This window comes from Pseudomonas sp. PVC-5-1, assembly GCF_057444345.1.
Map to the genome: position 1 here is coordinate 892,347 of NZ_CM172024.1, position 56,050 is coordinate 948,396.

General features: G+C 61.6%; 59 protein-coding genes, 1 tRNA gene and 1 pseudogene (1 of these 61 running past the window's edge). 51 read left to right on the top strand and 10 right to left on the bottom strand.

The window, feature by feature from the left end; all coding sequences use genetic code 11:
* Positions 1-129: 129 nt before the first annotated feature.
* The 14 genes from hmpA (at position 130) to AC2T3R_RS04145 (ending at position 13,587) form a co-directional block, all read left to right on the top strand.
* Positions 130-1,308, top strand: a complete 1,179-nt coding sequence (gene hmpA, locus AC2T3R_RS04080) for an NO-inducible flavohemoprotein (protein WP_410952890.1) — start codon at positions 130-132, stop codon at positions 1,306-1,308.
* A gap of 632 nt (positions 1,309-1,940) precedes the next feature.
* Entirely contained in the window at positions 1,941-2,447 is a 507-nt protein-coding gene (locus AC2T3R_RS04085) for a disulfide bond formation protein B (protein WP_039613829.1), read from the top strand.
* Positions 2,448-3,006: 559 nt separating this feature from the next.
* Complete coding sequence (cyoA, locus tag AC2T3R_RS04090) at positions 3,007-3,951, top strand: ubiquinol oxidase subunit II (RefSeq protein WP_015268993.1); 945 nt, start codon at positions 3,007-3,009, stop codon at positions 3,949-3,951.
* Between the two features lie 3 nt (positions 3,952-3,954).
* Positions 3,955-5,973: a cytochrome o ubiquinol oxidase subunit I gene (gene cyoB, locus AC2T3R_RS04095; protein ID WP_013970980.1), complete on the top strand. Its 2,019-nt coding sequence runs from the start codon at positions 3,955-3,957 to the stop codon at positions 5,971-5,973.
* A 3-nt stretch (positions 5,974-5,976) separates the two neighbouring features.
* Positions 5,977-6,600, top strand: coding sequence for a cytochrome o ubiquinol oxidase subunit III (gene cyoC / locus AC2T3R_RS04100; protein WP_023661242.1), 624 nt, complete (start codon positions 5,977-5,979; stop codon positions 6,598-6,600).
* Positions 6,600-6,932, top strand: coding sequence for a cytochrome o ubiquinol oxidase subunit IV (gene cyoD / locus AC2T3R_RS04105; RefSeq protein WP_003259128.1), 333 nt, complete (start codon positions 6,600-6,602; stop codon positions 6,930-6,932). Before cyoC ends, cyoD begins: the two co-directional genes overlap by 1 nt.
* A gap of 11 nt (positions 6,933-6,943) precedes the next feature.
* The gene (gene cyoE, locus AC2T3R_RS04110; protein WP_013970981.1) at positions 6,944-7,831 is read left to right on the top strand and encodes a heme o synthase; all 888 of its coding nucleotides are present in this window, start codon (positions 6,944-6,946) and stop codon (positions 7,829-7,831) included.
* A 339-nt stretch (positions 7,832-8,170) separates the two neighbouring features.
* On the top strand, positions 8,171-9,379 hold the full coding sequence (alaC, locus tag AC2T3R_RS04115; RefSeq protein WP_013970982.1) for an alanine transaminase: 1,209 nt from the start codon (positions 8,171-8,173) through the stop codon (positions 9,377-9,379).
* Between the two features lie 132 nt (positions 9,380-9,511).
* Entirely contained in the window at positions 9,512-10,639 is a 1,128-nt protein-coding gene (locus tag AC2T3R_RS04120) for a hypothetical protein (protein WP_486744681.1), read from the top strand.
* Positions 10,640-10,798: 159 nt separating this feature from the next.
* Positions 10,799-11,182, top strand: coding sequence for a YkgJ family cysteine cluster protein (locus AC2T3R_RS04125; RefSeq protein WP_003259127.1), 384 nt, complete (start codon positions 10,799-10,801; stop codon positions 11,180-11,182).
* A gap of 436 nt (positions 11,183-11,618) precedes the next feature.
* Complete coding sequence (locus AC2T3R_RS04130) at positions 11,619-11,870, top strand: DUF3077 domain-containing protein (RefSeq protein ID WP_085691851.1); 252 nt, start codon at positions 11,619-11,621, stop codon at positions 11,868-11,870.
* A 196-nt stretch (positions 11,871-12,066) separates the two neighbouring features.
* On the top strand, positions 12,067-12,630 hold the full coding sequence (locus AC2T3R_RS04135) for a GNAT family N-acetyltransferase (RefSeq protein WP_012270565.1): 564 nt from the start codon (positions 12,067-12,069) through the stop codon (positions 12,628-12,630).
* A gap of 12 nt (positions 12,631-12,642) precedes the next feature.
* Positions 12,643-13,182, top strand: a complete 540-nt coding sequence (locus tag AC2T3R_RS04140) for a hypothetical protein (protein ID WP_486744682.1) — start codon at positions 12,643-12,645, stop codon at positions 13,180-13,182.
* Between the two features lie 18 nt (positions 13,183-13,200).
* Positions 13,201-13,587: a lysozyme inhibitor LprI family protein gene (locus AC2T3R_RS04145; RefSeq protein WP_486744683.1), complete on the top strand. Its 387-nt coding sequence runs from the start codon at positions 13,201-13,203 to the stop codon at positions 13,585-13,587.
* A 122-nt stretch (positions 13,588-13,709) separates the two neighbouring features.
* Here the strand turns inward: AC2T3R_RS04145 and mnmH are convergent, their stop codons facing one another.
* Entirely contained in the window at positions 13,710-14,822 is a 1,113-nt protein-coding gene (gene mnmH, locus AC2T3R_RS04150) for a tRNA 2-selenouridine(34) synthase MnmH (protein WP_486744684.1), read from the bottom strand.
* Complete coding sequence (gene selD / locus AC2T3R_RS04155) at positions 14,822-15,856, bottom strand: selenide, water dikinase SelD (RefSeq protein ID WP_410952895.1); 1,035 nt, start codon at positions 15,854-15,856, stop codon at positions 14,822-14,824. The genes mnmH and selD overlap by 1 nt, the downstream gene beginning before the upstream one ends.
* Positions 15,857-15,983: 127 nt before the next feature.
* Here selD and AC2T3R_RS04160 point away from each other — a divergent pair, with 127 nt between their 5' ends.
* From AC2T3R_RS04160 to phnE, 4 genes are read left to right on the top strand one after another with little or no spacing between them, the layout of a single operon-like run.
* Entirely contained in the window at positions 15,984-16,838 is an 855-nt protein-coding gene (locus AC2T3R_RS04160; RefSeq protein ID WP_025337756.1) for a putative selenate ABC transporter substrate-binding protein, read from the top strand.
* A gap of 20 nt (positions 16,839-16,858) precedes the next feature.
* Positions 16,859-17,653, top strand: a complete 795-nt coding sequence (locus AC2T3R_RS04165; protein ID WP_486745263.1) for a phosphonate ABC transporter ATP-binding protein — start codon at positions 16,859-16,861, stop codon at positions 17,651-17,653.
* Positions 17,647-18,474 carry a PhnE/PtxC family ABC transporter permease gene (locus tag AC2T3R_RS04170; protein WP_075043819.1) on the top strand — a complete coding sequence of 276 codons (828 nt, stop codon included), beginning with the start codon at positions 17,647-17,649 and terminating at the stop codon, positions 18,472-18,474. The genes AC2T3R_RS04165 and AC2T3R_RS04170 overlap by 7 nt, the downstream gene beginning before the upstream one ends.
* Positions 18,471-19,238 (top strand): phosphonate ABC transporter, permease protein PhnE, encoded by a 768-nt coding sequence (gene phnE, locus AC2T3R_RS04175; RefSeq protein ID WP_015269003.1) that lies wholly within the window; start codon positions 18,471-18,473, stop codon positions 19,236-19,238. The genes AC2T3R_RS04170 and phnE overlap by 4 nt, the downstream gene beginning before the upstream one ends.
* A 139-nt stretch (positions 19,239-19,377) precedes the next feature.
* Here phnE and AC2T3R_RS04180 read toward each other — a convergent pair whose 3' ends face one another.
* The 3 genes from AC2T3R_RS04180 to AC2T3R_RS04190 all read right to left on the bottom strand — a co-directional run bounded on the left by AC2T3R_RS04180 (position 19,378) and on the right by AC2T3R_RS04190 (position 22,099).
* On the bottom strand, positions 19,378-20,271 hold the full coding sequence (locus AC2T3R_RS04180) for a bestrophin family protein (RefSeq protein WP_410952898.1): 894 nt from the start codon (positions 20,269-20,271) through the stop codon (positions 19,378-19,380).
* Positions 20,272-20,394: 123 nt separating this feature from the next.
* Positions 20,395-20,883: a GNAT family N-acetyltransferase gene (locus tag AC2T3R_RS04185; protein WP_023662836.1), complete on the bottom strand. Its 489-nt coding sequence runs from the start codon at positions 20,881-20,883 to the stop codon at positions 20,395-20,397.
* 106 nt (positions 20,884-20,989) lie between these two features.
* Positions 20,990-22,099, bottom strand: a complete 1,110-nt coding sequence (locus AC2T3R_RS04190; RefSeq protein ID WP_410952899.1) for a GlxA family transcriptional regulator — start codon at positions 22,097-22,099, stop codon at positions 20,990-20,992.
* A 99-nt stretch (positions 22,100-22,198) separates the two neighbouring features.
* Here AC2T3R_RS04190 and AC2T3R_RS04195 point away from each other — a divergent pair, with 99 nt between their 5' ends.
* The 6 genes and pseudogenes from AC2T3R_RS04195 to AC2T3R_RS04220 form a co-directional block, all read left to right on the top strand.
* Positions 22,199-23,071, top strand: a complete 873-nt coding sequence (locus AC2T3R_RS04195; protein WP_087503072.1) for a substrate-binding periplasmic protein — start codon at positions 22,199-22,201, stop codon at positions 23,069-23,071.
* A 77-nt stretch (positions 23,072-23,148) separates the two neighbouring features.
* Positions 23,149-23,937, top strand: a complete 789-nt coding sequence (locus AC2T3R_RS04200; protein WP_410952901.1) for an amino acid ABC transporter ATP-binding protein — start codon at positions 23,149-23,151, stop codon at positions 23,935-23,937.
* Entirely contained in the window at positions 23,937-24,593 is a 657-nt protein-coding gene (locus AC2T3R_RS04205; protein ID WP_013971001.1) for an amino acid ABC transporter permease, read from the top strand. Before AC2T3R_RS04200 ends, AC2T3R_RS04205 begins: the two co-directional genes overlap by 1 nt.
* Positions 24,590-25,273: an amino acid ABC transporter permease gene (locus AC2T3R_RS04210; RefSeq protein ID WP_013971002.1), complete on the top strand. Its 684-nt coding sequence runs from the start codon at positions 24,590-24,592 to the stop codon at positions 25,271-25,273. Before AC2T3R_RS04205 ends, AC2T3R_RS04210 begins: the two co-directional genes overlap by 4 nt.
* A gap of 4 nt (positions 25,274-25,277) precedes the next feature.
* The gene (locus AC2T3R_RS04215; protein WP_123084941.1) at positions 25,278-26,705 is read left to right on the top strand and encodes an amidase; all 1,428 of its coding nucleotides are present in this window, start codon (positions 25,278-25,280) and stop codon (positions 26,703-26,705) included.
* Positions 26,706-27,118: 413 nt separating this feature from the next.
* Positions 27,119-27,643 (top strand): annotated as a pseudogene (locus AC2T3R_RS04220) (alanine racemase C-terminal domain-containing protein); the annotation flags it as partial.
* A gap of 121 nt (positions 27,644-27,764) precedes the next feature.
* On the opposite strand, the gene AC2T3R_RS04225 reads toward AC2T3R_RS04220, so the two are convergent.
* The 3 genes from AC2T3R_RS04225 to AC2T3R_RS04235 are packed head-to-tail and all read right to left on the bottom strand — an operon-like array spanning position 27,765 to position 30,313.
* A complete protein-coding gene (locus tag AC2T3R_RS04225; protein WP_486744685.1) occupies positions 27,765-28,667 on the bottom strand; it encodes a transporter substrate-binding domain-containing protein in 903 nt (300 codons plus the stop codon).
* Between the two features lie 26 nt (positions 28,668-28,693).
* Positions 28,694-29,044, bottom strand: a complete 351-nt coding sequence (locus tag AC2T3R_RS04230; protein ID WP_013971005.1) for a RidA family protein — start codon at positions 29,042-29,044, stop codon at positions 28,694-28,696.
* Between the two features lie 27 nt (positions 29,045-29,071).
* The gene (locus AC2T3R_RS04235; RefSeq protein WP_486744686.1) at positions 29,072-30,313 is read right to left on the bottom strand and encodes a D-amino acid dehydrogenase; all 1,242 of its coding nucleotides are present in this window, start codon (positions 30,311-30,313) and stop codon (positions 29,072-29,074) included.
* 107 nt (positions 30,314-30,420) lie between these two features.
* On the opposite strand from AC2T3R_RS04235, the gene AC2T3R_RS04240 reads away from it, so the two are divergent.
* Entirely contained in the window at positions 30,421-31,326 is a 906-nt protein-coding gene (locus tag AC2T3R_RS04240) for a LysR family transcriptional regulator (protein ID WP_013971007.1), read from the top strand.
* Between the two features lie 49 nt (positions 31,327-31,375).
* Here the strand turns inward: AC2T3R_RS04240 and AC2T3R_RS04245 are convergent.
* Positions 31,376-31,460, bottom strand: a tRNA-Leu gene (locus AC2T3R_RS04245).
* Positions 31,461-31,567: 107 nt separating this feature from the next.
* On the opposite strand from AC2T3R_RS04245, the gene queA reads away from it, so the two are divergent.
* From queA to AC2T3R_RS04275, 6 genes are all read left to right on the top strand, one after another.
* Positions 31,568-32,617: a tRNA preQ1(34) S-adenosylmethionine ribosyltransferase-isomerase QueA gene (gene queA, locus AC2T3R_RS04250; RefSeq protein ID WP_013971008.1), complete on the top strand. Its 1,050-nt coding sequence runs from the start codon at positions 31,568-31,570 to the stop codon at positions 32,615-32,617.
* A gap of 14 nt (positions 32,618-32,631) precedes the next feature.
* Positions 32,632-33,747, top strand: a complete 1,116-nt coding sequence (gene tgt, locus AC2T3R_RS04255; protein WP_013971009.1) for a tRNA guanosine(34) transglycosylase Tgt — start codon at positions 32,632-32,634, stop codon at positions 33,745-33,747.
* Between the two features lie 42 nt (positions 33,748-33,789).
* On the top strand, positions 33,790-34,125 hold the full coding sequence (gene yajC / locus AC2T3R_RS04260) for a preprotein translocase subunit YajC (RefSeq protein ID WP_003259111.1): 336 nt from the start codon (positions 33,790-33,792) through the stop codon (positions 34,123-34,125).
* A gap of 64 nt (positions 34,126-34,189) precedes the next feature.
* Positions 34,190-36,052 (top strand): protein translocase subunit SecD, encoded by a 1,863-nt coding sequence (secD, locus tag AC2T3R_RS04265; RefSeq protein WP_015269010.1) that lies wholly within the window; start codon positions 34,190-34,192, stop codon positions 36,050-36,052.
* Between the two features lie 10 nt (positions 36,053-36,062).
* Complete coding sequence (gene secF / locus AC2T3R_RS04270; RefSeq protein WP_013971011.1) at positions 36,063-36,971, top strand: protein translocase subunit SecF; 909 nt, start codon at positions 36,063-36,065, stop codon at positions 36,969-36,971.
* 119 nt (positions 36,972-37,090) lie between these two features.
* Entirely contained in the window at positions 37,091-37,633 is a 543-nt protein-coding gene (locus AC2T3R_RS04275) for a glycine zipper 2TM domain-containing protein (RefSeq protein WP_013971012.1), read from the top strand.
* A 216-nt stretch (positions 37,634-37,849) separates the two neighbouring features.
* Here AC2T3R_RS04275 and suhB read toward each other — a convergent pair whose 3' ends face one another.
* Positions 37,850-38,668 (bottom strand): type III secretion system regulator SuhB, encoded by an 819-nt coding sequence (gene suhB, locus AC2T3R_RS04280; RefSeq protein WP_003257850.1) that lies wholly within the window; start codon positions 38,666-38,668, stop codon positions 37,850-37,852.
* Positions 38,669-38,819: 151 nt separating this feature from the next.
* Here suhB and trmJ point away from each other — a divergent pair, with 151 nt between their 5' ends.
* From trmJ to AC2T3R_RS04380, 20 genes are all read left to right on the top strand, one after another.
* Entirely contained in the window at positions 38,820-39,575 is a 756-nt protein-coding gene (trmJ, locus tag AC2T3R_RS04285) for a tRNA (cytosine(32)/uridine(32)-2'-O)-methyltransferase TrmJ (protein ID WP_031325634.1), read from the top strand.
* Positions 39,576-39,578: 3 nt separating this feature from the next.
* Positions 39,579-40,364 (top strand): serine O-acetyltransferase, encoded by a 786-nt coding sequence (gene cysE / locus AC2T3R_RS04290; RefSeq protein WP_013971015.1) that lies wholly within the window; start codon positions 39,579-39,581, stop codon positions 40,362-40,364.
* A gap of 179 nt (positions 40,365-40,543) precedes the next feature.
* On the top strand, positions 40,544-41,035 hold the full coding sequence (gene iscR / locus AC2T3R_RS04295) for a Fe-S cluster assembly transcriptional regulator IscR (RefSeq protein WP_008092572.1): 492 nt from the start codon (positions 40,544-40,546) through the stop codon (positions 41,033-41,035).
* A gap of 46 nt (positions 41,036-41,081) precedes the next feature.
* Positions 41,082-42,296 carry an IscS subfamily cysteine desulfurase gene (locus AC2T3R_RS04300; RefSeq protein ID WP_013971017.1) on the top strand — a complete coding sequence of 405 codons (1,215 nt, stop codon included), beginning with the start codon at positions 41,082-41,084 and terminating at the stop codon, positions 42,294-42,296.
* 46 nt (positions 42,297-42,342) lie between these two features.
* On the top strand, positions 42,343-42,729 hold the full coding sequence (iscU, locus tag AC2T3R_RS04305; protein WP_003248539.1) for a Fe-S cluster assembly scaffold IscU: 387 nt from the start codon (positions 42,343-42,345) through the stop codon (positions 42,727-42,729).
* A 28-nt stretch (positions 42,730-42,757) separates the two neighbouring features.
* Positions 42,758-43,081 carry an iron-sulfur cluster assembly protein IscA gene (iscA, locus tag AC2T3R_RS04310; protein ID WP_003257854.1) on the top strand — a complete coding sequence of 108 codons (324 nt, stop codon included), beginning with the start codon at positions 42,758-42,760 and terminating at the stop codon, positions 43,079-43,081.
* Between the two features lie 8 nt (positions 43,082-43,089).
* Positions 43,090-43,611: a co-chaperone HscB gene (gene hscB, locus AC2T3R_RS04315; protein WP_486744687.1), complete on the top strand. Its 522-nt coding sequence runs from the start codon at positions 43,090-43,092 to the stop codon at positions 43,609-43,611.
* Between the two features lie 42 nt (positions 43,612-43,653).
* Complete coding sequence (gene hscA, locus AC2T3R_RS04320; protein ID WP_015269013.1) at positions 43,654-45,516, top strand: Fe-S protein assembly chaperone HscA; 1,863 nt, start codon at positions 43,654-43,656, stop codon at positions 45,514-45,516.
* A 3-nt stretch (positions 45,517-45,519) separates the two neighbouring features.
* Positions 45,520-45,861 carry an ISC system 2Fe-2S type ferredoxin gene (fdx, locus tag AC2T3R_RS04325; protein ID WP_013971020.1) on the top strand — a complete coding sequence of 114 codons (342 nt, stop codon included), beginning with the start codon at positions 45,520-45,522 and terminating at the stop codon, positions 45,859-45,861.
* A gap of 10 nt (positions 45,862-45,871) precedes the next feature.
* Positions 45,872-46,072, top strand: a complete 201-nt coding sequence (iscX, locus tag AC2T3R_RS04330) for a Fe-S cluster assembly protein IscX (protein ID WP_003257859.1) — start codon at positions 45,872-45,874, stop codon at positions 46,070-46,072.
* Positions 46,073-46,161: 89 nt separating this feature from the next.
* Positions 46,162-46,593 (top strand): nucleoside-diphosphate kinase, encoded by a 432-nt coding sequence (gene ndk / locus AC2T3R_RS04335; RefSeq protein WP_013971021.1) that lies wholly within the window; start codon positions 46,162-46,164, stop codon positions 46,591-46,593.
* Between the two features lie 24 nt (positions 46,594-46,617).
* Positions 46,618-47,763, top strand: a complete 1,146-nt coding sequence (gene rlmN / locus AC2T3R_RS04340) for a dual-specificity RNA methyltransferase RlmN (protein ID WP_013971022.1) — start codon at positions 46,618-46,620, stop codon at positions 47,761-47,763.
* 14 nt (positions 47,764-47,777) lie between these two features.
* Positions 47,778-48,539 (top strand): type IV pilus biogenesis/stability protein PilW, encoded by a 762-nt coding sequence (gene pilW, locus AC2T3R_RS04345; RefSeq protein WP_410952903.1) that lies wholly within the window; start codon positions 47,778-47,780, stop codon positions 48,537-48,539.
* Positions 48,536-49,579: a RodZ domain-containing protein gene (locus AC2T3R_RS04350; RefSeq protein WP_410952904.1), complete on the top strand. Its 1,044-nt coding sequence runs from the start codon at positions 48,536-48,538 to the stop codon at positions 49,577-49,579. The genes pilW and AC2T3R_RS04350 overlap by 4 nt, the downstream gene beginning before the upstream one ends.
* 2 nt (positions 49,580-49,581) lie before the next feature.
* A complete protein-coding gene (ispG, locus tag AC2T3R_RS04355) occupies positions 49,582-50,691 on the top strand; it encodes a flavodoxin-dependent (E)-4-hydroxy-3-methylbut-2-enyl-diphosphate synthase (RefSeq protein WP_003257869.1) in 1,110 nt (369 codons plus the stop codon).
* 25 nt (positions 50,692-50,716) lie between these two features.
* The gene (gene hisS, locus AC2T3R_RS04360) at positions 50,717-52,006 is read left to right on the top strand and encodes a histidine--tRNA ligase (RefSeq protein WP_123085210.1); all 1,290 of its coding nucleotides are present in this window, start codon (positions 50,717-50,719) and stop codon (positions 52,004-52,006) included.
* Between the two features lie 39 nt (positions 52,007-52,045).
* A complete protein-coding gene (locus tag AC2T3R_RS04365; protein ID WP_015269019.1) occupies positions 52,046-52,684 on the top strand; it encodes a tetratricopeptide repeat protein in 639 nt (212 codons plus the stop codon).
* Positions 52,685-53,827, top strand: coding sequence for an outer membrane protein assembly factor BamB (gene bamB / locus AC2T3R_RS04370; protein WP_013971028.1), 1,143 nt, complete (start codon positions 52,685-52,687; stop codon positions 53,825-53,827).
* A 117-nt stretch (positions 53,828-53,944) separates the two neighbouring features.
* Positions 53,945-55,408, top strand: a complete 1,464-nt coding sequence (gene der, locus AC2T3R_RS04375; protein ID WP_486744688.1) for a ribosome biogenesis GTPase Der — start codon at positions 53,945-53,947, stop codon at positions 55,406-55,408.
* Between the two features lie 212 nt (positions 55,409-55,620).
* Positions 55,621-56,050, top strand: the 5' end (the start) of a protein-coding gene (locus AC2T3R_RS04380; RefSeq protein WP_025337781.1) for a pyridoxal phosphate-dependent aminotransferase. It continues 719 nt past the right edge of the window; only the first 430 of its 1,149 coding nucleotides appear in the window; it begins with the start codon at positions 55,621-55,623; its stop codon lies beyond the right edge, outside the window.

Below are 56,050 nucleotides of genomic sequence, written 5' to 3' on the forward strand. Positions count from 1 at the left end.
TATACGTCGAGGTGGGTCGTTTTGACATGACCTGCGTCAAGCCCCTGATTTTGCTGGAGATAAGAGTTGGCATGATTGATGTAATAGCTCGGGCAGTCATTTGAAGCCACAGGCTCAGGAGTTGTTGCAATGCTCAATGCCGAACAACGTGCAATCATCAAGGCCACTGTCCCCCTGCTGGAAAGCGGCGGCGAAGCGCTGACCACCCACTTCTACAAGATGATGCTCAGCGAGTACCCGCAAGTGCGCCCGCTGTTCAACCAGGCCCACCAGGCCAGCGGTGACCAACCGCGCGCCCTGGCCAACGGCGTGCTGATGTATGCCCGCCATATCGACCAGCTGGAGCAGCTTGGCGGCCTGGTCGGCCAGATCATCAACAAGCACGTTGCCCTGCAGATTCTGCCGGAGCACTACCCGATCGTCGGTAGCTGCCTGCTGCGCGCCATCGAAGAAGTGCTGGGCAAGGAAATCGCCACACCCGCCGTGATCGACGCCTGGGGCGCGGCCTATGGCCAGTTGGCCGACATCCTGATCGGCGCGGAAGAGAACCTCTATAAACAGAAGGAAGAGGCCGAAGGCGGCTGGCGCGGCACCCGCGAATTCCGCCTGGTGCGCCGTGAGCAGGAAAGCAGCGAAATCGTTTCGTTCTACTTTGCCCCGGTGGATGGCAAACCGGTGCTCAAGGCCGAGCCTGGCCAGTACATCGGCCTGAAGCTGGACATCGACGGCGCCGAGCAGCGCCGCAACTACTCCCTGTCGGCACTGTGCGACGGCAAGGAATACCGCATCAGCGTCAAGCGCGAGGCGGGTGGCAAGGTCTCCAACTACCTGCACGATGTGCTGGCGGTGGGCGATACCCTGCAGCTGTTCCCGCCGGCTGGCGATTTCACCCTGGCGGCGAGCGACAAGCCGCTGGTGCTGATCAGCGGTGGCGTGGGTATTACTCCGACCCTGCCAATGTTGCAGGCGGCGTTGCAAACCCAGCGTGAGGTGCATTTCATTCACTGCGCCCGTAACGGCGCCGTGCATGCGTTCCGCGACTGGATCGACGAGCTGGCCGAGCGTCACCCACAGCTCAAGCGCTTCTACTGCTATGCCGAACCGCATGATGATGCCGCGGCTGATGCCGTGGGCCTGCTGAGCGAGGACTTGCTGGCCGAGTGGCTGCCGCAAGAGCGAGACGTGGATGCATACTTCCTCGGGCCCAAGGGTTTCATGGCGGCGGTCAAGCGCCAGCTGAAGGGCCTGGGTGTGCCAGAGCAGCAGAGCCGCTACGAGTTCTTCGGGCCGGCGGCTGCGCTGGAGTGATGTAGCGCCTGTACTGGCCTCTTCGCGGGTAAACCCGCTCCCACAGGGACCGCACAGGTTTCAAACCTTGTGGGGGCCTGTGGGAAATTTTGTGGTTTTCAACAAACCAGCCCCCACAGGGATCGCGCAGATTTCAAAGCCTGCGCGATCCCTGTGGGAGCGGGTTTACCCGCGAAGAGGCCGGTACAGGCTCACAGAGTATTCATCCCAGCCGCTGGCAAGCCAGCTCCCTTGCAGCATTGCTCCCGCCCGTGGGTAATCGAGAACGAAACGGTCGATCGCATTCGTCGCCTGGGGGCTGGCTTGCCAGCGGCTGGGCCGCACCTCACCTTCCTGCCTATATATAAAGGAGAGATGAAAGCGGCTGCGCAGCTTTCATCTTTAATCCTCCTTTAATCACGGTATCCTTCACTCCCGGGTGTCGAGGGGCTTGCTCCTGCGCGGCACCCGGTCAGCCGCTTTTTTGCCGCCCGGCGTTGAACCGACGTCGTTGCGGCCGGTCTCAGCCACACCGGATAGCCCCGCGCAGCCTTATCACGCCGCTTCCTCGGCACGTCAAAGGCCCTGCCCAGCGTGTAGAATTGCGCCAGGCAGGCAGATCACGCTGCCACTATCCATCGAAGGAACCGGCAATGAACGAACAAACATCGCGCCTGAATCGGGAACGGCGCTTTCTGGTACTGTTGGGCCTGATCTGCATTTCGCTGATTGGTGGCGCCCTCTACATGCAGATAGTCCTGGGCGAGGCACCATGCCCGCTGTGCATCCTGCAACGTTATGCGCTGTTGTTCATCGCCGTGTTCGCCTTCATTGCTGCGGCCATGCCCGGGCGCCGTAGCCTCACCTTCTTCGAGGCACTGGTGGTGCTCAGCGCCATCGGCGGAATCGTTGCGGCCGGCAACCATGTGTATATACTCGCCAACCCCATGGTCAGTTGCGGCATCGACACCTTGCAGCCGATCGTGGACGACCTGCCGCTGGCCAAGCTCTGGCCGCTGGTGTTCCAGGTCGATGGCTTCTGCAGCACGCCGTACCCGCCGATCCTCGGTCTGTCGCTGGCGCAATGGGCACTGGTGGCGTTCGTCCTTACGGCTGTACTGGTTCCGCTCGGGATCTATCGCAACCGACGCCAGGCTTAGACAAAAGTACCGAATGGCATGTGGTCTTTTACGCCGCATGAGAAGAGGGAAAATTCGCTCACCGCTTGATCCAGATCAACCCGGAGGCCTTGCAGAATGCGGCTTTGGGGCCTATCAAGCGGGGTGCGACAAACTGTCGCGAAGTTGAATTTTTGAGCGGTATTGTTGCAGATTCTGTAAAGGACTGTTGCTCAATAAGTCATAGTCAAGGGTTGGCGACCTATCTACAATCGCCCCCAATTTCCGTTCGGCACTGCTTGCGAGTCGCAGGATTGAAGGAAGCCTCAGCGCTCCTTTTTGCTGACTTCGTCAAGTTTCGCCCAACGGCGATACCGGGCGGATCCCCCTCCGCGTTTTCCCGCACCAAATGGACTTGGTCTGAAGTACAGGCCTGTTGCCTACGAAACCATAAGCACCGCTAACCCGCTTGACGCCAAGGTCCTGCAGTCGGACCCCGGGCAGGAGCGAGTACGGGCGCGAAATGCCTCACTTGGCAGGACGAAGTGCTGGCTACCAAAACACAAATTGCATTGAAGCAAGCTGATCTAGAGGTCGTGAGATGAGTAAAAAGCGTTACCCCAGACTGTTTGGCATATTGCCCTTTTTAGGCATGCTTTTACTCAGTGGGTGCAACTGGACCCTGCTCGACCCGAAAGGTCAGGTCGGCATTGAGCAAAAGAACCTGATCCTGATCGCTACCGGTCTGATGCTGCTGGTGGTGATTCCTGTCATTATCATGACCGTGGTTTTCGCCTGGAAGTACCGTGCTTCCAACAAGGCTGCCACCTACACCCCCGACTGGTCGCACTCGACCAAGATCGAAGCCGCGGTGTGGATCATCCCGATCCTGATCATCATCGCCCTGGGCTACTTCACCTACCACTCCACCCACAAGCTGGACCCGTACCGTCCGCTGGATTCCGATGTGAAGCCGGTGCAGATCGACGTGGTCGCACTGGACTGGAAATGGCTGTTCATCTACCCGGAGCAGGGCATTGCCACGGTCAACAAGATCGTCTTCCCGGCTAACACTCCGGTCAACTTCCGCGTCACTTCCGACGCCGTGATGAACTCGTTCTTCATCCCGGGCCTGGGCGGCCAGATCTACGCCATGGCCGGCATGACCACCAAGCTGCACCTGATCGCCAACGAAAACGGCGAGTTCGACGGTATCAGCGCCAACTACAGCGGTGCTGGCTTCACCGGCATGAAATTCAAGGCTACTGCCACCTCTCAGGAAGACTTCGACAAGTGGGTCGCCGAGGTCAAGCAGTCGCCGAAGAAGCTGGACAAGGCCGAATACGACGCCTTGGCCAAACCAAGCGAAAACAACCCAGTCGCGCTGTATAGCGAGGCTTCGCCTGACCAGTTCCAGCTGATCGTCGACAAGTACGAAGGCATGAACCGCGGTCGTCCGAGCCACGAAGAAGCAGGCAGCAAAGATCTGGCCACTACCAAGGGTGTGGAATCGAGTATGCAACCAGCTGCCGGTGCAGAGGAGTAAGAGATGTTCGGTAAACTAAGCCTGGAGGCGATACCCTATCACGAGCCGATAGTCATGGTGACGCTTGCCATGATCGCGCTCGGTGGTATCGCTGTCGTCGGTGCTATCACCTACTTCCGCAAGTGGACCTACTTGTGGAGCGAGTGGTTGACGACTGTCGACCACAAGAAAATCGGGGTGATGTACATCATCGTCGCGATGGTCATGCTGCTGCGCGGCTTTGCCGACGCCATCATGATGCGTACCCAGCTGGCTGCCGCTACCGGTGGCTCCGAAGGCTACCTGCCGCCTGAACACTATGACCAGATCTTCACCGCTCACGGTGTGATCATGATCATCTTCATGGCGATGCCGTTCTTCACCGGCCTGATGAACCTGGCGGTTCCTCTGCAGATCGGTGCACGTGACGTTGCCTTCCCGTTCCTGAACTCCCTGAGCTTCTACCTGCTGCTGGCAGGCGTGCTGCTGGTCAACATCTCGCTGGGCGTTGGTGAATTCGCCAAGACCGGCTGGGTTGCCTATCCGCCGCTCGCGGGCATTCAGTACAGCCCTGGGGTGGGTGTCGACTACTACATCTGGGCGCTACAGCTCTCAGGCCTGGGTACGACGCTTACCGGCGTGAACTTCCTCGTCACCGTGATGAAGATGCGCGCACCTGGCATGAAACTGATGGACATGCCGATCTTCACCTGGACCTGCACCTGGGCCAACGTGCTGATCGTGGCTTCCTTCCCGATCCTGACCGCTGCACTCGCTCTGCTGACTGTTGACCGTTATCTGGACTTCCACATCTTCACCAACGAGCTTGGTGGGAACCCGATGATGTACGTCAACCTGTTCTGGGCATGGGGTCACCCTGAGGTTTACATCCTGATCCTGCCGGCCTTCGGTGTGTTCTCGGAAGTTACCTCCACCTTCGCAGGCAAGCGTCTGTTCGGCCACCACTCGATGATCTACGCATCGGGCGCCATCGCCGTGCTGGGCTTCGCTGTATGGCTGCACCACTTCTTCACCATGGGTGCCGGCGCCAGCGTCAACACCTTCTTCGGCCTGGCGACGATGCTGATCTCCATTCCGACCGGTGTGAAGCTGTTCAACTGGCTGTTCACCATCTACCAGGGCCGTCTGCGCTTCACCGCGCCGATCATGTGGACCCTGGGCTTCATGATCACCTTCTCCATCGGTGGCATGACTGGTGTTCTGCTGGCTGTTCCAGGTGCTGACTTCGTGCTGCACAACAGCCTGTTCGTAATTGCTCACTTCCACAACGTGATCATCGGTGGTGCGGTATTCGGCTACATCGCCGGCTTCGCCTACTGGTTCCCGAAAGCCTTTGGTTTCACCCTGAACGAGAAGTGGGGCAAGGCTGCCTTCTGGTTCTGGATCTCGGGCTTCTACGTAGCGTTCATGCCGCTGTATGCCCTGGGCTTCATGGGCATGACTCGTCGTCTGAACCACTCCGACAACCCACTGTGGGAACCCTACCTGTACGTAGCCGTTGTCGGCGCCGTGCTGATCCTGTTCGGTATCGCCTGCCAGCTGATCCAGCTGTACGTATCGGTTCGCGACCGCAACCAGAACCTGGACGTGACCGGCGACCCATGGGGCGGTCGTACCCTGGAATGGTCGACTTCGTCGCCACCTCCGTTCTACAACTTCGCCCACATGCCTGAGAAGGTTGGCCTGGACGCCTGGCACGAAGCCAAGGAAGCCGGTGTTGCCTACAAGCCTGCGGCCAAGTACGAAGCGATCCACATGCCGAGCAACACCTCCACCGGTTTGTTCATGGGCCTGTTCCTGACCGTCTTCGGCTTCGCCTTCATCTGGCACATCTGGTGGCTGGTTGGCGCGAGCCTGGTTGCAACCATCGCTGTCTTCGTTCGCCACGCTGCGCGTGACGACCAGGGCTACATGGTTCCGGCCGAAGAAGTGGCGCGCATCGAAGGCGAGCGCATGAAAGCGCTGGCCAAAGCAGGTGCTCTGCCTGCCGGCGCACGTGTCGAATCGTTTGAGCGGGTGTAATCAATGTCCAGTCAAGTAATGCACGGTGCTGCTCATGGTCACGACCATGGGCATGACGACCACCACCACGACTCGGGCCAGATGACCGTACTCGGTTTCTGGCTGTACCTGATGACCGACTGCATCCTGTTTGCGTCGCTCTTCGCCACCTACGCGGTGCTGTCCGGCAGTTTTGCCGGCGGCCCGTCGGGTCATGACATCTTCCAGCTCGATTTCGTAGCTGTTGAAACGCTGTTCCTGCTGCTGTCCTCGATCACCTTCGGCTTCGCCATGCTGAAGATGTTCGACGGCAAGAAAGCTGGCGTACTGGGCTGGTTGGCTGTGACCTTCCTGTTCGGTGCAGGCTTCATCGCGATGGAAATCTACGAATTCCATCACCTGATCGCCGAGGGCTACGGCCCGAACCGCAGTGGTTTCCTGTCGGGCTTCTTCGCCCTGGTAGGTACCCACGGTCTGCACGTGACCGCCGGCCTGATCTGGATGGCAATCATGATGTACCAGATCAACAAGCACGGCATCACGCCGACCGCCAAGACCCGCATGAGCTGCCTGAGCCTGTTCTGGCACTTCCTGGACGTGGTCTGGATCTGCGTATTCACCGTCGTCTACCTGCTGGGAGTTCTGTAATGGCTAACGCACACGACACTCATCACGAAGGTAACCACGGCAGCGTCAAGTCGTACATGATCGGCTTCATCCTGTCGATCATCCTGACTGCGATCCCGTTCGGCCTGGCCATGTCGCCAAGCCTGCCGAAGAACCTGACCGTTCTGATCATTGTTGCCATGGCCGTGATCCAGGTAGTAGTGCACCTCGTGTACTTCCTGCACATGGACCGCTCGAAAGAGCAACGCAACAACGTTTCGACGTTCCTGTTCACCACCCTGGTGATCGCTCTGCTTGTCGGCCTGTCGCTGTGGATCATGTTCAGCATCCACTTCGAAATGTTGGCCAAGTGAGGTAAGACTGCATGTCCGTTAAGCACTTTATCCAAATCACCAAACCGGGGATCATTTTCGGTAACGTGCTTTCCGTGGCAGGCGGTTTCTTCCTTGCCTCGAAGGGCCATGTGGATTTCGCCCTGTTCCTGGCGGTGGTGATCGGTACTTCGCTGGTGGTTGCGTCCGGATGCGTGTTCAACAACTGCATCGACCGTGACATCGACCACAAGATGGAGCGCACCAAGAACCGCGTCATGGTCCAGGGCGGCATGTCGCTGCCCCTCGCGCTGATCTACGCCACCCTGCTCGGGGTGGCGGGTTTCAGCCTGCTGTATGTCCAGGCCAACCCGCTGTCGGCGTTCTGTGCGCTGATCGGCTTCATCGTCTACGTCGGTTTCTACAGCCTGTGGCTGAAGCGTAAATCGGTGCACGGCACCTTGGTCGGCAGCCTGTCTGGTGCCATGCCTCCGGTGATCGGCTATTGCGCCGTGAGCAACAGCTTCGACCTGGCTGCATTTACCCTGCTGGTGATGTTCAGCCTGTGGCAGATGCCGCACAGCTTCGCAATCGCGATCTTCCGCTTCAAGGATTACAGCGCTGCCAACATTCCGGTCCTGCCGGTGGCACGTGGCATCCTCGCGGCGAAGAAGCAGATCGTGCTGTACGTGCTGGCTTTCGTGCTCGCAACCCTGATGCTTACCCTCGGCGGTTACGCCGGCCTCGGCTATCTGGCCGTGGCAGCAGCCATGGGCCTGTACTGGCTGTACATGGCCTGGGCTGGCTACAAGGCCGAGGACGACAGTAAGTGGGCGCGCAAGGTGTTCGGCTTCTCCATCCTCACCGTCACTGCCCTGAGCGTGATGATGGGTGTGGACAGCCAGACCGCTGCGGACGTGCTGATGACATACGCACGCTGATACTGCTGCCTGTTTCACGAAAAAGCCCGGCCACTGTGCCGGGTTTTTTTATGGGCGTTTTTCTGTGCCGGCCTCGTTCGCGGGCTCGCCCGCTCCCACAGGTACGGCGCAGGTCTCGGGACAAGTGAGTAATCCTGTGGGAGCGGGCAAGCCCGCGAACGAGGCCGGCACCGCAGAATATAAATTTCTTATTTTCAAAAAATACATCTGAAAAGATCTATAAAAACAGGAAATTGTCCTTTACAGACATCCTGTATCGGCATTATCTTCTGATCCAGGCCGCCATATCGGCCAGCGTCGCTCGGACGGTTCCGGGCGCTTACGTACTCAGAGGAAGCCATGGCCAACCCAGGTTCGCCGCGCCGCTTTGCGCGCATCGATCGTCTGCCCCCTTACGTCTTCAACATCACTGCCGAGCTCAAGATGGCCGCCCGCCGCCGTGGCGAGGACATCATCGACCTGAGCATGGGCAACCCCGATGGCGCCACCCCGCCGCACATCGTCGAGAAGCTGGTGCAGGTCGCCCAGCGTGAAGATACCCACGGCTACTCCACCTCTCGCGGCATCCCGCGCCTGCGTCGGGCCATCTCCAACTGGTACAAGGAACGCTACGAGGTCGACATCGACCCGGAAAGCGAAGCCATCGTCACCATCGGCTCGAAGGAAGGCCTGGCGCACCTGATGCTGGCTACCCTCGACCAGGGCGACACGGTGCTGGTGCCCAACCCCAGCTACCCGATCCATATCTACGGGGCGGTGATCGCCGGTGCCCAGGTGCGTTCGGTACCGCTGGTGCCGGGCGTGGACTTTTTCAACGAACTTGAGCGGGCCATCCGCGAGTCGATCCCCAAGCCGAAGATGATGATCCTCGGCTTCCCGTCCAACCCCACCGCTCAGTGCGTGGAGCTGGACTTCTTCGAGCGCGTGGTGGCCCTGGCCAAGCAGTATGGCGTGCTGGTGGTCCATGACCTGGCCTATGCCGACATCGTCTACGATGGCTGGAAGGCCCCGTCGATCATGCAGGTGCCGGGGGCCAAGGACATCGCGGTGGAGTTCTTCACCCTGTCCAAGAGCTACAACATGGCCGGCTGGCGGATCGGCTTCATGGTCGGCAACCCCGAGTTGGTCAGTGCCTTGGCGCGGATCAAGAGCTACCACGACTACGGCACGTTCACCCCGCTGCAGGTGGCTGCCATTGCAGCACTGGAAGGCGACCAGCAGTGCGTACGAGACATTGCCGAGCAGTACCGCCAGCGCCGCAACCTGCTGGTGAAAGGGCTGCACGAGCTGGGCTGGATGGTCGAGAACCCCAAGGCTTCGATGTACGTATGGGCGAAGATCCCGCCGGAGTATGCGCACCTGGGCTCGCTGGAGTTTTCCAAGAAACTGCTGGCCGAAGCCAAGGTTTGTGTGTCGCCGGGGATCGGTTTTGGTGATTATGGTGATGACCATGTGCGTTTTGCCCTGATCGAGAACCAGGATCGTATTCGCCAGGCGATTCGCGGGATCCGGCAGATGTTCCGGGCTGATGGCCTGACTCGTAAGTAAGCCCCCATGTCTACAGGTACGGCACATGCCGCACGGCCTGCGCCGTACCTGTAGGAGCAGCTTTCCTACTGCTCTACAGCTACCCAGATAACTATTTTTCTGCACTCATTTCTCACTTCAGAGACCCGAAAGATGAGTGTCTTCACCGCCTATTTCTGCGGCACCGGCTCCCACCGCTTCGACGATGCCAACCCCAACTTCTGGAATGGTGAGCTGGTCTCGACCCTGGCCAGCAATGACCAGGGCCGCGAGTTCGCTCACTGGATTGCCGTTGACGGCCCCGGCAGCGGCAACCTGCAGGATGACAATCTGTTCGTCGAGCCCGGTGGTTATTTCAACTGGAGCGGCCAGTTGTTCGGCAGCGGCTGGGAAGAGAACGTCAACCATGTGCTGAAGGTGATCAAAGGCGAAAGCAGTTGGCAGCGCACCAAGCTGAGCGAGGAAGAATACGAGCGGCTGAAGGAGGTCGGGGTTCCGATCCCGGATGCCACCTCTACAGCTTCCTGGTTCTGGCGCACCTATGACTACGGCGAACGCCACCCGACGCCACAGGAGCTGCAAGAGCGCATCATCAACCTGTTCCGCAAGCCGCGCTTGCCGACCCAGGTGAACCTGGTGGGTTGGAGCAGGGGAGGGATCAGTTGCCACATGCTGGCCAACGCCATGGCGCAGGACCCTGTATTGCGGGACATACCTGTGAATATCTTCGCCATCGACCCGGTGCCGGGCATCGGTAACCTGCAAAGCCAGCGGGTAACCTTGGCGGGCAATGTCTGCGAGTATGTGGGTTTCTATTCGCGGGACGAGCGATCCAAAGGCTTTGCCTGTGTGATCCCTTCGGTCAAACCGGGTACACGGATATGCATCTACCCGATACCAGGCCGCCACGCCACGCTGGTGGGCAACGCCTCCATCGACGGTGCGAGTGATGGCAAGGTACTGGCGGAGCCGGGATTGATCGTTCGTCATTTTGCCGAGGTCTGCCTGACCCGCTGGGGTGTGCAACTGGACAGGCGCCTGTTCCTGAGCGACGAGCAGTTGATGCGATATCACATGGTCATGGCCGCTGCCGAAGGGCGTTACAAGGCCATGCGTAGCGAGTCGTATACCGTACTTACCGAGGGCGAAGATGACGACCGCTTGGTGTATTGCGGCGAGACCTGCATTCACTTCAGCAAGGTGTGTGGTGATGGCTATGAGCCGACCGAGGGCCTTGGCCTGCAACGCTGGGATGTCGCCACCTACAAGGCATTACGCTGACTTGAACGGGCGGCCGGGGAAGTCGTTGGTCGCCCGTGTTCAATTGCCGGATCAGCGGCAAATATTTTTTGCATTCCCCTCTATCCAGCCGCCCCGGCTTGGATTGAAAATGGCGCCGCGGGCCAGCCCCGATAACAACAACCTTCCCTCCGTGCCATCATGTCCGAATACAACCCTTGCCTTGACTGCGGCGCCTGCTGCGGGTACTTCCGTGTGTCCTTTTTCTGGGGCGAATGCCAGTCCGCCGGGGGCCTTGTGCCGGACGACCTGGTGGTACAGATCAACCCCACCCGTGTTGCCATGATCGGCACCGATGCCAAACCCTGCCGCTGCATCAGCCTGCAGGGCGAGATCGGCCAGGAAGTGGCTTGCACCATCTATGCCAACCGTTCCAGCCCCTGCCGCGAGTTCGAGGCGTCGTGGGAGGGTGGGGTGCATAACCCCAGCTGCGACGATGCGCGGGCGGCGTATGGCCTGCCACCACTGACCCCGCCCGGGGCCAACGAACCGCATTGGCCGGATGATGGGGCTGAGGTGGCCTGATTCATCCAGGTTGCCTTTGTCGGCCTCTTCGCGGGCACGCCCGCTCCCACAGGTACTGCACAGGACTCAAACACTGTGCGGTCCCTGTGGGAGCGGGCGTGCCCGCGAAGAGGCCATCAGCTGTAAGAAGATTCTGAACCTGAAACCAAATGCTTCAGGTGGCCGGGCATTGGGAATTATCCTACGAGCTCAGTCGGTTGCCGTCTGATAGGCAGGGAAATTCCACAGCGTTAACTTCACCGTTCGCCCAGAAGGCGAGCGAGTGTGAGAACTCGTCGTTGGTAGTCCTCTTGTCAGCTTATGGCAGCTGTGCGCGTGCAGGCTTCGGCCTGACCGTGGTGACTCCAACACGGGCTTCTCACCTCGCGCACGGCTGCCGCCCAAATCTGTGAGAAGGATCGAGGTGGCTGCCTTCAGCACACATTTGGAGTTCATCATGAGCAATCACCTCAAATCCCGCACCACCGCAGGCGTGGAGAAGTTCCTCGAGCTGTACCGGGTAGAACCGAACGTCCCGCTTGATCTGGCATTCGATGAATTGTCGGTGCTGATCGGCTGTATCAAGCATTTGAACGAAGAGGCCGAGATGGAGGGCGACAAGATCGCTGGCAGCGCGGCGCGCATTCTCAGTGCCATGGCCAAGGCGCTGATCAATGACATGGAAATGGGCTTGAATCGGGGCGCCTGAACGATTTTTGGGGCCGCTTTGCGGCCCATCGCCGGCAAGCCAGGCTCCCACAGGTATAGTGCAAGGCTCCTGGCCTGTGGTGTACCTGTGGGAGCCTGGCTTGCCGGCGATAGGGCTGCGCAGCAGCCCCGGGATGCTTGAACCGATCGCTTGACGTTAAACTGTCATCTCCCCAGCAATGGACAGGAGATCCGGCGTGACCCCACCCCGCAGTTTCCCCAGTGACCTCTGCCTCGACAGCCCGCGTCTGCAATTGCGCCCCATGCGCCATGCCGATGCCGCGCAATGGCTGGCGATCATGGCCGACCCCGAGGTCATGCGCTATTGGCACCATGCACCTTGGCAAGACCTGGCCGAAGCCGAAAGCGCCCTGGCCGCCGACCGCGAAGCCTATGCCAATGGTGACCAGCTCAAGCTTGGCATGTACCGCCGTGATAACGGCGAACTGATCGGTATGGTCCAGCTGTTCAATATCGACGATGTCTCTCGCCGTGGTGAAATCGGCTACTGCCTGGCCAGCGCGGTGCAGGGCAGGGGTTACATGGACGAAGCACTGACCTGCTTCATCGATTACCTCGCCCACACCCTGCACATGCGCCGCCTGGAGGGCGAGATCGACCCGCGCAACCAAGGTTCGGCACGCACTCTGGAGCGCCAGGGCTTTGTGCTGGAAGGCACATTGCGTGCGCGTTGGTGCGTTGCCGGTGAGTTGTCCGATTCGGGTATTTATGGCCTTCTGCTAGAGCCCCCGGTTGCATAGGAAGTAAATCTCTTGCCAGTTTTCTACCTGAGCGCCAGCCTGCTGCTTTACCTGCTCGCACTGTTCTTCGACGGCGCGCTGATGAGTGGTGACCGCCACATGCCGGCCCTGCAGATGCTGTTGTACGGGCCTTGGGGTATGCCCTTCGGGTTGTACCAGTGGTTTGCCAACCCGCTGCTGGCCCTGGCGGTCCTTGCCCATCGACGCTTTCGCCGGCTGGCATTGCTGGTCGGGCTGGTGGCTGTGTATCTGGCGGCCAGCAGCTTTGGAATTGACCGCCTGCCGGACAATCAGAGCTATGAGTTCCATGACCTGACCGGTTTTGGTGCCGGTTTCTACCTGTGGCTGGCGGCGATGGTGGTGTTTTGCATGGGCCAGGTCTGGCATTGCTGGAGGGCACGCAGCGCCGACGACATGCCGGGCTGGAGCTGGCTGGATGTGGTGTTGATCGCGGCGCTTGGCGTGATGTTTTATGCGGCAACGCAGATGCCGTCGCTGCGCTTCGAGCCGGGCAAGGTGCTGATGCCGCCGGAACAGCCGCAGACGCTGTGATGCCCACAAGGAGAGTTTATGACCAAGCATTACCTGACGGGCCTGGCATTGGCCTGTGTGCTGCCGCTGGCCCAGGCGGATGACTACACGCCGGGATACGGGCAGTGCATGGACAAGGCGTCCAGTACCGTGGCCATGAGCGAGTGCATTCGGGCCGAGACGCATTTGCAGGACCAGCGTTTGAACCGGGTGTACAAGCAATTGATGGGCAAGCTGGATGCCGGGCAGCAGAAGAGCCTGCGTGATGTGCAGCGCAAGTGGCTTGCCTACCGCGATGGCAATTGCGGGTTCCATGTGCAGGCCAGTGGCGGGACCATGGCACAGCTGGAAGGTGGGACCTGTGTGATGGACATGACCCGCGACCGGGCGGCGGAGCTGGAGCGGGTGCTCAGCCCTGGGCAGTGAGGTTGTCTGTACTGGCCCTATCGCCGGCAAGCCAGCTCCCACAGGGAACGCATGCCCTGTCAGGCAGTGCAATACCTGTGGGAGCTGGCTTGCCGGCGATGGGGCGCGAAGCGGCCCCGTTTTTACTTGCGCGGTTCGCGCAGCGCTCGGGCCTTGAGGTACTCGCGCACTTCCACCGCATCCCCGGCAAACTCGATACGCTCTGCTTTCGCTGCACGCTGGTAGGCATACATCGGGTCGTAATACTCGCTCAGCAAGCTTTCGATGAAGACCCGGTGCAACTCCACCGAACCACTGCGCTGCTGCTCGTCCAGCGCCTGGCGCAGGATTTCCGACAGCCGCTGATGGCGCTCGCCGCCGAGGCGCTTTTGAATCCTGCCCATGCTCTGCAGAAGTGTCTCGGCAAATAGCCGCCGGCCATCTTCTTCACCATGCAGGGTGACGAACTCGGCGCTCAGGTCGATCACGTAGTCGCGCAGGATACGCTCCACGCGGTTGGCCAAACTGTCTTCCAGCCACACCAGCGGGTATTGCTGCATGCCCTGGTACAACTCCAGCGGTACGGTGCAGCTGCCCACGATTCGGCCTTCGTCTTCCAGCACGAACTGCTCGATATCCCGGGCGCGTTTTTTCAACACGTCTATGGCCAGCCTGTTCTCGAAGTCGATCTGCGCTGGCTGTGCAGTGGCGCGCTTGCCAAAGCTGGAACCGCGATGGTTGGCGTAGCCCTCCAGGTCCAGCGCGTTGTCCAGCAGGTGCAGCACATCGGTCTTGCCGGTGCCGGTCAGGCCGCCCACGAGCACGAAATCACATTGCGCGACCGCCTGTTGGGTAGTCTCCAGCAGGAAGTGGCGCATAGCCTTGTAGCCGCCCTCGACGAGGGGGTAGTGGATGCCCTTCTCATCGCGCAGCACTTTCTGCACAAGATGGGAGCGCAGGCCGCCACGGAAGCAGTACAGGTAGCCTTCCGGGTGATCCTTGGTGAACTTTGCCCAGGCCTCCAGACGTTCCTGCTTGATTTCACCGCTGACCAGCTTATGGCCCAGAGCGATGGCTTCATCCTGGCCCTTCTGCTTGTAGCAGGTGCCGACCTTCTGCCGCTCCTGGTCATTCATCAGCGGCAGGTTGACGGCACCCGGGAAGGCACCCTTGGCAAATTCGACAGGTGCACGCATGTCCATCATCGGCACGTTGTCGAGGAACAACCGGCGGAAGTCGGTGCAGTCGGGGCGCATCAGATCACCTCGACCGCGTGGCTCTGTCGCTCGACCAGCTTGCCGATTGGCGCCAGTTGCAGGCCCAGTTCGGCGGCCACCGCCAGGAACTCGGCTTCACCTTCCGGGGTAACCGCCACCAGCAAGCCGCCACTGGTCTGGGGGTCGCACAGCAGATGCTTCTGGTCGTCGCTCAGGGCGCCGATCTTGTGGCCGTAGCTGTCGAAGTTGCGCAGGGTACCGCCGGGGATGCAGCCCTCGGCCAGGTAGTGGTCGACGCTGGGCAGGCGCGGGACGGCAGCATAGTCCAGGTGCGCGGTAACGCCACTGCCCTCGGCCAGTTCCACAAGGTGGCCGAGCAGGCCGAAACCGGTGACGTCGGTCATGGCCTTGACCCCGTCAAGCTTGCCGAAGCGGCTGCCGGGGGTGTTGAGGGTGCACATCCAGTCGCGGGCAAGGCCCTGGTCTTGGGGGCGCAGCTTGGCCTTTTTCTCGGCGGTGGTGAGGATGCCGATACCCAGTGGCTTGGTCAGGTACAAGCGGCAGCCTGCGCTGGCGGTGTCGTTGCGCTTGAGGTGACGCTTGCTGACCACGCCGGTGACGGCCAGGCCGAAGATCGGCTCGGGGGCGTCGATGGAGTGGCCGCCGGCCAGCGGGATACCGGCTTCGGCGCATACCGCACGGCCGCCGCGGATCACTTCGCGGGCCACTTCCGGTGGCAGCGCGTTGACCGGCCAGCCGAGAATGGCAATGGCCATCAGCGGGTCGCCGCCCATGGCGTAGATGTCGCTGATGGCGTTGGTGGCGGCGATACGGCCGAAGTCGTACGGGTCATCGACGATCGGCATGAAGAAGTCGGTGGTCGAGACCACGCCGCGCTCGTCATCCAGCGCGTACACGGCAGCGTCGTCGCGCGAGGCGTTGCCTACCCACAGTTTCGGGTCCAGAGCCTGGGTGCCGCTTTCTGCGAGGATCACATCCAGCACCTTGGGGGATATCTTGCAGCCACAGCCGGCACCATGGCTGTACTGGGTCAGGCGAATCGGCTCGCTCATGTGCACCTCAGGAGGTCAATTTGATGCGCGATTGTAGCAAAGCTGGCCTTTGCGCCTGCGCCTCTTATAATTCCCGTCGTCGGCGTATAGGCCGACATTTCCCCGCTATTGAACCGGAGAACACCCCATGCTCAAACGCCCTCTGGCGCTCGCCGCCGGCCTCGTGCTGTCTTGCTGTGCCGTTGTCGCCCAGGCCGCCGACACTCTGCGGGTCAGCGCCATCCCTGACGAAGCACCGACCGAACTGCAGCGCAAGTTCAAACCGTTGGGCGAGTACCTGGCCAAGCAATTGGGCATGGAGGTGAAGTTCGTGCCGGTGGCCGATTACCCGGCGGTAGTCGAATCGCTGGCTTCCAACCGCCTGGACCTGGCCTGGCTGGGGGGCTTCACCTTCGTACAGGTGCACTTGAAGGACCCTGCCGCCACGCCGCTGGTGCAGCGTGAACAGGATGCGCAGTTCACTTCCAAATTCATCACCGCCAACCCTGATGTGAAGAGCCTGGCCGACCTCAAGGGCAAGTCGTTTGCCTTCGGTTCCATTTCCTCCACTTCGGGCAGCCTGATGCCGCGTTACTTCATGCTCAAGCAGGACAACATCAAGCCTGAAGACTACTTCGGTCGCGTTGCCTACTCCGGCGCCCACGATGCCACCGTGGCCTGGGTGCAGGCCGGCAAGGTCGATGGCGGCGTGCTCAATGCCAGCGTTTGGCAGAAGCTGGTGGATGCCGGCAAGGTCGATACCGCCAAGGTGAAGGTGTTCGCCACCACCCCGACCTACTTCGACTACAACTGGACCGTGCGCGGCAACATGGACCCGGCGCTGAAAGAGAAGATCAAGAAAGCCTTCCTCGGCCTCGACCCGGCCAACCCGGAGCACAAGGCGATCCTCGACCTGCAGGCGGCCAGCCGCTTCATCGAGACCAAACCTGAGAACTACGTGGGCACCGAGCAGGCTGCGCGCGAGGCCGGCCTGCTCAAGTGATATCGACAGTGGCTTCCAATGTGGCGATCCATCTGCACGAGGCCGGGCTGCGCCATGGCCAGGTGCGTGCGCTCGATGCCGTGAGCCTGAGCATCGGCCAGGGCGAGCGCGTCGCCATCATAGGCCCGTCGGGGGCGGGCAAGTCCAGCTTGCTGCACCTGATGGCGACCGCCGTCCAGCCCAGCAGCGGGCGCCTGGAACTGCTCGGCGAGCAGCCATGGGCGTTGTCCTCCAGAGCCCGCCAGCGCCTGCGTGCGCGGGTAGGCCTGGTGCATCAGGCACCGCCCTTGCCGCCGCGCCAGCGGGTGGTGACGGCAGTGCTGGCCGGCCGCCTGGGGCAGTGGGGCATGCTGCGTGGCCTGTTCAACCTGCTGTACCCCTGCGATGTGCCGGGGGCGCGCCAGGCACTGGCCGAGCTGGGGTTGGCCGACAAACTCTTCGTACAGTGCGGGCAATTGTCCGGTGGCCAGTTGCAGCGTGTGGGCATTGCCCGGGCGCTGTACCAGCGGCCGCAGGTCTTGTTGACCGACGAGCCGGTGTCGGCCATGGACCCGGTGCTGGCTGACCACAGTCTGGCCTTGCTCAACCGCCACGCACAGGCCAATGGCGTCACCCTGGTGGCGAGCCTGCATGCCGTGGACCTGGCGCTGGCGCACTTCCCGCGGGTGATTGGTATCCGCGAAGGGCAGGTGGCGTTCGACTGCCCGGCGCAAGCGGTGACCGAGCAGTTGCTGGATGCGCTGTACGCCAACGAACAACTGGCTTCACCGCCAAGCCAGGGGCCGACCCTGACCGTGCAGATTCCGCGATGCTGAAGCTTGATGCCCGCGACCCGGCGCTGCTGCCGCGGTTGCTGCTGACCCTGCTGGCGGTGGCGGTGCTATGGCCTGGCATCCGGTTGAGCGAACTGAACCCCGGGGTGCTGCTGCAGGCAGAGAACCGCCAGCAGATCGCCAGTTTCACCAGTGCCTTCTGGCCACCGGCACACGATGCCGACTTCCTTTCGCTGCTGTATGAAGCCACCCTGCAGACCCTGGCCGTGGCCACGGCCGGCATGGCGTTGGCGTTGCTGCTGGCGGTCCCTGCCGGGTTGCTGGCCAGCCGTGCCCTGTCGCTGCGCGCAGCCTCCCGTGGCGGTCGCGCCGGGTTATGGTCGCGGTTGCTGCGCCTGCCGGTGCGCTGGTTGCTGATTTTCCTGCGCAGTGTGCCGGAAATCGTCTGGGCGTTGCTGTTCGTGCGGGCCGTGGGGCTGGGGCCTACGGCGGGCGTACTGGCCATTGCCATCACCTACAGTGGCATGCTCGGCAAGGTCTATGCCGAGATCTTCGAGTCGGTCGACCAGCGCCCGGCGCATGCCTTGCTGCAAGCGGGCAGTGGCCGCCTGGCTGCGTTTTTCTACGGCATCCTGCCCAGTGCGGTGTCCGAAGTGGTGTCCTACACCGTGTACCGTTGGGAGTGCGCGGTACGCGCCTCGGTGGTGATGGGCTTTGTCGGTGCTGGCGGGCTGGGGCAGCAGATCGACCTGTCGATGCGCATGTTCGCTGGAGCGGAAGTGGCAAGCATGCTGCTGACGTTCCTGGTCCTGGTGATGCTGGCCGACCTGCTTAGCCGCTTCCTGCGCTGGAGGCTTGCATGAACCGGGTCATCAACTGGCTGGTGCTCGGCGCTATCGTGGCTGCAGTGATGGCCTCGTTCGCATACCTGGAGCTGGACCTGCAAGCGCTGGTCGGCAACGGCGGGCTGGGGCAGATGGGCGAGTATGCCGGGCGTTTTCTGCACCCGGACCTGTCTGCCGGGCACCTGCGCGCGGTAGCGCATGGGGCGCTGGAAACCTTGGCCATGTCCGGCCTGGGCACCTTGTTGGCCATGCTGCTGGGCATGCTGTTGGCGCTGCCGGCCGCTGGCCGGTTCGGTTGGCCGCTGCAGGCCTGTGCGCGGTTGTTGCTGAATGCCCTGCGGGCCATCCCGGAACTGGTGTGGGCCGCGCTGACGGTGCTGGCTGCCGGGCTTGGGCCGAATGCCGGTACGCTGGCGTTGGCGCTGCACACCGCTGGCGTGTTGGGGCGGCTGTTTGCCGAGGCGCTGGAGAACGCACCGCCGGAGCCGGCGGCGGCCATCCGCTTGCAGGGCGGTAGCCAGGTGGCGGCATTCTGCTTTGGCACCTTGCCCAATCTGTGGCCGCAGTTGCTGGCTTATAGCCTGTATCGGTGGGAGAACAATATCCGCATGGCCAGCGTTCTGGGGTTTGTCGGTGCGGGTGGGTTGGGGCAGATGCTGTACACCACCTTGAGCCTGTTCCAGGAGGCCCAGGCCAGCACGGTGATCATGGGGATGCTGGTGCTGGTGTTGCTGGTGGATGCGTTGAGTGATGTGTTGCGCCAGCGCTATGTGCGGGCCTGACAGATAGCCGGGGCCGCGTTGCGGCCCTATCGCGACACAAGGCCGCTCCTACAGGCAAAGTGCCGCCTTTGATGCTTGCGCGGCCCCTTGTAGGAGCGGCCTTGTGTCGCGATGGGCTGCAACGCAGCCCCAAAATCCCTCAGGCACCCACAACTCCGGCACACTGCGCCTCCCGCTGCATCGACTCCAGATTCCGCTCGATCGTCTCGCAAATGCTGTCCATCTGGATCTGATGCTCACTGAACCTGAACGGGCTCTGCAAATCCGTCCCGATCCGCTCGATGGCCAGCAGCATGAAGCCCACCACCGTCGAAGCCAGCGGCGTGAACCAGCCCAGCGACTCCACCAGCCCCACCGGTACGATCAGGCAGAACAGGGTGATGAACAGCCGCGGAAAATACACGTAAGGGTAGGGCAGTGGCGTATTGGCGATCCGTTCCATGCCACCTTGGGCATTGGACAGGTCCACCAGCGTCGATTCCAGCCTTGCCAGGCGAATGCTGTCCAGCCGCCCGGCCTGGTACTCCCGCGCCAGCAACGCCGCCGAACCACTCAAAATGTCGTTGGCGAAATTGTTCGAGCGGTTGCGCCGCTCGAATTCCGCTGGCGGAATGAATGCCATCAGTTCATCCGGGCAGCGCTCGCCCTTCAGGTGCGCCGCCAGGCAGTTCACATAGGCGATATGCCGGCGCAGCAGGGTAGCCTTGATCGGGTTCAGGCCATCATCCGGGTCATCGATCAGCGTCAGCGCCTGCCGCGCGAAACTGCGTGAACTATTCACCAACGCCCCCCACAATGTGCGAGCTTCCCACCAGCGGTTGTAGGCGCTGCTGTTGCGAAAGCTCACCAGCACCACCAGCGCCGAGCCAAGCAAGGTCAGCGGGATCAACGGCAGGGTGAACTTGCTGTTGAAGAACAGCATGAAATCGATGGTGACCAGCACATCCCAGATCAGCAGCCAGAACAGCGACCAGCCGATATAGCCGATGGTCTTCACCGCCAGGCGGTACTTGCGGACAATGATGTCTTTCACGCGGGCTACCTCGAAAATTGGCAGATGCAGGATCCGACGTCGAGGTAGGGCGAAGGTTCTGTGTGTGATTGTTGCAAGGGATTTTGGATCTTCTCGTCCAGCCCCATGCAGTGCCTCGCTGGCTCAGCCGGGTTGGATAAACACCTGTTTCATCTGCACTAACGCCACCCGCGAGCCATCCCACGCCTGCCGTTCCTCGATGCCGAACGGCACGAAGCCCAGCTGTGGATAAAGCAGCAGGCCCGCTGTGTTGTGGTTGAAGCACGACACCCAGACCTCCCGGGCTGCGAACTGTTGGCGGGCCAGTTCGATCATGGTAGTTACCAGGTAGCGCGCTACGCCGTGGCCGCGTGCGGCGTGGGCCACGACCACGTTGCCCAGGGCGCACACGCCGCCGTGTTCGGCCTTGTAGAAGTTGGCGAATGCCAGCACCGTGCCGTTGCCCTCCACCACCGTGGAGCCGCTGCGCTGGGCGATGGCATCGTTCAGCTGGGCGGGGGAGAGAGGGTACTTGGCTTTGGGGAACATGTAGAACAGTTCGGCCGGGCTTTGCGGGAAGCTGCAGATTCCAGGGATATCGTCGGGCCGTACGGGGCGGTGGGTCAGGTGCATGGCAAGTCCTTGTGTGCTGGCTGGTCGGGCCACTTCTCGGGCAAGCCCGCTCCCACAAGGGGCGGGGAAGTCATATTCTGCCCCGCGACGGGTCAATGTTCACTATTCATGAAACTGTTTCCCCCTTGGTCGGGGTCGCGTTTCGCATCAGCTCTTTGCGCAATTTGCCGGGGGACATGCCGAACAGGTTCTGGAAATGCCGAATGAAATGGGGAGCATCGGCAAAACCGCATTCGAAAGCGATTTCTCCGATATGTCGATCCGAGCTGATGAGCAGCCAGCGGCCAAACCTGAGTCGAACCTGGCGATAGAACTGGGCCGGAGTACTACTGGTTTCGGCGACAAACAGACGCTCCAGTTGCCGTTTACTGGTACCGACAAGGTTCGCGATCGCGTCGATATCCAAAGGCTCGGTCATGTGCTTTTCCATCAGCATCACGGCTTCGTGCAGGCGCCTGTTCGAAGAGCTGGCGTAGCCGAGTGCCTTGCGCCGATCGACGAAACTGCCAGAACTGCTTTTCGCAACTGTCATCTGGTGAACGACCTTGCCGGCCCGATCCGGGCCGCAATGCATCCCGATAAGATGGATGGCCAACTCGATCACCGAGATACCACCTGCGCAGGTGATCCGATCCTTGTCGATGAGGAAGTCACTGTTGCTGACAAAGCGCAATCGTGGGAACAGACGTTTCCAGTCATCGCAATGGTAGGCATGCACACAGGCAGTACGTCCCTCCATCAGGTTATGTCGCGCGAGCACGAAGCTGCCTGTGCATAGGCCGATCAAAGGTACGTCAGCGGCGGCTGCCTGATGCAGGAATGCCGGATAAGTCTTCGGCGCTGCCTCCAGGTAGTCCAGTAGCCCACCAATCACCACGATGTAATCGAATTGATGAGGGTCGGTGAGTTCACTGTCGATGGGTACATCCAGCCCGCAACTGGAAATGACTCTTTGCCCAGGGGTACCGAGGACTTTCCATTGGCATCGTATCGGGCGGCTCTGATCGCCGGTATCGGCAGCATGTCGTAACGCATCGGTGAGCCCCGAGAGTGACAGCAAGGGGAAGCGCGGCCATAGCACGATACCTATAGACAACTCGGTGGCGCCGCGTCGGCTTGGCGGATGTCGTGCCTGACCCTTGTCAAGCGCTTCCACGAGGCTTGCGCTGGAGGCGTTGGGCAGTGCATCTCCGAAATGTCGCAAATGTTCAATCATTCCTGCAAAGCATCCAACCAGTTATCCCGATCATCACCATACGATGAGCTTCTGCCTAACACCATGCTGTTCATAAAAAAAGCAATCTGGGAGCACGTGATGAAGAAGCCCAACGTTCGACGTTTTGCCGGTATCTACGCGGGTTTGCTGGTATCCATGCTGGCCTCGGTGCCGGCATTCGCACTGGAAACGGTAGAGCCTGGAAGCCTTACTATCGCGTTCACTGGCGATATGCCGGGGACCGGCTATCAAGACAGCCGGATGGTCGGCTATGACGGTGAAATCCTTCAACAAATATCTGAGAAGCTGGGCTTGAAGGTCAAGCCTGCCTTGATGGACTGGGCCAGCACCATCGCTTCGGTACAAGCTAACCGCGTGGATGTCATGGCCGGCACCATGGGCTGGACCGAGCAGCGCGCGAAGATCATGACCGTGAGTGACCCGATTCACTATTTCAAGAACGGCATCACCCAGACCGACAAGACCAACTGGAGCAGCCTCAAAGATTTGCAGGGCAAGAAGGTCGGCACCATCACCGGTTTCTCGTTCATCCCAGAGATGCGCAAGATCGAAGGGTTGCAAGTTGCGTTGTACGACACCTCCGATGCTGCGGTGCGCGATCTTCTCGCCGGACGCATCGATGCAGTGATCGGTGATCCTCCAGTCATGCAATACGCCATTTTTCGCAACGAGCAGTGGCACCTGCGTTTCAACGCCTTCACCGACAACGATCCGAATTTCCCACTGCTGACGGGGCTAGGTCAGGTGGTTTACGGCTTCAACAAAGAGGCCAGCCCGCAGCTGGTGGCTGCCGTGAACGAACAGATCCAGACCCTCTGGAAAAGCTGTGAAATGCGCAAGATCGGTGCCCGCTACGGCCTGACTCAGGATGTCTGGTATGTGCCGGAAGGCAAGGACCTGAGGCAGGGGGTCGACCGTCCGGCGGATTGGAAACTGCCCGGCTGCAAGTAAGCGCTTGAGCGGATCAATCGGCCTGGTAGCCGGTGCCGGTTCATCGCCATGTCTATAAAAAAAAGAGGTTAACCAAGATGTCGACCCCGTCCGAACCTGCGTTGCTGCGAGTGCATGACCTGCACAAAAGTTATGGTGATCTGGAAGTACTCAAAGGGATCAACCTGGAGTTGAAAGCCGGGGAAACCCTGTCGTTGATCGGCCCCAGCGGGTCGGGAAAGTCCACGTGCCTGCGTTGCATCAATTACCTGGAAAAACCCACTCGAGGTGATATCTGGCTGGGGGATGAGTTGATCGGCCAGGTCAAGGACGGTAAACGCACACGTCTGATGAGTGATCGGGAAATGGCTCCGCAGCGTCGCGAGATCGCGATGGTGTTCCAGCTCTTTTACCTCTGGCCACATTTGAGCGTACGCGACAACGTTGCGCTGGGGCCGATCAAGGCACAGGGTATGCCGCGAAAGCTGGCCTATGAGCTGGCCGATGCCATGCTGGAAAAAGTCCATCTGCGGCATAAGGCCGAGGTCTACCCCGAGCAGTTGTCCGGTGGACAACAACAGCGAGTCGCTATCGCCCGCGCGTTGGCCCAACAACCGAAGGTCATCCTGTTCGACGAGCCGACCTCGGCACTGGACCCCGAACTGGTGGGGGAAGTACTGGCCGTGATTCGTGAGCTGGCGCAAGAGGGCCGCACCATGATCATGGTGACCCATGAAGTGCGCTTCGCTCGGGATGTGGCGGATCGGGTGATCTTCATGGATGGCGGACACATAATCGAGCAAGGGCCTTCGGCGCATGTAATCGACAACCCAAGCCATGAGCGCACCCGCAGTTTTCTTGGGCGCATGGTCATGGAGGGCGCTTGATGGCGAACTTCGAGGTCTTTGTCGGGCTACTGCCTCTGTTGTTCAAAGGCGCGCTCACCGCCCTGGAAATCGCGCTATGTACCTTGCTGCTGGCGAGTGTCGGAGGGGTAGTGCTGGCGGTGTTGCTGACGTTCAGTCGATCACGGGTGTTGCATGGGGTGATCGGCTGTTTCATTGAGTGGATGCGCAATGTTCCTGCGCTGGCTCATTTGTTCCTGATCTATTTCGGTCTCTCCTACCTTGGCATCAACTTGCCCGCGTGGCTGGCCGCCATCGTTGGATTGAGTCTGGTGGGCAGCGCGGTGTTGGCCGATATTTTCCGTAGCGGCTTGCAGTCGCTGCATGTCGGTCAGCATGAAGCCGGGTTGGCTGTGGGGCTGAGCCGGATGCAGATTTTGCGCTGCATTCTCTTGCCCCAGGCCCTGCGCGTGACGTTGCCAGCGTTCGCCAACTACGTCACGCAATTGATCAAGGACACGTCCATCGCCTCGGCCATCGCCGTGCCGGAAATCATGTTCCTTGCGCGCAATCTGGTGACATCCACCTTCCAGACTTCACTGATCTATTTGGCTGTGATGTGCATCTACGCCGCGATGATTCTACCGATCGGTGTGGGATTCATTCGCCTCGAACGTCATTTTGGGAGCGCGCGATGATCAGCTTTTTTCAACAGTACCCAGAGTACTGGAGCGACTGGAGTGCTCGCCTGTTACTCGGGGCACGGATCACTGCCGAATTGTCCCTGGTGGGGTTCGCCCTGGCAGTCGTGCTGGGGGCGTTGTTGGTCTGGGCGATGAGAAGTCCGAGTGTCATCCTGAAACGGCTGGCAGCGTTCTTTATTCAGAGCATGCGCGCTGTGCCTCTTCTGGCGTTGCTGCTGGCCCTGTATTTCGCATTGCCCAGCCTGGGGTTGACGTTGTCCGGCTACTGGGCCGGGGCCATCGGTCTGGGGTTGCAGGGTGCCGCTTACGTTGCGGAAATCCTTCGTGGCGGCCTGGATTCGCTGCATCGCGGCCAGCGCGAAGCCGCTATCGCCATCGGACTGACGCCGCTCAGAGCGTTTACTACCGTCATCCTGCCGCAAGTGATTCGCGTCATACTGCCACCACTGCTTAACGCCTACGTGTCGATCCTCAAGGACAGCTCATTGTGCGCTCTGATCGCCACCGATGAGTTGATGCTGGCCGCGCGGGCCATCGCTTCGGAAACCTTCCTGCCAATGCATGTCTTCCTGCTGGTAGGACTCTTCTATTTTGTTATCGCCTTCCCTCTTTCAATGCTGTCGCGCGTGCTTGAAAAGCACTTTTCACGCGGGCGCAAAACCGTGCGAGGTTGAACATATGAGCATCATGGATCGAGTTACTTCCCACAGCATTGCCCAGTTGCAGCAGGCACTGCAGGCGGGATCGCTGACTAGCGAAGCGCTGGTTCGTGCGCAACTGGCGCGCATCGAGCACTTTGACGAGCAGCTCAATGCCTATGTCGAGACCTATCCCTCGCGCGCTTTGAGCGCAGCCATCGCCGCTGATCGCCAGCGTGCGTCCGGTATACACCTGGGACCGCTGCATGGCATTCCTCTGGCTATCAAGGACTTGTTCGAGATCGATGGCCAGGCCATCACGGGCGGGTCAGTGGCACAGCAACCGCGTGTTTCGAGGGTGACCGCCACTGCAGTGCAACGCCTGGAACGTGCTGGTGCAATAATTCTTGGCAAGACCCATACCGTCGAATTCGCCTTCGGCGGCTGGGGCACCAATGCGGTGATGGGCACGCCATGGAACCCATGGGACCGTAACGTGCATCACGCTCCGGGGGGCTCAAGCAGCGGTTCGGCAGTGGCCGTGGCCAGTGGATTGGCGAGCGCTGCGTTGGGCACCGATACCGGTGGTTCGGTACGAATTCCAGCGGGCATGTGCGGCCTGGTCGGGCTGAAAACCACGCGTGGGCTTATCAGTCGCCATGGCTTGATCGAACTGTGTCCTTCGCTGGATTCGGTAGGGCCTATCACTCATACCGTTGAGGATGCGGCGTGGATGCTGGATGCATTGCTGGGGCCAGACCCGCTGGATCCGGTTTCGGCCCAGGCGCCTGTATTCAGCGCCGCTAACGGTCTCAATAAGCCGGTAGCCGGTTTGCGCATCTGGGTGTTGCCACAGGCCGAACGAGCGCATGTCGCGCCTGGGGTGCTGAAGGCTTACGATTTGGGGCTCGAGCAGCTGGCCGCGTTGGGCGTGCAACTGATAGAGCAACCCCTACCCACCACGTTGGAACAGTGCATGCGCATCGCTGGTGGACTGATGAGCGCCGAAGGTTATGCCAGCCTGGGTAGCTTGTTCGAGCGCGACGATCTGCGTTTCGATCCCCATGTTCAACGTCGCATACTCAGTGGTCGCGACATCGACGCAGCGTCGTACATCCAGTTGCATAATCAGCGCCGTGCCGCTCGGCATGCCATGCAGGAGGCCATGACCAACATAGACGCCTGCGTTTTCCCGACCAACGCTATTGGCAGTGTGCCGCTGGATGAGGTCGATGAATATGGCACACCGCTGGCCTTGTTGGGACGGTTCGCCAACTTGCTGAACCTGTGTTCGGTGGCGGTGCCCATCGGGTTCGATGAGAAAGGCATGCCGGTCTCGATGCAGATTGTGGGGCGGGCATTCGCCGAACCGCTGATTCTGCGCATTGGCCATGCTTATCAACAGGTCAGTGACTGGCACACGCTACGGCCTGAGGGCTGGGCGCTGGCAGACAAAGCGGTTGCGTGATCCATGTGACGGTTTGACATATCCCTGGGTATCACCCTGGCAGCATTGCAAGTTGGGGGCGTTTCAATAACGCTTTTGCCTTGTGCTTAGTTTTATTTTGTCGTTTTCAGTAGTGCTTCTTGCTGCACGTCAAGTCAAGCCATTTTCTTGCTTGGTTAGTAGCTTGCGCAGGAAATACATGACTGTAAGCTTCGCCGCCCTCATCAGCTGTATAGTGTGCCAGGACTTGTATTGTATGACTTTAACACGGACTGTTATTGCTCTTTCCTTAGCGATGATTATAGGGCAAGGGTATGTTCAGGCTGCACCGGTGCTTTCTTTGGATAATGCGCGGTCTGAACGGGCCGTGACAACCACTAACGGATGGGTTGAAGTTAACCAGGCGGTATTTGAAACAATGTTCGTATGCTCCAGGGCAGTTTGACGATGCTCGACAAATGGCCGCTGTTGCTGAAAAACATGGGCAGCGACTGAAGGTCCACCTGGCCTTGAGCGCAGGTGGCATGAGCCGTAATGGCCTTGAAATGGGCACTGAGCAAGGTCGGCAAGAAGCCTTGGCAATCACGCGTTTGGCGCCTCTTGAGCTGGTCGGCATCATGACGCATTTCGCAGTGCAGGATAAGGATGATGTTCGGCAAGGGCTCAGCGCTTTCAATGAACAAACGGCTTGGCTGATAATGGCTGCCGGCATTGACAGAAGCGATGGGCAGCGTGCTCCAGTGGTAGGGAAAGTATCCATGAATACAGTCATGGTGGACGAGACAGATATCCCTGCTATGCGCGCTGGCGATCAAGTGGTGCTCTTTGGTAAACAAGGAGACAGCGAAATTACCCAGAGTGAACTTGAAGAACTCAGCGGAACTTTGCTGGTGGACCTTGCTACCGTATGGGGGAGTAGCAATCCTCAAACCTTGGTGACGGATAAAACTTCCGACTAACCAGTGAGGGGTTGGTCGCTACTGTGGTGGTAACGCTCACGCAGTAGCGACTTTTGGCAGTAACGCGCTCGCAGGTCACTGCCGGCCCGTAATCTTCATGGGTATGAGCGGGGAGCAGAAGCTACTGCACCGGATCACTCACCGGTTTGGCAAAGATGGCCTTGAGTTCGCTGGTCATCGGGAACTCCAGGTTCAGGCCTTTAGGCGGAATCGGCTGTTCGAACCAGCGCTGGTAGATCCCGTTGATTTCCCCTGAGCTGTACAGTTCGCCCAGCGACGCGTTCACCAGCGCGAGGAACTGCGGGTCATCCTTGCGCACCATGCAGCTGTAGATTTCCCGCGACTGCTCTTCCCCGACCACCACCCAGTTGTGCGGATCGCGAGCCTTGGCGCGTTCGCCGTAGAGCAGCGCATCGTCCATGTAGAACGCCGCCGCCCGGCCGGACTGCAACATCTGGAAGGCTTCACCATGGTCCTTGGCACTGATCACGTACATGTCCATCTTGTTATCGACGTTGTAGCTTTTCAGATAGCGTTCGTTCGTGGTGCCTGCAGTGGTTACCACATTCTTGCCGCGCACGTCGGTGAAACTCTTGATTCCGCTGTCTTTGGCTGTCAGTAATTGACCTTTGACATAGATGAACCCGTAGGAAAACGCCACCTGCTTCTGGCGCTCTGCGGTGACGCCGGTCGAGCCGCACTCCAGGTCAACGGTACCGTTCTGTACCAGCGGAATGCGGGTTTGCGATGTCACCAGGTTGTACTTCACCTTGAGCTGGGGCAATGCCAGCTTTTGCTGTACCCGCTCGACGATCTTTTTCGCCAGGTCTACTGAGTAGCCCATGGGTTGTCCCGAATGATCTCCCACGTAGGAGAACGGCACCGAAGCATCGCGATAGCCCAGGGTAATGCTGTTGGCTCTGGCAATCTTGCTCAGGGTAGGCCCCAGCGCTGCTTCGTCAGCATGGGCCTGGGTGCCTAGCAACAGGCCAAGGGTGCAGCCGATCAACGTGATTTTTCGCATTGTTATTCTCCGTTGTAGGTGAGGGGTTAGCGACGTGCTGCAATAACGGTTATTTCCACCAACACCTGCGGACGCGCCAGTTCGGCCTGCAAGGTGGTGCGACTTGGTGCCTGGCCGGGCGACAACCAGGCGGACCACACTTCATTCATCGCAGCGAAATCTTTACCGATGTCCTTCAGGTAGATGGTCGCGCTGAGCAAGTGATCCTTGTCGCTGCCCGCCTCGGCCAATAATGCGTCGATCTTTTCCAGCACTTGGCGAGTCTGGCCGCCGGCATCGGTGGCGTCGTCCGGCACCTGGCCAGAGAGAAACACCAGGTCGCCGAAGGTCACGGCGCCGGACAAGCGTGGATTGGGCTGGATACGGTTAATGGTCATCGGGTGGTCCTTCTAAGGAGTTAGCGTTCAAGCTGCGCGGGGCGTAAAACCCTGCAGGTCGATGGAGGGGCGGCGCTGGCCGATCAGTTCACTGAGCAATCGTGCACTGGCGCAGGCCAGGGTGAAGCCCAGCGCACCATGGCCGAGGTTCAGCCACAGATTGCTATACGCCGTTGCGCCCAGCAGCGGTACGCCGCTGGGAGTCGCCGGCCGCATGCCGGCCCATTCGATGGCGTAGTCGTAGTCACCAGCATTGGCGAAGGTTTCGCGGGCCTGGCGTTTTAGCAGGGCCAGGCGCTTGGGGTCCAGCGACGGATCGAAACCGACAATGTCGACCATCGCCGCCACCCGCAGCTGTTCGCCAATCCGGGCGTAGACGATCTTGCGATCGTAGTCGGTGATGCTCAGGTCCGGCGCCTTGTGCTGTGTGCCGATCGGTAATGTCAGGCTATAGCCCTTGAGCGGATACAGCGGCAGGTCGATGCCCGGCAGTGCCAGCAACGCACTGCGATGGCCGGCCGCAACCACCAGGTGCTCCACCGGCAGCACTTCGTCGTCCAGTTCAATCGCATTCACCACGCCATGCGCATGGCGAATTGCGGACACCGCCTGGCCCAGGCGGAACTTGCAGCGTCCCGACGCCTGCAGGCGCGCCGCCAGTTGCTGGCAAAAGCTGTGGCAATCGCCGACTTCTTCATCCGGGGTATAGATGGCGCCGACAAAGGGCGCCTCTGCCAGTGCCGGGTCCAGACGGGTGCAGTCGGCGTGCGACAGCACCTGTTGTTGCTGGGGCGCGGCAAGGTTCTTGCGCGCATGTTCGAAGCTGCTGGCCTGGCGGAAGGTGACCAGCTTGCCGTTGCGCCGCCAGTTGAAACCGTCCAGGCCATCCTCTTCTCGCCAGGTTTGCAAGGTCGATTGGCTCAACAGCGCGAGGCGCAACAGGTGGCCTGCGTTGGCGCGGTTGACCGAGGAGCGGCAAGCACCAAGGAATGCTGCCATCCAGCGCCATTGGGCACGATCGAAGCGCGGGCGCAATCGCAGCGGCGATTCACCGCGCAGCATCCAGCCAAGGGCCTGCAATGGCACACCTGCGTCGGCCAGGGGCGCCACGTAGCGATAGGACAGCTGGCCGCCGTTGGCGAAGCTGGTTTCACTGCCCAACGAATCGCGAGCCTCGATCAGCGTCACGTCAAAGCCGTCGCGTACCAGTGCGTAAGCGGTTGACAGGCCAATGACGCCACCGCCGATGATGCATACATGCTGAGCCATGTCAGTCCTTGGTCGTGGTTGGAACGAGGCTGAGGTTAGGGCCAGGTGACAGGTGGCGAAAAATGAATAAAGATCGCTGAGCCATAAACAAAGGTTATGGACTTGCCATGCGCCTTCGCCATATCGAGATTTTCCAGGCCATCCGCCAGACCGGCTCGGTCAGCGGTGCCGCACAGTTGCTGCACGTTTCCCAACCTGCCGTGACCAAGGTTCTGCAGCACGCCGAGCAGCAACTGGGCTTCCCGTTGTTCCTGCGGGTGCGCGGCAAGCTGCAGCCCACGCCCGAAGCGCTGGAGCTGGAGCGTGAGGTCGACAAGGTAACGGAGAGTCTGCAAGGGGTGCGACGCCTGGCGCAAAGCCTGCGTCGCGCGCCAGGCCACAGCCTGCGGATTGGTGCGACCCCGGCACTGGCCCTGTCGCTGCTACCGCCGGCCATTCATGAATGGACCCAGCGTTATCCGGATATCGCCTGCGAGTTGTCCAGCGCCCACAGTCGCGAACTGGTGCAGAACCTGTTGATGCGGGAGATCGATGTCGCCCTGACCTTGCAACAGCCAGATCACCCTGCGCTCAAGGCTCAGGCGCTGGCCAGCGGGGTTTTGGTGGCATTGGCACCGGCAGGTTATTGGCCGCTGGAAGATGAAGGCAAGCCGCTGCCGTTGGCGGCACTGGCCGGTGCGCCCATGATCGGGCTGTCCAGCGCCGACCCGCTGTCGGTGCGCCTCGAAAGCTACCTCAAGGCGGTGGAGCCGCCGCCACGGGTGAGCATCGCGGTGCAAACCTATTCACTGGCCAGGGCGATGGTCGAATCCGGTGCTGGGCTGGCGGTGATCGATCCCTTCACCGCACTTGGCGCGGCGCCTGGGGCGACCGCGATCAGGCCGCTGGCCCCGGCGCTGCCGATTACCTTGTATGCGGTGACCCGCACTGCCGAACCGTCACCGCATACATTGAGCGAGCTGCTGACGATTTTCAGCAGCCGTGCCCAGGGGCAGCTGGATCGCTGGCGTTGACCGGACGGGCAAAAAAAAACCGACCATAAGGTCGGTTTTTTCCGGATCTTGGTGCCCCGAGGGAGACTCGAACTCCCACTCCTTTCGAAAACGGATTTTGAATCCGCCGCGTCTACCAATTCCGCCATCAGGGCTTGTGGCGCGCAGTATAGAGAGCCACCGCTGGTCGGTCAATCGGCTTTCATGGTCAATTTTCACACATTGGGCTAAACTTCCCGGCCCTGCCGAACCGAACATCATCATGCGCGTCGCCGATTTTTCCTTCGAACTCCCCGATTCCCTGATCGCCCGCCACCCGTTGGCCGAGCGCCATGGCAGCCGTCTGCTGGTGCTCGATGGGCCAACCGGCGCGCTGGCGCACCGGCAATTCCCCGATCTGCTCGAGTACCTGCGCCCCGGCGACCTGATGGTGTTCAACAACACCCGGGTGATCCCGGCGCGGTTGTTCGGCCAGAAAGCTTCCGGCGGCAAGCTGGAAGTGCTGGTCGAGCGCGTGCTGGACAGCCATCGGGTGCTGGCCCATGTGCGCGCCAGCAAGGCGCCCAAGGTAGGCGCGGTCATCCTCATCGATGGCGGCGGCGAGGCCGAAATGGTCGCACGCCATGACACGCTGTTCGAGCTGCGCTTCACCGAAGAGGTGCTGCCGCTGCTCGACCGTGTCGGCCACATGCCGCTGCCGCCGTACATCGACCGCCCCGACGAGGGCGCCGACCGTGAGCGCTACCAGACTGTGTACGCCGAACGAGCCGGTGCAGTCGCCGCACCGACCGCAGGCTTGCACTTCGATGAGGCGTTGCTGGAGAAGATTGCCGCCAAGGGTGTAGAGCGTGCCTTCGTCACCTTGCACGTGGGCGCGGGCACCTTCCAGCCGGTGCGGGTCGACAAGATCGAAGACCACCACATGCATAAAGAGTGGCTTGAAGTGAGCCAGGAGGTGGTCGATGCCATCGAGGCTTGCCGCGCCCGTGGTGGCCGGGTAATCGCAGTCGGCACCACCAGCGTGCGTTCGCTGGAGAGCGCAGCGCGCGATGGCGTGCTCAAGGCCTTCAGTGGCGATACCGACATCTTCATCTACCCGGGCCGGCCGTTCCATGTGGTCGACGCCCTGGTCACCAACTTCCACCTGCCGGAGTCCACGCTGCTGATGCTGGTCTCGGCCTTCGCCGGCTACCCCGAGACCATGGCCGCCTACGCGGCAGCGGTCGAGCAGGGGTACCGCTTCTTCAGTTACGGTGATGCCATGTTCATCACCCGCAATCCGGCGCCACGCGGGCCCGAGGATCAAGCATGAGTCGCACCTGTCGAATGTCCTTCGAACTGCTGGCCACCGACGGCAAGGCCCGTCGTGGCCGCATCACCTTCCCACGTGGCACCGTGGAAACGCCGGCGTTCATGCCGGTGGGTACCTATGGCACGGTCAAGGGCATGCTGCCGCGCGACATCGAGGCCATCGGCGCCGAGATGATCCTGGGCAACACCTTCCACCTGTGGCTGCGCCCGGGCACCGAGGTGATCAAGAAGCACAACGGCCTGCACGACTTCATGCAGTGGAAAGGCCCGATCCTAACCGACTCCGGTGGCTTCCAGGTGTTCAGCCTGGGCGCCATGCGCAAGATCAAGGAAGAGGGCGTGACCTTCGCCTCGCCGGTCGATGGCGCCAAGGTGTTCATGGGCCCGGAAGAGTCGATGCAGGTGCAGCGTGACCTGGGCTCGGACGTGGTGATGATCTTCGACGAGTGCACCCCGTACCCGGCCGAGCACGATGTGGCGCGCGCGTCCATGGAGCTGTCGCTGCGCTGGGCCCAGCGCTCGAAGAACGCCCACGCCGACAACACCGCGGCGCTGTTCGGTATCGTCCAGGGTGGCATGTACCAGGACCTGCGCATGCGCTCGCTGGAAGGCCTGGAAAACATCGGCTTCGACGGCCTGGCCATTGGCGGTCTGTCGGTGGGCGAGCCCAAGCACGAAATGATCAAGGTGCTGGATTACCTGCCGGGCCAGATGCCTGCTGACAAACCTCGTTACCTTATGGGGGTAGGCAAACCGGAAGATCTCGTTGAGGGTGTGCGCCGCGGCGTCGACATGTTCGACTGCGTGATGCCGACGCGTAACGCGCGCAACGGTCATCTGTTCGTCGATACAGGGGTGATCAAGATTCGCAATGCGTTCCATCGCCACGATGATTCGCCGCTGGATCCGACCTGTGACTGCTACACCTGCACCAACTTCTCCCGCGCCTATCTCCATCACCTGGACAAGTGCGGCGAAATGCTGAGCAGCATGCTGAATACCATCCACAACTTGCGCCATTACCAGCGCTTGATGGCCGGTTTACGCGAGGCTATTCAACAAGGTAAATTGGCCGCCTTTGTCGACGCCTTCTACGCCAAGCGCGGGCTTCCTGTGCCGCCTTTGGACTGACTGTCTGCATCCATTATTAGAAAATTACATTAGGAGTGCCCAATGAGCTTCTTGATCCCCGCCGCTTACGCGGACGCCGCTGCACCTGCCGCCGGCCCAGCCGGTACCGGCTTCGAGTGGATTTTCCTGGTCGGTTTCCTGGTCATCTTCTACCTGATGATCTGGCGCCCGCAGGCCAAGCGTGCAAAAGAGCAGAAGAACCTGCTGAGCAACTTGCAGAAGGGTGACGAAGTTGTCACCAACGGCGGCATCGCTGGCAAGATCGTCAAGGTTTCCGATGATTTCGTGGTCCTGGAAGTTTCCGACAACGTCGAGCTGAAGTTCCAGAAGGGTGCCATCGCGGCCACCCTGCCAAAAGGTACGCTCAAGGCTATCTGAGTTACCGGTTTCATTTTTCCAGTCGGGGCGCGCAAAGCGCCCCGCGTCTTGAACGGGCGGCGTGATGCTGAACAAATACCCTCTGTGGAAATACGCACTGATCGTGCTGGTACTGGCGATCGGTTTTATTTATTCCGCTCCCAACCTCTACCCGGATGATCCGGCGGTACAGATCAGTGGTGCCAGTTCGGCGCTGCAGGTGAACCAGGCCGACCTCGACCGCGTCAGCAAGGCGCTGGGCGATGCCAAGATCGCCGTCAAGGGCGTGAGCCTGGGTGAGAAGGGCAGCGGGCTGATCCGCCTGACCAATCAGGAAGACCAGCTACCAGCCAAGGATGTAGTGCGCAAGGCACTGGGCGATGATTACGTCGTGGCCCTGAACCTGGCCCAGACTACCCCGCAATGGCTGCGCAACCTGGGCGCAAGCCCGATGAAACTGGGCCTGGACCTGTCCGGTGGTGTGCACTTCCTGCTGGAAGTGGACATGGACAAGGCCATGAACGCCCGCATGAAAGTCTACGAAGGCGAGGTCAAGACCTTGCTGCGCAAAGAGCGCGTCCGCTACCGCAGCCTGCCTCAGCAGGATGGCGGCATCATGCTGGGCTTCGCTGACGATGCTACCCGCGAACAGGCTCGTGTCCTGATCCGCAAGAATTTCAATGATTTCGACCTGACCACCACCGAGCGCAACGAGCTCGCCGTGCTGCGTCTGGCGCTGACCCAGGCGAAAGTCGCCGAGATCCGCGAATACTCGATCAAGCAGAACCTCACCACCGTCCGCAACCGGGTCAACGAGCTGGGTGTGGCCGAGCCGCTGGTACAGCGCCAGGGCGCCAACCGCATCGTGGTCGAGCTGCCAGGCGTGCAGGACACTGCCGAAGCCAAGCGTATCCTGGGTAAAACCGCCAACCTGGAGTTCCGCTTCGGCGCCGAGCCGGGCGCGTCCAAGGCCACTACCGAGGTGTTCGAGTTCCGTGAAGGCGGCCGCTCCGCCGCGGTCGAGCGCGGCCTGATCATCACTGGTGACCAGGTAACCGACGCCCAGGCCAGCTTCGACGAACAAGGTCGCCCGCAGGTGAACATCCGCCTGGATGGCCACGGTGGCGAGCTGATGACCCGCGCTACCCGCAGCAACGTCGGCCGCAGCATGGCGGTGATCTTCATCGAGCAGAAGCCGGTCACCCGCTACGTCAAGCAGACCGTCGACGGCGTCGAGAAGGACGTTGCCGTACAGAGCTTCCAGGAAGAGAAGAAGATCATCAGCCTGGCGACCATCCAGTCGCCGCTGGGCAGCCAGTTCCGCATCACCGGCCTGAACGGCCAGGGCGAATCGTCCGAACTGGCCCTGCTGCTGCGTGCCGGTGGCCTGGCTGCGCCGATGTACTTTGCAGAAGAACGTACCATCGGCCCAAGCCTGGGTGCCGACAACATCACCAAGGGTATCGATGCGTCGCTGTGGGGCATGCTGTTCGTCTCGCTGTTCATCATCGCCATCTACCGCGCCTTCGGTGTGATCGCCACCATCGCCCTGGCAGGCAACATGGTCCTGCTGCTGGCGCTGATGTCGCTGTTGGGCGCTACCCTGACCCTGCCGGGTATTGCCGGTATCGTGTTGACCATGGGTATGGCGGTGGACGCCAACGTGCTGATCTTCTCGCGTATCCGCGAAGAGCTGAACGCCGGCATGTCGGTGCAACGCGCCATTCATGAAGGCTTCAACCGCGCCTACACCGCGATCATCGACGCCAACCTGACCAGCCTGCTGGTCGGCGGCATCCTGTTCGCCATGGGTACCGGCCCGGTCAAGGGCTTTGCGGTCACCATGTCCCTCGGGATTTTCACCTCGATGTTCACCGCCGTCATGGTGACCCGTGCAATGGTCAACCTGACCTGCGGCGGGCGTGACATCAAGAAGCTGTGGGTTTGAGGGAGCTGCGATGAAAACCATCAACTTCATGGGCGTGCGCAATGTCGCGTTCGCCGTTACCGTGCTCCTCACCGTGCTGGCACTGTTCAGCTGGTGGCAGAAGGGCCTGAACTTCGGCCTGGACTTCACCGGCGGTACGCTGATCGAGCTGACCTACGAGCGCCCGGCCGACCTCAAGGCGGTGCGTGCCGAGCTGGTCAATTCCGGCTTCCACGAGGCGGTAGTGCAGAGCTTCGGTGCCACCACCGACCTGCTGGTGCGCATGCCGGGTGATGACCCGCAGCTGGGCAACAAGGTAGCTGAAGCCCTGCAGAAGGCTGGCGGCGACAACCCGGCCAAGGTCAAGCGTGTCGAGTTCGTAGGCCCGCAGGTGGGTGAAGAGCTGCGCGACCAGGGTGGCATGGGCATGCTTCTGGCCCTGGGCGGCATCCTCATCTACCTGGCCTTCCGCTTCCAGTGGAAGTTCGCCGTGGGCGCGATCGTCTCGCTGATCCACGACGTGGTGGTGACCCTGGGTATCCTGTCGTTCTTCCAGATCACCTTCGACCTGACGGTGCTGGCAGCGGTGCTGGCGATCATCGGCTACTCGCTGAACGACACCATCGTCGTGTTCGACCGGGTGCGCGAGAACTTCCGCGTCATGCGCAAGGCCTCGCTGATCGAGAACATCAACGTTTCCACCACCCAGACCCTGCTGCGGACCATCGCCACCTCGGTTTCGACCTTGCTGGCCATTGCCGCGCTGCTGTTCTTCGGTGGCGACAACCTGTTCGGCTTCTCGCTGGCACTGTTCATCGGCGTCATGGCCGGTACCTATTCGTCGATCTATATCGCCAACGTGGTACTGATCTGGCTGAACCTGAGCAGTGAAGACCTGATCCCGCCAGCCAAGACCGATGGTGTGGACGACCGTCCATAAGGCGTGCTCCACGCCGTTTGGCGGCCAAAAAGGCGCGAGTGTTGAACTCGCGCCTTTTTTTTTACTCCAAGGCTGGGAGAAGGCGGGTCGGACCCGCGGGTGATGATCAGGAGGTTCGTGTGAACAAATCAATGCTTGTGGGTGCGGTACTGGGTGCTGTCGGTGTGACTGCCGGAGGTGCTGTCGCGACCTACAGCTTGGTCAACAAGGGGCCTGAATATGCACAGGTCACCGACGTGCAACCGATCAAACAACAGGTAAAAACCCCCCGTGAGGTCTGCAAGGACGTCGCCGTGACGCGTCAGGCGCCGGTCAAGGACCAGCACCAGATCGCCGGTACCGTGGTGGGCGCCATTGCCGGTGGCCTGCTGGGTAACCAGATCGGTGGTGGTAGCGGCAAGAAGATCGCCACCGTTGCCGGTGCGGTCGGTGGTGGTTATGCCGGTAACAAGGTGCAGGAGGGCATGCAGGAGCGTGACACCTACACCACCACGCAAACCCGCTGCAATACGGTCAACGATATCAGTGAGAAGGTGGTGGGCTACAACGTGAAGTACACCATTGGCGACAAGGTGGGGCAGGTGAAGATGGATCACGAGCCCGGGTCGACCATTCCGCTCGACAAGAATGGCAAGCTGATCCTGAGCGAAGCTGGGCAGTAAGGCCCGGCGCGGTCTGCTCTTTGTAGGAGCGGCCTTGTGTCGCGAAAGGGGTGCGAAGCGCCCCCGGGGTCTGTGACATATCAGAGATTGTCGGGGCTGCTTCGCACCCCTTTCGCGACACAAGGCCGCTCCTACAGGGATCGCGAAAGTCTTGGGATATGGTTACAGGCATAAAAAAGCACCCCGAGGGGTGCTTTTTTTGCCAGCAATCCGCGCTTAGCGCTTCATGTTCTCTGGCAGGTGCGGCTGGATAGCGGTCAGCACGGCCTTGAAGCACTTGATGTTGCCCGCAACGATATGGCCCTTCTCGAGGAAGTCATGGCCGCCGTTGAAGTCGCTCACCAGGCCGCCCGCTTCCTGGATCAGCAGCACGCCGGCCGCCATGTCCCATTCGGACAGGCCCGACTCCCAGAAAGCGTCGAAACGGCCGGCGGCCACGTAGGCCAGGTCCAGGCTGGCGGAGCCGGCGCGGCGGATACCGGCGGTCTGGCCAGTCAGGGCGCGGAACATGCCCAGGTAGTTGTCCAGGTCGGCCATCTGGCTGTCACGGAACGGGAAGCCGGTACCCAGCAGGGCGCCTTCCAGGCTGGTGCGCGAGCTGACACGCAGGCGGCGACCATTGAGCTGGGCGCCACGGCCGCGGCTGGCAGTGAATTCTTCCTGGCGAACCGGGTCGACGATCACGGCGTGCTCAAGGCGGCCACGGTACTTGCAGGCGATGCTGACCGCGAAGTGGGGGATGCCACGCAGGAAGTTGGTGGTGCCGTCCAGCGGGTCGATGATCCACAGGTAATCCTTGCCTTCTTCGCCGCTACCCGCGTGCAGGCCGGTTTCCTCGCCCTGGATGGAGTGGTTCGGGTAGGCCTTGCGCAGGGCGTTGACGATGCTCTGCTCGGCGGCGCGATCGACTTCGGAGACGTAGTCCTTGGCCTCTTTCTCATCGACCTTGATGCTATCCAGGCGTTCGATGGAGCGGAAAATCAGTTCACTGGCGCTGCGAGCGGCGCGCAGGGCGATATTCAGCATAGGCTGCATGGGCGGGTCACCTGGAGATGTTAAAGAAGAAAGCCGATCATTCTAGCAGAAAACTTTGGCGGCAGAAGTGTCACATTTGCTTTCATGGCGTTACGTCTGTCGGTTCTGTAAGATCGAAGGCCCTGATTCCTGCATCTGTGAGCACAACACCTTGCTGCAAAATATTCGTGTTGTTCTGGTCAATACCAGCCACCCCGGCAACATCGGCGGCGCTGCGCGTGCCATGAAAAACATGGGCTTGTCGCGTCTGGTGCTGGTACAGCCGAAAGAGTTCCCCGCCGTGGATGCCAGTGCCCGAGCCTCGGGTGCCGACGATGTGCTGGACAATGCCCAAGTGGTCGACAGCCTCGAGCAGGCGTTGGTCGGCTGCAACCTGGTAATGGGCACCAGCGCCCGCGAGCGGAGCATCCCCTGGCCGTTGATCGGCCCGCGCGAGTGCGGGGCCAAGGCGGTGGAGCATGCCAACGGTGGCGAGGAAATCGCCCTGGTGTTCGGGCGTGAACACGCCGGCCTGACCAACGAAGAACTGCAGCGATGTCACTTCCACGTGCACATTCCCTCCAACCCCGACTTCAGCTCGCTGAACCTGGCCGCCGCTGTCCAGGTGCTCTCCTACGAGGTGCGCATGGCCTGGCTTGCCGCCGGTGCAGCGCCGGGCAAAGTCGAGAAGGTTGACGCCAGCGAGCTGGCGACGATGGACGAAATGGAGCTGTTCTACGACCACCTGGAGAAGACCCTGGTCGGTATCGGCTTTCTCGACCCCGAAAAGCCCAAGCACCTGATGCCGCGCCTGCGCCGGCTATATGGGCGGGTGGCGGTCGAACGTTCGGAAATGAGCATTTTGCGCGGCATCCTGACCGAGACCCAGAAAGTGGTCCGGGGCGAGCCGCATAAACGGAAGGACTGACAGATGTTCGAACGCCTGCGTGAAGATATTCAAAGCGTATTCCACCGTGACCCGGCTGCACGCAACGCCTTTGAGGTGCTGACCTGCTACCCAGGCATGCACGCCATCTGGCTGCACCGCCTGGGCAATGCCCTGTGGAAGCGTGATTTCAAGTGGCTGGCCCGCCTGGTATCGAACTTCGGCCGCTGGCTGACCGGCATCGAGATCCATCCCGGCGCCACCATCGGACGGCGCTTCTTCATCGACCACGGCATGGGTATCGTCATCGGTGAAACCGCCGAGATCGGCGATGATGTCACCCTTTATCAGGGCGTGACCCTGGGTGGCACCAGCTGGAACAAAGGCAAGCGACACCCCACCCTGGAAAACGGTGTGGTGGTAGGGGCGGGGGCCAAGGTGCTGGGCCCGTTCACCGTCGGCGCCGGGGCCAAGATCGGTTCCAATGCGGTGGTGACCAAAGCCGTGCCGGCCGGGGCTACGGCGGTTGGTATCCCCGGGCGAATCATCGTCAAGAGCGAAGACAACGAGGTCGAGGCCAAGCGTAAGGCCATGGCTGAAAAGATTGGCTTCGATGCCTACGGCGTCAGTGGCGACATGCCCGACCCGGTGGCCCGTGCCATCGGCCAGATGCTCGACCACCTGCAGGCAGTCGACGAACGGCTGGAGGGCATGTGCGGCGCCCTGACCAAGATGGGCAGTGATTACTGCGCCAAGGAACTGCCAGCCCTGCCGGAAGATGACTTCAAGGAAGTTGCCCAGGTGGCTCAGCGCGACACTCAGTCACATTGATTGCGCCGCGCTGAAATCATGGTGACATACGGGGCGTGTGCTCACGCCCCCTGTCTGCTACAATCGCGCCCGCCTCCCCGATGCAAACCCGACTAAAGCACTAGGTCTAATAGTTGACTTAAATGCTCGGGAATCGCATACTCGCTCACATCCTGTAACTCCCGTGGTACCCAATAGCCATGCGACTGACTACCAAAGGCCGATACGCCGTGACCGCCATGCTCGACCTGGCGTTGCACGCGCAGCATGGGCCGGTGTCTTTGGCCGACATTTCCGAGCGCCAGGGCATTTCCCTCTCTTATCTGGAACAGCTGTTCGCCAAGCTGCGCCGCAGCAGCCTGGTCTCCAGCGTGCGTGGTCCAGGCGGTGGCTACCAGCTGTCGCGGGGCATGGAAACCATCCAGGTGGCCCAGGTCATCGATGCGGTCAACGAATCGGTCGATGCCACCCGTTGTCAGGGCCTCGGGGACTGCCATGCCGGTGATACCTGCCTGACCCACCACCTGTGGTGCGACCTCAGCCAGCAGATCCATGAATTCCTCAGCGGTATAAGCCTGGCCGACCTCGTCATGCGCCGTGAGGTGCAGGAAGTCGCCCAGCGCCAGGACCTGCGTCGTGTCGCAGGCCGAACCGCCCAGCTGGACAAGATTGAGACGTCCGCCGTCGATTGATCCCACCGGGACGACGAGCGACGCCACCGCCTGATAGGAGAGACAAATGAAGTTGCCGATCTACCTCGATTACTCCGCGACCACCCCGGTCGACCCACGCGTGGCCCAGAAGATGGCCGACTGCCTGCTGGTCGACGGGAACTTCGGTAACCCGGCTTCGCGCTCCCACGTCTTTGGCTGGAAAGCCGAGGAAGCGGTCGAGAATGGTCGCCGCCAGGTTGCCGAACTGATCAACGCCGATCCGCGCGAAATCGTCTGGACCAGCGGTGCCACCGAGTCCGACAACCTCGCACTCAAGGGCGTCGCGCACTTCTATCAGACCAAGGGCAAGCACATCATCACCTCCAAGATCGAGCACAAGGCGGTCCTGGATACCGCTCGCCAGCTGGAGCGTGAAGGTTTCGAAGTTACTTACCTCGAGCCAGGCGAAGACGGCATCGTCACCCCGGCCATGGTCGAGGCGGCGCTGCGCGACGACACCATCCTGGTTTCGCTGATGCACGTGAACAACGAAGTCGGCTCGATCAACGATATCGCCGCCATCGGTGAACTGACCCGCTCGCGCGGCGTGCTGTTCCACGTTGACGCCGCGCAATCGGCCGGCAAGGTCGAAATCGACCTGCAAAAGCTGAAGGTCGACCTGATGTCGTTCTCGGCGCACAAGGTCTACGGCCCGAAAGGTATCGGCGCGCTGTACGTCAGCCGCAAGCCTCGTGTACGCCTGGAAGCCATCATTCACGGCGGTGGCCATGAGCGCGGCATGCGTTCGGGCACCCTGCCGACCCACCAGATTGTCGGCATGGGCGAAGCCTTCGCCATCGCCAAACAGGAAATGGCCGCGGAAAACGTACGCATCAAGGCCCTGAGCGACCGCTTCTTCAAGCAGGTCTCGGACCTTGAAGAGCTGTACGTCAACGGCAGCAAGACTGCCCGCGTACCGCACAACCTGAACCTGAGCTTCAACTACGTCGAAGGCGAATCGCTGCTGATGTCGCTGAAGGATATCGCCGTATCGTCCGGTTCGGCCTGCACCTCCGCGTCGCTCGAGCCGTCCTACGTATTGCGCGCCCTGGGCCGCAATGACGAGCTGGCGCACAGCTCGATCCGCTTCTCCTTCGGCCGCTTCACCACCGAAGAAGAAGTCGACTACGCCGCGCAGAAAGTCTGCGAGGCCGTGAACAAACTGCGTGAGCTGTCGCCGCTGTGGGACATGTACAAAGACGGCGTTGACATCTCCAAGATCGAGTGGGCCGCCCACTAAGCAGTCGCCGGCAAGAGCGGCTCCCTGATGAGGAAGGAATTGCACCATGGCATACAGTGAAAAGGTCATCGACCACTACGAAAACCCGCGCAACGTCGGCAAGATGAACGCCGAAGACCCGGACGTCGGTACCGGCATGGTCGGCGCCCCGGCCTGCGGTGACGTGATGCGCCTGCAGATCAAGGTCAACGAGCAGGGCGTGATCGAAGACGCCAAGTTCAAGACCTACGGCTGCGGTTCGGCCATCGCTTCCAGCTCCCTCGCCACCGAGTGGATGAAGGGCAAGACCCTGGACGAAGCCGAAACCATCAAGAACACCCAGCTGGCCGAAGAACTGGCGTTGCCGCCGGTCAAGATCCACTGCTCGGTACTCGCCGAAGATGCCATCAAGGCAGCCGTTCGCGATTACAAGCAGAAGAAAGGCTTGATCTAAGTCGCCTGTTGCGAGGTAAGGAGTCCTGATGGCTATCAGCATGACAGAAGCCGCCGCCAACCACGTGCGGCGTTCCCTGGAAGGGCGCGGCAAGGGCGAAGGCATTCGCCTGGGCGTGCGCACCACCGGTTGCTCGGGCCTGGCCTACGTGCTGGAGTTCGTCGACGAGCTGGCGGACGAGGACCAGGTGTTCGAGAACCATGGCGTCAAGGTGATCATCGATCCCAAGAGCCTGGTCTACCTCGATGGCACCGAACTGGACTTCGTAAAGGAAGGGTTGAACGAAGGCTTCAAGTTCAACAACCCCAACGTGCGCGGTGAGTGTGGCTGCGGCGAAAGCTTCAACGTTTGAGGCTGGCTGTGGGTACTCCTTGTCATTTCGCATTGTTTGACTTCCAGCCAAGCTTCCGCCTGGATCTCGACAAGCTGGCCACTCGCTATCGCGAGCTGGCCCGCGAAGTCCATCCCGACCGCTTTGCCGACGCCTCCGAGCGCGAGCAGCGCGTGGCGCTGGAAAAGTCCGCGGCCCTCAACGACGCCTACCAGACACTGCGCAGTGCGCCGCGTCGCGCCCGCTACCTGCTGGCCATCGGCGGCCACGAAGTGCCTCAGGAGGTCACGGTCCACGACCCCGACTTCCTGTTGCAGCAGATGCAGTGGCGTGAAGAGCTCGAAGAACTGCAGGACGAAGCCGACCTCGATGGCGTGGCCGTGTTCAAGAAGCGCCTGAAGGTCGCCCAGGACACGCTGAACGAGGACTTTGCCGCCTGCTGGGACGCTCCAGGCGAGCGCGACAAGGCCGAACGCCTGATGCGCCGCATGCAGTTCCTCGACAAGCTCGCCCAAGAAGTGCGCCAACTGGAAGAGCGCCTCGACGATTAACCCGGTGCTGCCCGTGATAGCACCTAAGGTATTCAGATAAGCATGGCCCTACTGCAGATTGCCGAACCCGGTCAAAGCCCTCAGCCGCATCAGCGCCGCCTGGCGGTTGGGATTGACCTGGGTACCACCAACTCCCTGGTCGCCGCACTGCGCAGCGGCCGTAGCGAGCCCCTGCCCGACGCGCAGGGCAATGTCATTCTGCCGTCCGCGGTGCGCTACCTCGAAGGGCGCAACGAAGTGGGGCAGGCTGCACGCGATGCCGCTTCCAGCGACCCGCTGAACACCGTGCTGTCGGTCAAGCGCTTGATGGGGCGCGGCCTGGCCGACGTCAAGCAACTGGGCGAGCAGCTGCCGTACCGCTTCGTTGGCGGTGAGTCGCACATGCCGTTCATCGACACCGTGCAGGGGCCGAAAAGCCCGGTGGAAGTGTCCGCCGATATCCTCAAGGTGCTGCGCGAGCGTGCCGAAGCCACCCTTGGTGGTGAGCTGGTGGGCGCGGTTATCACCGTGCCGGCCTATTTCGACGATGCCCAGCGCCAGGCCACCAAGGACGCTGCGCGCCTGGCCGGCCTGAACGTGCTGCGCCTGCTCAACGAGCCGACCGCCGCTGCCGTGGCCTATGGCCTGGACCAGAACGCCGAAGGCGTGGTGGCCATCTATGACCTGGGCGGCGGTACCTTCGACATTTCCATCCTGCGCCTGACTGCCGGCGTATTCGAAGTGCTGGCCACCGGTGGCGATACCGCCTTGGGCGGTGACGACTTCGACCACGCCATCGCTGGCTGGATCATCGAGCAGGCCGGGCTGTCATCCGACCTGGACCCGGCCACCCAGCGCGCACTGTTGCAGACCGCCTGCGCCGCCAAGGAAGCCCTGACCGACGCCGACGTGGTCAGCGTCAGCCATGGCACCTGGCAGGGCGAGTTGAGCCGCGCCGGTTTCGAAGCCATGATCGAGCCCATGGTCGCCCGCAGCCTCAAGGCCTGCCGCCGCGCCGTGCGTGACAGCGGTATCGAGCTGGAAGAAGTCAGCGCCGTGGTCATGGTTGGTGGTTCGACCCGCGTACCGCGTGTGCGTGAAGCCGTCGGAGCCCTGTTCGGCCGCACCCCGCTGACTTCGATCGACCCCGACCAGGTGGTGGCCATCGGTGCCGCCATCCAGGCCGATACCTTGGCCGGCAACCGCCGCGAAGGTGGCGAACTGCTGCTATTGGATGTCATCCCGCTGTCGCTTGGCCTTGAGACCATGGGCGGGCTGATGGAGAAGGTGATCCCGCGCAACACCACCATTCCGGTGGCGCGTGCCCAGGAGTTCACCACCTATAAAGATGGCCAGTCGGCCATGATGATCCACGTGCTGCAGGGCGAGCGCGAGCTGATCAGCGATTGCCGCTCGCTGGCGCGCTTCGAGTTGCGTGGCATCCCGGCCATGGTCGCCGGTGCGGCAAAAATTCGCGTCACCTTCCAGGTCGACGCCGATGGCCTGCTCAGCGTCGCCGCACGCGAGCTGGGCTCGGGCGTGGAAGCCAGCATCCAGGTCAAGCCCTCCTATGGCCTGACCGACGGCGAAATCGCCCGCATGCTCAAGGATTCCTTCGAACACGCAGGTTCCGACAAGCAGGCCCGCCAGCTGCGCGAGCACCAGGTGGACGGCGAGCGCCTGCTCGAAGCGGTACAGGGCGCCCTGGACGCCGACGGCGAACGCCTGCTCAGCAGTGACGAGCGCGACGCCATCGAATTCCAGATGCAAGAACTACGTGATTTGCTGGCCGGCACCGATGGCGCAGCCATCGAGCAACAGACCAAGCGTCTGTCGCAGGTGACCGACGCATTTGCCGCCCGTCGCCTTGATTCGACGGTCAAAGCCGCACTGGCCGGGCGCAACCTGAATGAGATCGAGGAGTAACCGATGCCGCTGGTGACATTCCTGCCGCACGAGAAGTTCTGCCCCGAAGGGCTGACCGTGGAAGTCGAGACCGGGACCAACATCCTGGAACTGGCCCACGACCATCACATCGAGATGGAAAGCGCCTGCGGCGGCGTCAAGGCCTGCACCACTTGCCACTGCATCGTGCGCAAGGGCTTCGACTCGCTCGAAGAAGCCGACGAACTGGAAGAGGACATGCTGGACAAGGCCTGGGGCCTGGAGGCTCAATCGCGCCTCGGCTGCCAGGTGGTTGTCGCTGACCAGGACCTGGTCATCGAGATCCCCAAGTATTCGCTCAACCACGCCGCCGAAGCGCCGCACTGAGGTTTACCCCATGAGCCTGAAATGGATTGATGTACTTGAGATCGCCATCCAGCTTGCAGAAAGCAAGCCGGAAGTCGATCCTCGTTATGTGAATTTCGTCGATCTGCACCGCTGGGTGCTGGCCTTGCCAGAATTCAGCGACGATCCGTCACGCGGCGGTGAGAAAGTGCTCGAGGCCATCCAGGCGGCCTGGATCGAAGAAGCCGACTGAACGCGTCCTGCAGGTTAGGCAATCCCCTGGAACCCGCGTATAATTCGCGGGTTTAATTTTTCGCAACACTCATTTTTCTGGAGTTTTCCATGGCTGTTCAACGTACTTTCTCCATCATCAAGCCTGACGCCGTTGCCAAGAACGTCATCGGCGAGATCACCACTCGTTTCGAGAAAGCCGGCCTGCGCGTCGTCGCTTCGAAAATGAAGCAGCTGTCCAAAGCCGAAGCCGAAGGCTTCTACGCCGAACACAAAGAGCGCGGCTTCTTCGGTGACCTGGTTGCCTTCATGACCTCCGGCCCGGTCATCGTTCAGGTTCTGGAAGGCGAAAACGCCGTTCTGGCCAACCGCGAGCTGATGGGCGCCACCAACCCGAAAGAAGCTGCTGCCGGCACCATCCGTGCTGACTTCGCCGTTTCCATCGACGAAAACGCTGTTCACGGTTCCGACTCGGAAGCTTCGGCTGCCCGCGAAATCGCTTACTTCTTCTCCGCTACCGAGCTGTGCGACCGCATTCGCTAAGCGAAGCAGGTCTTGGGTGATTCCATGAGTGACATGACTGGCAAGATCAACCTGTTGGGCCTGACCCTGCAGGAAATGGAAAAATTCTTCGAGTCGATCGGAGAGAAGCGTTTTCGTGCCGGTCAGGTCATGAAATGGATTCACCACTATGGCGTCGACGATTTCGCCGCCATGACCAATGTCGGCAAGGCCTTGCGCGAAAAGCTCGAGGCCGTTGCCGAGATTCGGGGCCCGGAAGTGGTCAGTGAAGACATTTCCGCCGACGGTACCCGCAAGTGGGTGGTCCGCGTTGCCTCCGGCAGCTGCGTCGAGACCGTCTACATCCCCACCGACGATCGCGGCACCCTGTGCGTGTCGTCGCAAGCCGGCTGTGCCCTGGACTGCAGCTTCTGCTCCACCGGCAAGCAAGGCTTCAACAGCAACCTCACCGCCGCCGAAGTGATCGGCCAGGTGTGGCTTGCCAACAAATCCTTCGGGACCGTTCCGGCCAAGATCGACCGCGCCATTACCAACGTGGTCATGATGGGCATGGGCGAACCCCTGCTGAATTTCGACAATGTCATCGCCGCCATGAAGATCATGATGGAAGATCTGGGCTATGGCATTTCCAAGCGTCGCGTCACCCTGTCCACCTCGGGCGTGGTGCCGATGATCGACGAGCTGGCCAAGCACATCGACGTGTCGCTGGCCCTGTCGCTGCACGCACCGAACGACGAACTGCGCAACAAGCTGGTACCGATCAACAAGAAGTACCCGCTGAAGATGCTGCTGGAATCGTGCATGGGCTACATGTCCACCCTGGGTGGCAAGCGCGTGCTGACCATCGAGTACACCCTGCTCAAGGACGTCAACGACCAGCCTGAGCATGCTGCGCAAATGATCGAGCTGCTGCGCGACGTACCCTGCAAGATCAACCTGATCCCGTTCAACCCGTTCCCGCACTCGGGCTACGAGCGGCCGAGCAACAACGCCATTCGCCGCTTCCAGGATCTGTTGCACCACGGTGGCTTCAACGTCACCACCCGCACCACCCGTGGTGATGACATCGACGCTGCTTGTGGTCAGCTGGTCGGCCAGGTCAACGACCGCACCCGCCGCAGCGAGCGCTACATCGCTGTGCGCCAGCTGTCCGCGGACGCCGAGCTGCAAGACAGCCCCGCCAGCCACTGACCGGGACCTTGCCCATGAGCCTGCGCGCCGCGCTGTCGATCCTTGCGCTTTCGCTGCTGGCCGGCTGCGTGTCGGGCGGCGCGGGCGACCCCCTGGCCAGCCGCCAGGGCAGAGCAGAGGCGGGGCGGGCCTATGTGCAGCTTGGGCTGGGTTATTTGCAACAGGGTTTGACCGAGCAGGCCAAGGCGCCGCTGGGCAAGGCCCTGGCCCTGGATGGTGGTGATGCCGATGCGCACGCCGCCCTGGCGCTGGTCTTTCAGGCCGAAGGCGAGCCTGCGCTGGCCGAAACGCACTTCCGCAAGGCGCTGAAGGCACGTGCCGGCGACACGCGAATTCGCAACAATTACGGCAGTTTCCTTTATGCTCAGGGCCGATTTGCCGAGGCCGAGCAGATGTTTCGCCTTGCCAGCGCCGATACCCTGTATCCTGAGCGCTCACGCGTTTACGAGAACCTGGGCCTGACCGCCCTGAAACTCGAGCGCCGCGACCAGGCGCATGCGTATCTGCTGAAAGCTCTGCAACTCAACCAGCGGCAGCCGAAAGCGTTGCTGGAAATGGCTGAGTTGTCCTACGAAAACAGGCATTATGTGCCGGCCCGGGACTACTACGATCGTTTCAGCCAGTTGAGCGACCACGATGCCCGTAGCCTGCTGCTGGGCAGCCGCCTTGCCAGGGTATTCGACGAGCAAGGCACACTGGCCGAGCTGGGCCAGCAATTACAACGACTTTATCCCGGTACGCCGGAATATCAGCAATACCTGTCGGAGCAACGATGAAAGCCGCGCATCCCGAAGTAGCAGTAGCGCCTGGCCAGAACCCCGGTGAGCTTTTGCGTCAGGCCCGTGAGAACCGGGACTGGTCACAAGCCGAGGTGGCCCGCAAGCTCAACCTCACTGTCAGTTCGTTGAACCACGTGGAAACCGGCGCCTTCGACAAGCTGCCGGGGCATACCTTCGCCCGTGGTTATATCCGCGCCTATGCCAAGCTGATGGACCTGGACCAGGCTGCCCTGGTGGACGCCTTCGACCGTTACACCGGCACCCACGCCAAAGGCAGCGACGTGCACTCGCTGGGCCGTATCGAAGAGCCCGTGCGCCTGTCGCACAACATTCTGCGTGGCGTTAGCCTGCTGCTGCTGGTGGCAGTGGTCGGCGGCGGCTTCGTCTGGTGGCAGGACCAGGGCAGCCTGCGTGGCAAGGAGCTGGCCAAGATTGCCCTGGAGCACGTCGAAGTCGAAAGCGCCGACGGCACCACCCAGATTCACCCGCTCGATGAGCCTGAAGACCAGGCTGTTTCCGCTGGCCAGCAGCCTGAGAGTGCGCCGCTGCCGCTTGAGCAGGGCGCAGCCGAGCAGCCTGCCGCCGTACCGGCACCGGCAAGCCCGGCACCTGCCGATACCGCTGCCGTAGTACCGACACCGGCCCAGCAGGCGCCTGTGCCAGCGATCGCCAGCGCACCTGCTGCCGCGCCTGCGCCGGTAGCACCGGTTGCCCCGGCCCCGACGGCTGTTGCACCTGCTACACCTGTAGCGGCCGTGGCCGCTGCCGAGCCTGCCGCCGCCGCAGTGCCGGCTGGCAGTGCCAAGGTCGCCATCCAGTTCGTCGCCGATTGCTGGACCCAGGTCACCGACGGCAACGGCAAGGTGCTGTTCAGCGCCATCAAGCGCAAGGGGGACAACCTCGAGCTGACCGGCAAGCCGCCGTTCTCGGTACGCCTGGGCTTTGCCCGTGGCGCCCAGGTCAGCTACAACGGCCAGGCCGTCGATGTTGCCCCGTTCACCAGTGGCGAGACCGCTCGCCTGAAGTTGGGACAGTAATCATGCACGGCGAATCTCCGATCAAACGTCGCGAATCCCGCAAAATCTGGGTCGGCAATGTACCGGTGGGTGGTGATGCCCCCATCGCGGTGCAGAGCATGACCAACACCGACACCAACGATGTGGCCGCCACCGTGGCGCAAATCCAGCGCCTGGTCGATGCCGGCGTGGACATCGTGCGCGTCTCGGTGCCGGACATGGACGCTGCAGAGGCGTTCGGCCGCATCAAGCAGCAGGTCAGCGTGCCGCTGGTTGCCGACATCCACTTCGACTACAAGATCGCCCTGCGCGTGGCCGAACTGGGCGTCGACTGCCTGCGTATCAACCCGGGCAACATCGGCCGTGAAGACCGTGTACGCGCGGTGGTCGATGCCGCCCGCGACCGGGGCATCCCGATCCGTATCGGCGTCAACGCCGGCTCCCTGGAAAAGGACCTGCAGAAGAAGTATGGCGAACCGACCCCGGCGGCGCTGGTCGAGTCGGCCCTGCGCCATGTCGAGCACCTCGACCGCCTGGACTTCCAGGACTTCAAGGTCAGCGTCAAGGCATCCGATGTGTTCATGGCCGTCGAAGCCTACCGCCTGCTGGCCAAGCAGATCGTGCAGCCGCTGCATCTGGGCATCACCGAAGCCGGTGGCCTGCGTTCGGGGACGGTGAAATCCGCTGTCGGCCTCGGTATGCTGCTGGCCGAAGGCATTGGCGATACCATCCGTATCTCGCTGGCGGCCGACCCGGTCGAAGAAGTGAAAGTCGGCTACGACATCCTCAAGTCGCTGCACCTGCGCTCGCGTGGCATCAACTTCATCGCCTGCCCGAGCTGCTCGCGGCAGAACTTCGATGTGGTCAAGACCATGAACGAGTTGGAAGGGCGTCTGGAAGACCTGCTGGTGCCGCTGGACGTGGCGGTGATCGGTTGCGTGGTCAACGGCCCGGGCGAAGCCAAGGAGGCCCATGTGGGGCTGACCGGCGGCACGCCGAACCTGATCTACATCGACGGCAAGCCGGCGCAGAAGCTGACCAACGACAACCTGGTCGATGAGCTGGAAAAGCTCATCCGCCAGAAAGCGGCCGAAAAGGCCGAAGCCGACGCGGCGCTGATCGTCCGTGGCTGACACACAGAATTCGTAAGGACTTTTCGTGAGCAAATCGCTGCAAGCCATCCGTGGCATGAACGACATCCTGCCAGAACAGTCGCCACTGTGGCGCTACTTCGAAGGCACCGTGGCCGGCCTGCTGGACACCTACGGGTACAGCCAGATCCGCACGCCGATCGTCGAGTTCACCGAGCTGTTCAAGCGCTCCATCGGTGAAGTGACCGACATCGTCGAAAAAGAGATGTACACCTTCGAGGACCGCAACGGCGATTCGCTGACCCTGCGCCCCGAAGGCACTGCCGCCTGTGTGCGTGCCGTGCTCGAGCATGGCATCACCGGCAACGGCCAGGTGCAGAAACTGTGGTACATCGGCCAGATGTTCCGCCACGAGCGCCCGCAGAAGGGCCGCTACCGCCAGTTCCACCAGATTGGCGTGGAAGTGTTCAACCTGGATGGCCCGGACATCGATGCCGAGCTGATCATGCTGACCTGGCGCCTGTGGGGCCTGCTGGGCATCCAGGACGCGGTCAAGCTGGAGCTCAACAGCCTGGGCACCAGCGAAGCCCGTGCACGCTACCGTGATGCGCTGGTCGAGTTCCTCTCGGCGCGCCTGGAGCAACTGGACGAAGACAGCCAGCGCCGCCTGAAGAGCAACCCGCTGCGCATCCTCGACAGCAAGGACCAGAACACCCAGGCGGTGCTGGTCGGTGCGCCGAAGCTGGAAGACTACCTGGACGAAGAGTCGCGCGTGCACTTCGAGGGCCTCAAGGCCCGCCTGGACGCTGCCGGCATCCCGTTCGTGATCAACACCAAGCTGGTGCGTGGCCTGGACTACTACAGCAAGACCGTGTTCGAGTGGGTCACCGACAAGCTCGGCGCCCAGGGCACTGTCTGCGCCGGCGGCCGTTATGACGGCCTGGTCGAACAGATGGGCGGCAAGCCGACCCCGGGCGTCGGTTTCGCCATGGGCATCGAGCGCCTGATCCTGCTGCTGGAAACCCTGGGCAAGGTGCCCGAGTCCATCAGCCGCCAGATCGACGTCTACCTGTGCGCCTTTGGCGAACAGGCGGAGCTGGCCGGCCTGCGCCTGTCCGAAAGCCTGCGTGACCGCTTGCCGGGCCTGCGCCTGGCAGTCAACGCCGGCGGTGGCAGCTTCAAGAGCCAGTTCAAGAAAGCCGACAAGAGCGGCGCGCTGTTCGCCCTGATCCTCGGTGACGACGAACTGGCCAAGCAAGAGATCGGCTTCAAGCCCCTGCGTGGTCAGGGCGAACAACAGAACATTGCCTGGGATGCTCTGGCTGAGCACCTGGAAACCGCGATCGCGCAGGCGTAACGCGGTTCAACAAGCGAATAGGCGAAAAGGAGTATTGGGGTGTCGAGTACCGATGATGAACTGGCAGGGGTCAAGGACTGGTGGAACCGCAACGGCAAGCCGCTGCTGACCGGTGCCCTGCTGGCTGGCGTGGTGGTGTTGGGCTGGAATACCTGGCACAAGTACCAGAACAATCAGTCGCAAGGTGCCTCGCAGCTGTACCAGGCCTTGCTGGAGACCAGCCTGACGCCGACTGGCCAGCCTGACGCGACCAAGGTCGCGGAACTGGCCGGCAAGCTCAAGAGCGAGTTCGGCGGTACCGCCTACGCCCAGTACGGCAGCCTGTTCGTGGCCAAGGTCGCGGTCGAGACCGGCAAGCTCGACGACGCTGCTGCCGAGTTGAAGAGCGTGCTGGACAAGCCGGCCGATGCCACCCTGGGCGAGATTTCGCGTCAGCGCCTGGCTCGTGTGCTGGCCGCCCAGAACAAGGCCGAGGATGCCCTCAAGTTGCTCGACGGCGACGCCGACAAAGCCTTCCTGGCCAGCCGCGAAGAGTTGAAAGGTGACCTGCTGGTGCAACTGGGTCGCGCCGACGACGCGCACAGCGCTTACGAGAAAGCCAAGGCTGCGTTGTCCGATGAGGCGGCGGTCGGTGGCCTGCAATTGAAGCTGGATGACTTGGCCAAAGGGGACGCGTAAGTGATCGGTTGGAAACATGCAGCAGTGCTGACCCTGGCCGTACTGGCCGCAGGTTGCAGCAGCAACAGCAAGAAGGAACTGCCTCCGGCCGAGCTGACCAAGTTCACCGAGGAAGTGGTGCTGAAAAAGCAGTGGAGCCGTTCGATCGGTGACGGCCAGGGCGAGACCTACAACACCCTCGTACCTGCCATCGAGAACGACCGTATCTACGCCTCCGACGTCAACGGCGAAGTCTTTGCCCTCGACCGTATCACCGGCGACGTGGTGTGGAAGAAGGACCTCGAGTTGCCGGTATCCGGCGCTGTCGGTGTGGGCTATGGCCTGGTCATGATCGGCACCCTCAAGGGTGAAGTCATCGCCCTGGACTCCAGCACCGGTGAGGAGCGCTGGCGCTCCCGCGTGACCAGCGAAGTACTGGCCCCACCTGCCAACAACGGTGACGTGGTGGTGGTGCAGACCCAGGACGACCGCCTGATCGGCCTGGATGCCGCTACTGGCGACCGTCGCTGGATCTACGAAAACACCCCGGCCGTGCTGACCCTGCGTGGCACCGGCGCGCCGATCGCCACCAACCGCCTGGCCGTCGCCGGCCTGTCCACCGGCAAGGTGGTGGCGGTGGACATCAACAACGGCGTACCGGTGTGGGAAAGCCGTGTGGCGATTCCGCAGGGCCGTTCCGAGCTGGACCGCGTGGTCGATATCGACGGCGGCCTGCTGCTGTCGGGTGGTACCCTGTACGTCAGCACCTACCAGGGCCGCGTCGCGGGCCTGGACCTGGAAAGCGGCCGCGTGCTGTGGCAGCGTGATGCCTCCAGCTACGTGGGCGTCGCCCAGGGCTACGGTAACGTCTATGTCAGCGAAGCTTCCGGTACTGTCGAAAGCGTCGACGAGCGCTCGTCCAGCGCCCTGTGGACCAACGACACCATGGCTCGCCGCCAGCTGACCGCGCCTGAAGTGTTCTCCAGCTACGTGGCGGTGGGCGACTTCGAGGGTTACCTGCACCTGCTGAGCCAGGTCGATGGCCGCTTCGTCGGCCGTGAGCGTATCGACAGTGATGGCCTGCGTGCCCGCCCACTTGTGGTCGGCGACACCATCTACGTCTTCGGCAACAGCGGCAAGCTCGAGGCACTGACCATCCGCTGAAGCTATGCTTGAAGCCTTGGCGGGCTTCAAGCCGCGGCGTAGGACACGCCGCCCGAACTCCGGCCGCTGCCTTGCAGCGGCCTTTGCATTTTCAAGAATTCAAGAGTGGAGAGCCGAATGGTTCCCGTAATCGCCCTGGTGGGCCGCCCAAACGTCGGCAAATCCACCATGTTCAACCGCCTGACCAAGACCCGCGATGCCATCGTTGGTGACCTGTCGGGCCTGACCCGTGACCGCCAGTACGGTGATGCCAGCTGGCAGGGTCGTTCCTTCATCCTGATCGACACCGGCGGTATCACCGGTGACGAAGTGGGCATGGACGAGAAAATGGCCGAGCAGTCGCTCATGGCCATCGAAGAAGCCGACTATGTGCTGTTCCTGGTCGATGCCCGTGCCGGCATGACCGCTGCCGACCAGATGATCGCCGAGCACCTGCGCAAGCGGAACAAGGAAGCGATCCTGGTTGCCAACAAGATCGACAACATCGATGCCGATGTGGCTCGCGCCGAGTTCTCGCCGCTGGGCATGGGCAACGCGATCCCGGTGGCCGGCTCCCAGGGCCGCGGCATCAACGCGCTGATGGAGGCCGTGCTCGGCCACCTGCCACGCGACCAGGTCGAGGAAGCGCTGGGCGCCGAAGTCGCCGAAGGCGAGGAAGCGGTGCGCATCCCGGGCCCGAGCGAGAAGGATGGCATCAAGATCGCCATCATCGGCCGCCCCAACGTCGGCAAGTCGACCCTGGTCAACCGCATGCTCGGCGAAGAGCGCGTGGTGGTGTACGACCAGCCGGGCACCACCCGCGACAGTATCTACATCCCGTTCGAGCGCGATGACGAGAAGTACACCTTCATCGACACCGCCGGCGTGCGCAAGCGCGGCAAGATCCACGAGGAAGTCGAGAAGTTCTCGGTGGTGAAGACGCTGCAGGCGATCAAGGACGCCAACGTGGTGATTTTCGTCATGGACGCCCGCGAAGGCGTGGTGGATCACGACCTGAACCTGCTGGGCTTCGCCCTGGAAGCTGGCCGCGCCATCGTCATCGCCCTGAACAAGTGGGACGGCATGGAGCCGGGCGAGCGTGATTACGTGAAGACCGAGCTGGAGCGCCGGCTGTTCTTCGTCGATTTCGCCGACATCCACTTCATCTCCGCCCTGCACGGCACTGGCGTGGGCCACCTGTACAAGTCGGTGCAGGCCGCGTTCAAGTCGGCGGTAACCCGTTGGCCGACCAGCCGCCTGACGCAGATCCTCGAAGATGCCGTGAGCGAGCACCAGCCGCCGCTGGTCAACGGCCGCCGCATCAAGCTGCGCTATGCCCACCTCGGTGGTGCCAACCCGCCGCTGATCGTGATCCACGGCAACCAGACCGACAAGATTCCGAAGTCGTACTCGCGTTACCTGGAGAACACCTACCGGCGTGTGCTGAAGCTGGTCGGTACGCCGATCCGCATCGAGTACAAGGGCGGTGAGAACCCGTACGAGGGCAAGAAGAACACCCTCACCGACCGCCAGGTCAACAAGAAGCGCCGCCTGATGTCGCACCACAAGAAGGCCGAGAAGAAGCGCCGCGACAAGCGCTGATTCCGCGTCGTCTTCTTCGCGGGCTTGCCCGCTCCCACAGGTACTGCACAACCCTTGAGCTTTGTGCAGTACCTGTGGGAGCGGGCAAGCCCGCGAAGAGGCCCTTTGATCCAGCGCAAATCCCCCTATTGTTTCAACCTTTTTCCTGACCGCTTGATCCGCTATGCTCGGACTCCACCCCGTGCCGGATACACCCCAGGAAAGAGGGCTCCATGATCCGCAGCAAACTGCCGAATGTCGGCACGACCATCTTCACCACCATGTCCCAGCTCGCCGTGCAGACGGGCGCGCTCAACCTGTCGCAAGGCTTCCCCGACTTCAATGGCCCGCAGGCGCTGCTCGATGCAGTCGGCCGGCATGTGGCCGCCGGGCATAACCAGTATTCGCCGATGACCGGCCTGCCGGCCCTGCGCCAGCAGGTGGCGGCCAAGGTCGCGCGGCTGTATGGCGCGCAGGTGGATGCCGACCAGGAAGTGACCATCACCCCTGGCGCCACCGAGGCGATCTTCTGCGCCATCCAGGCAGTAGTGCATGCCGGTGACGAGGTAATCGTCTTCGACCCTTGCTACGACAGCTACGAGCCGTCCGTGGAACTGGCTGGTGGGCGCTGCGTGCATGTACAGCTGAGCGATGGCGATTTCC

Bases quoted from the DNA above. Each gene is read 5' to 3' on its own strand.
- hmpA (WP_410952890.1), top strand. From the start codon at position 130: ATGCTCAATGCCGAACAACGTGCAATCATCAAGGCCACTGTCCCCCTG.
- AC2T3R_RS04085 (WP_039613829.1), top strand. From the start codon at position 1,941: ATGAACGAACAAACATCGCGCCTGAATCGGGAACGGCGCTTTCTGGTA.
- cyoA (WP_015268993.1), top strand. From the start codon at position 3,007: ATGAGTAAAAAGCGTTACCCCAGACTGTTTGGCATATTGCCCTTTTTA.
- cyoB (WP_013970980.1), top strand. From the start codon at position 3,955: ATGTTCGGTAAACTAAGCCTGGAGGCGATACCCTATCACGAGCCGATA.
- cyoC (WP_023661242.1), top strand. From the start codon at position 5,977: ATGTCCAGTCAAGTAATGCACGGTGCTGCTCATGGTCACGACCATGGG.
- cyoD (WP_003259128.1), top strand. From the start codon at position 6,600: ATGGCTAACGCACACGACACTCATCACGAAGGTAACCACGGCAGCGTC.
- cyoE (WP_013970981.1), top strand. From the start codon at position 6,944: ATGTCCGTTAAGCACTTTATCCAAATCACCAAACCGGGGATCATTTTC.
- alaC (WP_013970982.1), top strand. From the start codon at position 8,171: ATGGCCAACCCAGGTTCGCCGCGCCGCTTTGCGCGCATCGATCGTCTG.
- AC2T3R_RS04120 (WP_486744681.1), top strand. From the start codon at position 9,512: ATGAGTGTCTTCACCGCCTATTTCTGCGGCACCGGCTCCCACCGCTTC.
- AC2T3R_RS04125 (WP_003259127.1), top strand. From the start codon at position 10,799: ATGTCCGAATACAACCCTTGCCTTGACTGCGGCGCCTGCTGCGGGTAC.
- AC2T3R_RS04130 (WP_085691851.1), top strand. From the start codon at position 11,619: ATGAGCAATCACCTCAAATCCCGCACCACCGCAGGCGTGGAGAAGTTC.
- AC2T3R_RS04145 (WP_486744683.1), top strand. From the start codon at position 13,201: ATGACCAAGCATTACCTGACGGGCCTGGCATTGGCCTGTGTGCTGCCG.
- mnmH (WP_486744684.1), bottom strand. From the start codon at position 14,822: ATGCGCCCCGACTGCACCGACTTCCGCCGGTTGTTCCTCGACAACGTG.
- selD (WP_410952895.1), bottom strand. From the start codon at position 15,856: ATGAGCGAGCCGATTCGCCTGACCCAGTACAGCCATGGTGCCGGCTGT.
- AC2T3R_RS04160 (WP_025337756.1), top strand. From the start codon at position 15,984: ATGCTCAAACGCCCTCTGGCGCTCGCCGCCGGCCTCGTGCTGTCTTGC.
- AC2T3R_RS04170 (WP_075043819.1), top strand. From the start codon at position 17,647: ATGCTGAAGCTTGATGCCCGCGACCCGGCGCTGCTGCCGCGGTTGCTG.
- phnE (WP_015269003.1), top strand. From the start codon at position 18,471: ATGAACCGGGTCATCAACTGGCTGGTGCTCGGCGCTATCGTGGCTGCA.
- AC2T3R_RS04185 (WP_023662836.1), bottom strand. From the start codon at position 20,883: ATGCACCTGACCCACCGCCCCGTACGGCCCGACGATATCCCTGGAATC.
- AC2T3R_RS04190 (WP_410952899.1), bottom strand. From the start codon at position 22,099: ATGATTGAACATTTGCGACATTTCGGAGATGCACTGCCCAACGCCTCC.
- AC2T3R_RS04195 (WP_087503072.1), top strand. From the start codon at position 22,199: ATGAAGAAGCCCAACGTTCGACGTTTTGCCGGTATCTACGCGGGTTTG.
- AC2T3R_RS04200 (WP_410952901.1), top strand. From the start codon at position 23,149: ATGTCGACCCCGTCCGAACCTGCGTTGCTGCGAGTGCATGACCTGCAC.
- AC2T3R_RS04205 (WP_013971001.1), top strand. From the start codon at position 23,937: ATGGCGAACTTCGAGGTCTTTGTCGGGCTACTGCCTCTGTTGTTCAAA.
- AC2T3R_RS04210 (WP_013971002.1), top strand. From the start codon at position 24,590: ATGATCAGCTTTTTTCAACAGTACCCAGAGTACTGGAGCGACTGGAGT.
- AC2T3R_RS04215 (WP_123084941.1), top strand. From the start codon at position 25,278: ATGAGCATCATGGATCGAGTTACTTCCCACAGCATTGCCCAGTTGCAG.
- AC2T3R_RS04225 (WP_486744685.1), bottom strand. From the start codon at position 28,667: ATGCGAAAAATCACGTTGATCGGCTGCACCCTTGGCCTGTTGCTAGGC.
- AC2T3R_RS04230 (WP_013971005.1), bottom strand. From the start codon at position 29,044: ATGACCATTAACCGTATCCAGCCCAATCCACGCTTGTCCGGCGCCGTG.
- AC2T3R_RS04235 (WP_486744686.1), bottom strand. From the start codon at position 30,313: ATGGCTCAGCATGTATGCATCATCGGCGGTGGCGTCATTGGCCTGTCA.
- AC2T3R_RS04240 (WP_013971007.1), top strand. From the start codon at position 30,421: ATGCGCCTTCGCCATATCGAGATTTTCCAGGCCATCCGCCAGACCGGC.
- queA (WP_013971008.1), top strand. From the start codon at position 31,568: ATGCGCGTCGCCGATTTTTCCTTCGAACTCCCCGATTCCCTGATCGCC.
- tgt (WP_013971009.1), top strand. From the start codon at position 32,632: ATGTCCTTCGAACTGCTGGCCACCGACGGCAAGGCCCGTCGTGGCCGC.
- yajC (WP_003259111.1), top strand. From the start codon at position 33,790: ATGAGCTTCTTGATCCCCGCCGCTTACGCGGACGCCGCTGCACCTGCC.
- secD (WP_015269010.1), top strand. From the start codon at position 34,190: ATGCTGAACAAATACCCTCTGTGGAAATACGCACTGATCGTGCTGGTA.
- secF (WP_013971011.1), top strand. From the start codon at position 36,063: ATGAAAACCATCAACTTCATGGGCGTGCGCAATGTCGCGTTCGCCGTT.
- suhB (WP_003257850.1), bottom strand. From the start codon at position 38,668: ATGCAGCCTATGCTGAATATCGCCCTGCGCGCCGCTCGCAGCGCCAGT.
- cysE (WP_013971015.1), top strand. From the start codon at position 39,579: ATGTTCGAACGCCTGCGTGAAGATATTCAAAGCGTATTCCACCGTGAC.
- iscR (WP_008092572.1), top strand. From the start codon at position 40,544: ATGCGACTGACTACCAAAGGCCGATACGCCGTGACCGCCATGCTCGAC.
- AC2T3R_RS04300 (WP_013971017.1), top strand. From the start codon at position 41,082: ATGAAGTTGCCGATCTACCTCGATTACTCCGCGACCACCCCGGTCGAC.
- iscU (WP_003248539.1), top strand. From the start codon at position 42,343: ATGGCATACAGTGAAAAGGTCATCGACCACTACGAAAACCCGCGCAAC.
- iscA (WP_003257854.1), top strand. From the start codon at position 42,758: ATGGCTATCAGCATGACAGAAGCCGCCGCCAACCACGTGCGGCGTTCC.
- hscA (WP_015269013.1), top strand. From the start codon at position 43,654: ATGGCCCTACTGCAGATTGCCGAACCCGGTCAAAGCCCTCAGCCGCAT.
- fdx (WP_013971020.1), top strand. From the start codon at position 45,520: ATGCCGCTGGTGACATTCCTGCCGCACGAGAAGTTCTGCCCCGAAGGG.
- iscX (WP_003257859.1), top strand. From the start codon at position 45,872: ATGAGCCTGAAATGGATTGATGTACTTGAGATCGCCATCCAGCTTGCA.
- ndk (WP_013971021.1), top strand. From the start codon at position 46,162: ATGGCTGTTCAACGTACTTTCTCCATCATCAAGCCTGACGCCGTTGCC.
- rlmN (WP_013971022.1), top strand. From the start codon at position 46,618: ATGAGTGACATGACTGGCAAGATCAACCTGTTGGGCCTGACCCTGCAG.
- pilW (WP_410952903.1), top strand. From the start codon at position 47,778: ATGAGCCTGCGCGCCGCGCTGTCGATCCTTGCGCTTTCGCTGCTGGCC.
- AC2T3R_RS04350 (WP_410952904.1), top strand. From the start codon at position 48,536: ATGAAAGCCGCGCATCCCGAAGTAGCAGTAGCGCCTGGCCAGAACCCC.
- ispG (WP_003257869.1), top strand. From the start codon at position 49,582: ATGCACGGCGAATCTCCGATCAAACGTCGCGAATCCCGCAAAATCTGG.
- der (WP_486744688.1), top strand. From the start codon at position 53,945: ATGGTTCCCGTAATCGCCCTGGTGGGCCGCCCAAACGTCGGCAAATCC.